The 57,671-nt window shown below is 67.1% G+C and carries 53 protein-coding genes and 2 pseudogenes (2 of these 55 cut by a window edge); 16 read left to right on the forward strand and 39 right to left on the reverse strand.

The annotated features are described in order from the left end of the window. The 6 genes from NP4_RS27185 to rplN all read right to left on the reverse strand — a co-directional run. A protein-coding gene (locus tag NP4_RS27185) for a WXG100 family type VII secretion target (RefSeq protein ID WP_068003678.1) crosses the window boundary here: on the reverse strand, positions 1-13 show its beginning. The gene continues 293 nt to the left of window position 1, outside the view; 13 of the gene's 306 nt are visible here — the first part of the coding sequence; its start codon is at positions 11-13; its stop codon lies beyond the left edge, outside the window. Then, entirely contained in the window at positions 10-333 is a 324-nt protein-coding gene (locus NP4_RS27190) for a WXG100 family type VII secretion target (protein WP_068003680.1), read from the reverse strand. Before NP4_RS27190 ends, NP4_RS27185 begins: the two co-directional genes overlap by 4 nt. Before the next feature lie 82 nt (positions 334-415). Next, the gene (locus NP4_RS27195; RefSeq protein ID WP_062507012.1) at positions 416-601 is read right to left on the reverse strand and encodes a type Z 30S ribosomal protein S14; all 186 of its coding nucleotides are present in this window, start codon (positions 599-601) and stop codon (positions 416-418) included. A gap of 2 nt (positions 602-603) precedes the next feature. Continuing rightward, entirely contained in the window at positions 604-1,176 is a 573-nt protein-coding gene (rplE, locus tag NP4_RS27200) for a 50S ribosomal protein L5 (RefSeq protein WP_062507014.1), read from the reverse strand. Beyond that, entirely contained in the window at positions 1,176-1,490 is a 315-nt protein-coding gene (gene rplX / locus NP4_RS27205; protein ID WP_062507016.1) for a 50S ribosomal protein L24, read from the reverse strand. Before rplX ends, rplE begins: the two co-directional genes overlap by 1 nt. 1 nt (position 1,491) lies before the next feature. Continuing rightward, positions 1,492-1,860 carry a 50S ribosomal protein L14 gene (gene rplN / locus NP4_RS27210; RefSeq protein ID WP_040745724.1) on the reverse strand — a complete coding sequence of 123 codons (369 nt, stop codon included), beginning with the start codon at positions 1,858-1,860 and terminating at the stop codon, positions 1,492-1,494. Between the two features lie 331 nt (positions 1,861-2,191). On the opposite strand from rplN, the gene NP4_RS27215 reads away from it, so the two are divergent. Further along, the gene (locus NP4_RS27215) at positions 2,192-4,231 is read left to right on the forward strand and encodes a M13 family metallopeptidase (protein ID WP_245998291.1); all 2,040 of its coding nucleotides are present in this window, start codon (positions 2,192-2,194) and stop codon (positions 4,229-4,231) included. A 65-nt stretch (positions 4,232-4,296) separates the two neighbouring features. Then, positions 4,297-4,638, forward strand: coding sequence for a Uma2 family endonuclease (locus NP4_RS27220; protein WP_068003682.1), 342 nt, complete (start codon positions 4,297-4,299; stop codon positions 4,636-4,638). A gap of 9 nt (positions 4,639-4,647) precedes the next feature. Here NP4_RS27220 and NP4_RS27225 read toward each other — a convergent pair whose 3' ends face one another. Beyond that, complete coding sequence (locus NP4_RS27225) at positions 4,648-5,229, reverse strand: Uma2 family endonuclease (protein WP_068003684.1); 582 nt, start codon at positions 5,227-5,229, stop codon at positions 4,648-4,650. Positions 5,230-5,249: 20 nt separating this feature from the next. Next, a complete protein-coding gene (locus NP4_RS27230) occupies positions 5,250-6,770 on the reverse strand; it encodes a sugar porter family MFS transporter (RefSeq protein ID WP_068003686.1) in 1,521 nt (506 codons plus the stop codon). Between the two features lie 251 nt (positions 6,771-7,021). Between NP4_RS27230 and NP4_RS27235 the strand changes: the two genes are divergently transcribed. Then, positions 7,022-7,699 (forward strand): AIM24 family protein, encoded by a 678-nt coding sequence (locus NP4_RS27235; RefSeq protein ID WP_068003688.1) that lies wholly within the window; start codon positions 7,022-7,024, stop codon positions 7,697-7,699. A 50-nt stretch (positions 7,700-7,749) separates the two neighbouring features. Here NP4_RS27235 and NP4_RS27240 read toward each other — a convergent pair whose 3' ends face one another. Both NP4_RS27240 and NP4_RS27245 read right to left on the reverse strand, forming a co-directional pair. Then, positions 7,750-9,873, reverse strand: a complete 2,124-nt coding sequence (locus NP4_RS27240; RefSeq protein ID WP_068003690.1) for an amylo-alpha-1,6-glucosidase — start codon at positions 9,871-9,873, stop codon at positions 7,750-7,752. Next, positions 9,870-11,096 (reverse strand): glycosyltransferase family 4 protein, encoded by a 1,227-nt coding sequence (locus NP4_RS27245; RefSeq protein WP_245998309.1) that lies wholly within the window; start codon positions 11,094-11,096, stop codon positions 9,870-9,872. The genes NP4_RS27240 and NP4_RS27245 overlap by 4 nt, the downstream gene beginning before the upstream one ends. A 253-nt stretch (positions 11,097-11,349) precedes the next feature. Between NP4_RS27245 and NP4_RS27250 the strand changes: the two genes are divergently transcribed. Together NP4_RS27250 and NP4_RS27255 are read left to right on the forward strand one after the other, a co-directional pair. Beyond that, positions 11,350-12,333, forward strand: a complete 984-nt coding sequence (locus NP4_RS27250) for an ABC transporter substrate-binding protein (protein ID WP_068003692.1) — start codon at positions 11,350-11,352, stop codon at positions 12,331-12,333. Between the two features lie 130 nt (positions 12,334-12,463). Beyond that, on the forward strand, positions 12,464-13,438 hold the full coding sequence (locus tag NP4_RS27255) for an alpha/beta hydrolase (RefSeq protein WP_114755761.1): 975 nt from the start codon (positions 12,464-12,466) through the stop codon (positions 13,436-13,438). Positions 13,439-13,449: 11 nt separating this feature from the next. On the opposite strand, the gene NP4_RS27260 is transcribed toward NP4_RS27255, so the two are convergent. The 10 genes from NP4_RS27260 to NP4_RS27305 are packed head-to-tail and all read right to left on the reverse strand — an operon-like array spanning position 13,450 to position 33,848. Continuing rightward, entirely contained in the window at positions 13,450-14,214 is a 765-nt protein-coding gene (locus tag NP4_RS27260; protein ID WP_068003695.1) for an ABC transporter permease, read from the reverse strand. Next, the gene (locus NP4_RS27265; RefSeq protein ID WP_068003697.1) at positions 14,211-14,990 is read right to left on the reverse strand and encodes an ABC transporter permease; all 780 of its coding nucleotides are present in this window, start codon (positions 14,988-14,990) and stop codon (positions 14,211-14,213) included. The genes NP4_RS27260 and NP4_RS27265 overlap by 4 nt, the downstream gene beginning before the upstream one ends. Continuing rightward, positions 14,987-15,973, reverse strand: coding sequence for a daunorubicin/doxorubicin resistance ABC transporter ATP-binding protein DrrA (locus NP4_RS27270; RefSeq protein ID WP_068003699.1), 987 nt, complete (start codon positions 15,971-15,973; stop codon positions 14,987-14,989). The genes NP4_RS27265 and NP4_RS27270 overlap by 4 nt, the downstream gene beginning before the upstream one ends. 5 nt (positions 15,974-15,978) lie before the next feature. Beyond that, complete coding sequence (locus NP4_RS27275) at positions 15,979-20,523, reverse strand: non-ribosomal peptide synthetase (protein ID WP_068003701.1); 4,545 nt, start codon at positions 20,521-20,523, stop codon at positions 15,979-15,981. Next, on the reverse strand, positions 20,520-26,366 hold the full coding sequence (locus NP4_RS27280) for a non-ribosomal peptide synthetase (RefSeq protein ID WP_082876272.1): 5,847 nt from the start codon (positions 26,364-26,366) through the stop codon (positions 20,520-20,522). Before NP4_RS27280 ends, NP4_RS27275 begins: the two co-directional genes overlap by 4 nt. 26 nt (positions 26,367-26,392) lie before the next feature. Then, on the reverse strand, positions 26,393-29,476 hold the full coding sequence (nbtC, locus tag NP4_RS27285) for a nocobactin polyketide synthase NbtC (protein WP_082876273.1): 3,084 nt from the start codon (positions 29,474-29,476) through the stop codon (positions 26,393-26,395). After that, the gene (locus NP4_RS27290; protein ID WP_068003703.1) at positions 29,469-30,785 is read right to left on the reverse strand and encodes a beta-ketoacyl [acyl carrier protein] synthase domain-containing protein; all 1,317 of its coding nucleotides are present in this window, start codon (positions 30,783-30,785) and stop codon (positions 29,469-29,471) included. Before NP4_RS27290 ends, nbtC begins: the two co-directional genes overlap by 8 nt. Further along, positions 30,782-31,537 (reverse strand): thioesterase II family protein, encoded by a 756-nt coding sequence (locus NP4_RS27295; protein WP_068003706.1) that lies wholly within the window; start codon positions 31,535-31,537, stop codon positions 30,782-30,784. Before NP4_RS27295 ends, NP4_RS27290 begins: the two co-directional genes overlap by 4 nt. A gap of 27 nt (positions 31,538-31,564) precedes the next feature. Then, a complete protein-coding gene (locus NP4_RS27300) occupies positions 31,565-32,506 on the reverse strand; it encodes a methionyl-tRNA formyltransferase (RefSeq protein WP_068003709.1) in 942 nt (313 codons plus the stop codon). A gap of 31 nt (positions 32,507-32,537) precedes the next feature. Continuing rightward, positions 32,538-33,848, reverse strand: coding sequence for a SidA/IucD/PvdA family monooxygenase (locus tag NP4_RS27305; RefSeq protein WP_245998293.1), 1,311 nt, complete (start codon positions 33,846-33,848; stop codon positions 32,538-32,540). A 151-nt stretch (positions 33,849-33,999) separates the two neighbouring features. Between NP4_RS27305 and NP4_RS27310 the strand changes: the two genes are divergently transcribed. The 3 genes from NP4_RS27310 to NP4_RS27320 all read left to right on the forward strand — a co-directional run bounded on the left by NP4_RS27310 (position 34,000) and on the right by NP4_RS27320 (position 36,163). Continuing rightward, positions 34,000-34,470: an MTB12 C-terminal domain-containing protein gene (locus tag NP4_RS27310; protein WP_068003713.1), complete on the forward strand. Its 471-nt coding sequence runs from the start codon at positions 34,000-34,002 to the stop codon at positions 34,468-34,470. A 296-nt stretch (positions 34,471-34,766) separates the two neighbouring features. Beyond that, positions 34,767-35,192, forward strand: coding sequence for a TIGR03667 family PPOX class F420-dependent oxidoreductase (locus NP4_RS27315; protein WP_068003715.1), 426 nt, complete (start codon positions 34,767-34,769; stop codon positions 35,190-35,192). 32 nt (positions 35,193-35,224) lie between these two features. After that, complete coding sequence (locus tag NP4_RS27320) at positions 35,225-36,163, forward strand: RluA family pseudouridine synthase (RefSeq protein ID WP_068003717.1); 939 nt, start codon at positions 35,225-35,227, stop codon at positions 36,161-36,163. 40 nt (positions 36,164-36,203) lie between these two features. Here the strand turns inward: NP4_RS27320 and NP4_RS27325 are convergent, their stop codons facing one another. Both NP4_RS27325 and NP4_RS27330 read right to left on the reverse strand, forming a co-directional pair. Then, entirely contained in the window at positions 36,204-38,330 is a 2,127-nt protein-coding gene (locus NP4_RS27325) for an MMPL family transporter (RefSeq protein ID WP_068003720.1), read from the reverse strand. A gap of 30 nt (positions 38,331-38,360) precedes the next feature. After that, on the reverse strand, positions 38,361-38,807 hold the full coding sequence (locus NP4_RS27330; protein ID WP_169813814.1) for an EXLDI protein: 447 nt from the start codon (positions 38,805-38,807) through the stop codon (positions 38,361-38,363). Positions 38,808-39,048: 241 nt separating this feature from the next. Between NP4_RS27330 and NP4_RS27335 the strand changes: the two genes are divergently transcribed. From NP4_RS27335 to NP4_RS27345, 4 genes and pseudogenes are all read left to right on the forward strand, one after another. Then, on the forward strand, positions 39,049-39,783 hold the full coding sequence (locus NP4_RS27335) for a CPBP family intramembrane glutamic endopeptidase (RefSeq protein WP_068003723.1): 735 nt from the start codon (positions 39,049-39,051) through the stop codon (positions 39,781-39,783). Between the two features lie 180 nt (positions 39,784-39,963). Then, entirely contained in the window at positions 39,964-42,465 is a 2,502-nt protein-coding gene (locus tag NP4_RS27340; RefSeq protein ID WP_147288021.1) for a hypothetical protein, read from the forward strand. Between the two features lie 28 nt (positions 42,466-42,493). Further along, positions 42,494-42,685: pseudogene (locus NP4_RS42805) on the forward strand (DUF6247 family protein); the annotation flags it as partial. 67 nt (positions 42,686-42,752) lie between these two features. Continuing rightward, positions 42,753-43,154 (forward strand): VOC family protein, encoded by a 402-nt coding sequence (locus tag NP4_RS27345; protein WP_068003727.1) that lies wholly within the window; start codon positions 42,753-42,755, stop codon positions 43,152-43,154. 43 nt (positions 43,155-43,197) lie between these two features. On the opposite strand, the gene NP4_RS27350 is transcribed toward NP4_RS27345, so the two are convergent. The 3 genes from NP4_RS27350 to NP4_RS43455 form a co-directional block, all read right to left on the reverse strand. Beyond that, positions 43,198-44,088, reverse strand: coding sequence for an alpha/beta fold hydrolase (locus tag NP4_RS27350; RefSeq protein WP_114755773.1), 891 nt, complete (start codon positions 44,086-44,088; stop codon positions 43,198-43,200). Between the two features lie 80 nt (positions 44,089-44,168). Further along, positions 44,169-45,230: a cytochrome P450 gene (locus NP4_RS27355; protein WP_068003730.1), complete on the reverse strand. Its 1,062-nt coding sequence runs from the start codon at positions 45,228-45,230 to the stop codon at positions 44,169-44,171. A 72-nt stretch (positions 45,231-45,302) separates the two neighbouring features. Next, positions 45,303-45,380 (reverse strand): tryptorubin family RiPP precursor, encoded by a 78-nt coding sequence (locus NP4_RS43455; protein WP_218023992.1) that lies wholly within the window; start codon positions 45,378-45,380, stop codon positions 45,303-45,305. A gap of 173 nt (positions 45,381-45,553) precedes the next feature. On the opposite strand from NP4_RS43455, the gene NP4_RS27360 reads away from it, so the two are divergent. Both NP4_RS27360 and NP4_RS27365 read left to right on the forward strand, forming a co-directional pair. Further along, positions 45,554-46,804, forward strand: coding sequence for a cytochrome P450 family protein (locus NP4_RS27360; protein WP_068003732.1), 1,251 nt, complete (start codon positions 45,554-45,556; stop codon positions 46,802-46,804). A 99-nt stretch (positions 46,805-46,903) separates the two neighbouring features. Then, positions 46,904-47,515: a maleylpyruvate isomerase N-terminal domain-containing protein gene (locus NP4_RS27365; RefSeq protein WP_068003734.1), complete on the forward strand. Its 612-nt coding sequence runs from the start codon at positions 46,904-46,906 to the stop codon at positions 47,513-47,515. Positions 47,516-47,534: 19 nt separating this feature from the next. Here the strand turns inward: NP4_RS27365 and NP4_RS27370 are convergent, their stop codons facing one another. The 3 genes from NP4_RS27370 to NP4_RS27380 form a co-directional block, all read right to left on the reverse strand. After that, positions 47,535-48,449 (reverse strand): DUF6585 family protein, encoded by a 915-nt coding sequence (locus NP4_RS27370; RefSeq protein WP_068003737.1) that lies wholly within the window; start codon positions 48,447-48,449, stop codon positions 47,535-47,537. Between the two features lie 262 nt (positions 48,450-48,711). Further along, positions 48,712-49,890, reverse strand: a complete 1,179-nt coding sequence (locus NP4_RS27375; protein WP_068003741.1) for an MFS transporter — start codon at positions 49,888-49,890, stop codon at positions 48,712-48,714. A gap of 42 nt (positions 49,891-49,932) precedes the next feature. After that, positions 49,933-50,982 (reverse strand): SDR family oxidoreductase, encoded by a 1,050-nt coding sequence (locus NP4_RS27380; protein ID WP_068003743.1) that lies wholly within the window; start codon positions 50,980-50,982, stop codon positions 49,933-49,935. An 82-nt stretch (positions 50,983-51,064) separates the two neighbouring features. Between NP4_RS27380 and NP4_RS27385 the strand changes: the two genes are divergently transcribed. Beyond that, positions 51,065-51,826, forward strand: coding sequence for an alpha/beta hydrolase (locus NP4_RS27385; RefSeq protein WP_068003744.1), 762 nt, complete (start codon positions 51,065-51,067; stop codon positions 51,824-51,826). 105 nt (positions 51,827-51,931) lie between these two features. Continuing rightward, positions 51,932-52,351 (forward strand): helix-turn-helix transcriptional regulator, encoded by a 420-nt coding sequence (locus tag NP4_RS40255; protein WP_082876276.1) that lies wholly within the window; start codon positions 51,932-51,934, stop codon positions 52,349-52,351. 6 nt (positions 52,352-52,357) lie between these two features. On the opposite strand, the pseudogene NP4_RS42810 reads toward NP4_RS40255, so the two are convergent. The 11 genes and pseudogenes from NP4_RS42810 to rplD all read right to left on the reverse strand — a co-directional run. Next, positions 52,358-52,630: pseudogene (locus NP4_RS42810) on the reverse strand (VanZ family protein); the annotation flags it as partial. Between the two features lie 222 nt (positions 52,631-52,852). Continuing rightward, positions 52,853-53,440 carry a hypothetical protein gene (locus NP4_RS27400; protein WP_245998295.1) on the reverse strand — a complete coding sequence of 196 codons (588 nt, stop codon included), beginning with the start codon at positions 53,438-53,440 and terminating at the stop codon, positions 52,853-52,855. A 509-nt stretch (positions 53,441-53,949) separates the two neighbouring features. After that, complete coding sequence (rpsQ, locus tag NP4_RS27405) at positions 53,950-54,249, reverse strand: 30S ribosomal protein S17 (RefSeq protein WP_068003753.1); 300 nt, start codon at positions 54,247-54,249, stop codon at positions 53,950-53,952. After that, the gene (rpmC, locus tag NP4_RS27410; RefSeq protein ID WP_062507077.1) at positions 54,246-54,485 is read right to left on the reverse strand and encodes a 50S ribosomal protein L29; all 240 of its coding nucleotides are present in this window, start codon (positions 54,483-54,485) and stop codon (positions 54,246-54,248) included. Before rpmC ends, rpsQ begins: the two co-directional genes overlap by 4 nt. Beyond that, on the reverse strand, positions 54,485-54,901 hold the full coding sequence (rplP, locus tag NP4_RS27415; RefSeq protein ID WP_062507079.1) for a 50S ribosomal protein L16: 417 nt from the start codon (positions 54,899-54,901) through the stop codon (positions 54,485-54,487). Before rplP ends, rpmC begins: the two co-directional genes overlap by 1 nt. Before the next feature lie 3 nt (positions 54,902-54,904). Then, positions 54,905-55,711, reverse strand: a complete 807-nt coding sequence (rpsC, locus tag NP4_RS27420) for a 30S ribosomal protein S3 (protein ID WP_068003754.1) — start codon at positions 55,709-55,711, stop codon at positions 54,905-54,907. Next, positions 55,712-56,110, reverse strand: coding sequence for a 50S ribosomal protein L22 (gene rplV, locus NP4_RS27425; protein WP_068003757.1), 399 nt, complete (start codon positions 56,108-56,110; stop codon positions 55,712-55,714). Continuing rightward, positions 56,107-56,388: a 30S ribosomal protein S19 gene (rpsS, locus tag NP4_RS27430; RefSeq protein WP_024800475.1), complete on the reverse strand. Its 282-nt coding sequence runs from the start codon at positions 56,386-56,388 to the stop codon at positions 56,107-56,109. The genes rplV and rpsS overlap by 4 nt, the downstream gene beginning before the upstream one ends. Positions 56,389-56,403: 15 nt before the next feature. Beyond that, positions 56,404-57,234 (reverse strand): 50S ribosomal protein L2, encoded by an 831-nt coding sequence (gene rplB, locus NP4_RS27435; protein ID WP_068003762.1) that lies wholly within the window; start codon positions 57,232-57,234, stop codon positions 56,404-56,406. A 33-nt stretch (positions 57,235-57,267) separates the two neighbouring features. Further along, positions 57,268-57,573, reverse strand: a complete 306-nt coding sequence (rplW, locus tag NP4_RS27440) for a 50S ribosomal protein L23 (protein ID WP_062507087.1) — start codon at positions 57,571-57,573, stop codon at positions 57,268-57,270. Next, a protein-coding gene (gene rplD / locus NP4_RS27445; RefSeq protein ID WP_068003765.1) for a 50S ribosomal protein L4 crosses the window boundary here: on the reverse strand, positions 57,570-57,671 show its 3' end. It continues 570 nt past the right edge of the window; the window shows 102 of its 672 coding nt (coding positions 571-672); its start codon lies beyond the right edge, outside the window; it ends in the stop codon at positions 57,570-57,572. The genes rplW and rplD overlap by 4 nt, the downstream gene beginning before the upstream one ends.

The following is a 57,671-nucleotide window of genomic DNA, read 5'->3' on the forward strand; positions in this document are numbered from 1 at the left end:
ATTCGGAGCTCATGACATATCCAGGGTGCCGACCGACTCGGCACTGTCCGAATCGGTTTTGCGGTAGTTGGCGGCGGTGACGCCCAGCTTCTCGGCCAGGGAAGTCAGGGCCTGCATCAGCTGGCTGCCACCGTCGTGGGTTTCGCTCCAACCCGTGCCGAACTCGTCGGCCGCATCGCCGGTCCAGCCGGATGTGAGCAGCGAATCAACTTCACGAGCGGCGGAGTCGAGTGCCTGCTTCATCGTGTCGGCGATGTTGTATACATACTGGCCGACCGCTTGGACGTCGTCGGGAACGACAACGAGCTCTGGACTCCCCCCACTGTCACTCATGCCCGAAGGCTACTGACACCCCCACAACGACGGCAACCCGGCACAGCCGAAGCTGTACCGGGTCACCGACTGATGCGTCGACTTACCAGCTAGCCTTGTGCACGCCCGGCAGCTCACCCCGGTGAGCCATCTCCCGCAGGCACACGCGGCACAGCCCGAACTTGCGGTACACCGCGTGCGGGCGGCCGCAGCGCTGGCAGCGGGTGTAGGCGCGAACCGCGAACTTCGGCTTCGCGTTGGCCTTGTTGATCAGAGCCTTCTTAGCCATGCTCAGTTCTCCTTGAACGGGAAGCCGAGGTGACGCAGCAGGGCGCGGCCCTCTTCGTCGTTGGTCGCCGTGGTCACGACGGTGATGTCCATACCGCGCGGACGATCGATCTTGTCCACGTCGATCTCGTGGAACATCGACTGCTCGGACAGGCCGAACGTGTAGTTGCCATTGCCGTCGAACTGCTTCGGCGACAGGCCGCGGAAGTCGCGGATACGCGGGAGGGCGATGGACACCAGGCGGTCCAGGAACTCCCACATGCGGTCGCCACGCAGGGTGACGCGGGCGCCGATCGGCATGCCCTCACGCAGCTTGAACTGCGCGATGGACTTGCGGGCCTTACGGATCTCCGGCTTCTGACCGGTGATCAGGGCCAGGTCGGCCACGGCGCCGTTGATCAGCTTCGCGTCACGGGCGGCGTCGCCGACACCCATGTTCACGACGACCTTCACCACGCCCGGGATCTGCATCACGTTGGCGTAGTTGAATTCGCTGTTCAGCGCGTCCTTGATCTCCGCGCGGTAGCGCAGCTTCAGACGCGGCTGGATCTTCTCGGAGTTTTCCACGGTGGTCATCAGATGTCCTTCCCGTTACGACGGGAGATACGCACCCGCTTGCCGTTCTCGTCGGTGCGGTAACCCACGCGGGTCGGCTTGCCGTCGGAGTCGACAACCATCACGTTCGAGACGTGGATGGGCGCTTCCTGGGTCACGATGCCGCCCGAGCTGGCGCCACGCTGGTTCGCGGAGTTCGCGACATGCTTCTTGATGCGGTTGACGCCCTCGACCAGGACCTTCTCGGTCTGCGGGTAGGCCTGGATGACCTTGCCCTTGGCGCCCTTGTCCTTACCGGACACGACGATCACGGTGTCGCCCTTGTGCACCTTCATGTCAGAGCACCTCCGGGGCCAGCGAAACGATCTTCATGAAACGCTTGTCGCGCAGCTCACGGCCGACGGGGCCGAAGATGCGGGTGCCACGCGGATCGTTGTCCGCCTTGATCAGCACCGCGGCGTTCTCGTCGAAACGGATGTAGCTGCCATCCGGACGGCGGCGCTCCTTGGTGGTGCGCACGACGACGGCCTTGACGACATCGCCCTTCTTGACGTTGCCGCCGGGGATGGCGTCCTTCACGGTGGCGACGATCACGTCGCCGATACCGGCATAGCGACGCGACGAACCGCCGAGCACGCGGATGCAGAGGATCTCCTTGGCACCCGTGTTGTCGGCGACGCGCAGTCGCGACTCTTGCTGAATCACTTCAGCTCTCCTCCTGGACCTGGACGATATGCACGCCGGATTACCGACCCGACGGGCATGGTCAGTTGCCCTCCGAACGCGCGCCTGCCAGCGGTTTTGCTTGATCCGAGGATCGACCACTGGGGGTTCACGGCCTGAGTGCGGGCACAGCTGTCCCGCAGGCAACCGGTTCAGTGTAGCGAAGGGCCAGGTCGTACCCAAATCGGGCCGGGCGGCCGACGACCAGGGAGCGGGCGTCGCGTTAATTCAGCCGTTCCTCAGCCGATTGCATTAGCCTCAGGCCAACAGTATGGCCGAACAAGATCATCAAGCCGTCGGGAAGAGGTTGTCTGTGACGTCTCATGGCCGGGCCCGCCTGGATCGCCGCTCGTTCCTGCTCGCCTTGGGCGCGGTGCCCGTCGCGACCGCGCTCGTGGCCTGCTCGAAAGAGGAGTCCGCGCCCAAGCAGTTGCACGGGCCGGATCTGTCCGGCGTGGACGATACGGTCCGGATCCAGGACGATCTGTTCCGTCATATGAACGGCAAATGGCTGAAGGACTATCAGCTGCCGCCGGACAAGACCAGCTTCTCCACCTTCGACGAGGTCAGCGATCGGGTTCTCGATCAGCTGCGCACGGTGATCGACGGAATCAAGGATCCCAAGGACGGCACGACCGGACAGCAGATCCGCGATATCTACGACGCCCGAATGGATCTCGACGCCATCGAGAAGTTGGGCATGACGCCGCTGCAGCCCATGTTCTCCCAGATCGACGGCGCCGCAACGAAACCCGATCTGGCGAAGGTGATGGGCGCGCTGCCGCTGGGCGGCCTGATGGGACTCAGCATCTCCATCGATCGCAAGAATTCCAATGCGTATCTGCCTTCGGTGAGCCAGTCCGGCATCGGCATGAGCGAGCAGTATTACCGCAAACCCGAATTCGCGGAATACCTTTCGGCCTATCACACACTGCTCGAGAAGCTCTCGGCGGGCGCGGGCTTCCCCGATCCGAAGGGTTCGGCGCAGCGCGTCCTGGATCTGGAGACGCGCATCGCCGCGGCGTACTGGGACAATGTGAAGACCCGCGACGCCGACGCCACCTACAACCTGAAGTCCTGGAACGATCTGGTCGCTCTCGCACCGACTTTCGACTGGGATCCGTGGCTGGCGGGCAGCACCAACCGGCCCAAGGATCTGTTCGCGACGATCGTGGTCGGCGAACCGTCGTTCGTCACCACGGCGGGGCAGATCTGGACCGATACCGATATCACGATCCTGCGGGATTGGTTGAAGCTCAGCCTGCTTCGCAAATACGCCAAGTACATGAAGAAGGAGTTGTCCGACGCCAACTTCGATTATCTGAAGGCCACCAGCGGAATTCAGCAGCGGCCGGAGCTGTGGAAGTCGGCGGTGGGCGTCGTGGAGGGCAGCCTGGGCGAACCGCTCGGAAAGCTGTACGTGGACAAGTACTTCCCGCCCGAGGCCAAGGACAGCGCCAAGGCGCTGGTCGACAACCTGATGTCGGCCTACCGGGACAACTTCCGCAACTCCACCTGGATGTCGCCGCAGACCAAGGATGCCGCGATCGCGAAATTGGACAAGATCACGGTGAAGATCGGCTACCCCGACAAGTGGGTGGATTATTCGAAGGTCAAGATCACCCGCGGCAAGCTCGTCGAATCCCTGTTGGCCGTCGAGGCTTTCGAGGCGCAGCGCGCGATGGACAAGCTGGGCACCCCGGTCGACAAGAGCGAATGGGGTATGTCGCCGCAGACGGTCAACGCCTACTACGAGGCCACCTCGAATTCGATCAACTTCCCCGCCGCGATCCTGCAGGCCCCGTTCTTCGACAAGGACGCCGAACCCGCGGTGAACTACGGCGCGATCGGCGCGGTCATCGGCCACGAGATCGGGCACGGCTTCGACGATCAGGGTTCCAAATACGACGGCGACGGCAACCGTCGCGACTGGTGGACCCCGCAGGACAAGGCCGCCTTCGAGGCCAAGACCAAACAGCTCATCGATCAGTACAACGCGCTGGTCCCCGAGGGCCTGGCCCCCGACCAGCACGTCAACGGCGAACTCACCGTCGGTGAGAACCTGGCCGACCTGCGCGGCCTGCTGATCTCGCTGTCGGCCTTCCGCATCGAGGAGAAGAAGAACGGCCGCGACACCCCCGACTACACCCCCATGTTCCAGGCCTGGGGCCGCAACTGGCGCGAAAAGCAGACCAAACAGAACCTCGAGCAGCAGATCGCCAACGACCCCCACTCCCCCGGCGAATTCCGCTGCAACCAGGTGGTCCGCAACCTCCCGGAGTTCTACGCCACCTTCGCCGTCAAGGAATCCGACAAACTGTTCCTCCCGGAAAACCAGCGAGTCAGCCTCTGACCCGTTTGACCGGCTACTCTGTGGATGTCAGCAGGTAGGCCGGGAAGGAAGGATGCCGTGAGTGTGTGGGCGTGATCGATCGCGATGCGGCACGAACCGCGCACGAAGCGAATACCCGCACCTTCTACGGCCGTGACCTGCTCTTGGTCGCGGAGGTGGTCTCACGTCGCAGCGGCAGCGAGCATGTCGACCGGGTCGACAAGATCTATGACTACGCACACGCCGGAATCGGCCAATACTGGATCATCGACTTGGAACCACATCCACGCATAGAGGTCCACGTCCTGATCGACGGCGAATATGGTTCGCCGACAACCGTTCACGCGGGCGATGTGCTGAGCCTCGAATCGCCGTTCCCGATCAGCATTGACCCGGCGGTCCTACTGGACGTAGACAGCGCCTGGTGAGCAGCCGCCTCAGCGGGCCAGTTCCGCCAGCACGATCTCGCCGACCACCACATGTTCCAGCCGCAGCACCCCGCTGCGGTGGAACTGGTGGAGGCGGTATTCGCCCGCGTGCGCGTCGAGACGGAATTCCAGGACGTCCTCGATCTCGTACTTGTCGTTCAGGACGATGACGAGATAGAGCGGAATGCCGACCCGTGCGTACTGGGCCTTCTTGTCGAGGAGGTCCTCGGCCGCGGTGGACGGCGAGGACACCTCGACCACGATCAGTGCGTCCCCGGCCTCGGTTTTGGCGCCGGGCGTGTCCAGGCAGCGGTAGACGACCACGTCCGGGCGGCGGAAGGTGAACTTCGGAACCCGCCAGAGCACCACATCGATATCGGTCTCCGCGCGCACGCAGGGTTCGGTGCTGGGCAGCCGTTCCAGTTCGCCGGCCAGCCTGCGGGCGATCCGATTGTGTTCGGGCGTAGGCGATTCGCACACGATCACATGACCGTGGACCACCTCGATCTCACGGGCGACGTCCTCGGGCAGCTGACGATACTGCTCCTCGGACATCTGGTGCGGAAGCGAGTCCACCGCCTGGATGGTCATGCAGGCAGCTTACCCAGCGGCTACCGCGAAACCTCGCTGGAGATATTGCCCCGCAGCGGAAGGAACGTCCCCTCCCGCAGAGACTGTTCGATCTCCTCGAGCGAATGTCCCTTGGTTTCCGGGACCAGGAAGAAGACGAAGATGAAGGACAGGGCGTTGAAGCCCGCGTAGAGGATGAAGGCGGGGCCGATGCCGAGGGCGTCGATGGTGGTGAGGGCCGTGAGGGTGAGGATGAGGTTGGAGCCCCACAGGGCTACCGCGTGCAGGCTGGTGGCGCGGTCGCGGATGCTCAGGGGGTAGAGCTCGGAGCCGAGGAGCCAGCCGACGGCCTGTAGGCCCGCGGCGTTGCAGGCCATATAGGCCAGCATGAGGGTCAGGGTGAGGTAGCGGTCCGGGTGGGGGGTGAGGACGAACAGTGCGCCGAAACCGAACAGGAACAGGGTGGCGCCGGGGATGAGGATCAGCATCAGGCGGCGGCGGCCGATCACGTCGACCAGGCGCTCGCCGACCGCGGTGAAGATCAGGTACACCGTCGCGATGCCCAGGCCGGACCAGCTGACCAGCTTCGAGTCGAAACCCGCGTCACCGAGGATGGTGTGCGAGTAGTAGATCATCATCTCCAACCCGGACAGCTGGGTGAACGCCGCGATGCCGAGGCCCGCCAGCAGGGCCGGACGGACCCAGCGCTGGCGCAGATTGGCCCAGCCGCCGCGCGATTCGCTGCGCTCCTGCTGGGTGATCGCCCAGATCTCCAAGGTTTCGCGCACCGCGACCGAGCGATTCGGGCGCAGCTTGCGCAACACCACCCGGGCCTTGCCGACGGTGCCGTTCTCGATCAACCAGCGCGGCGTCTCGGGCAGTCGCAGCATGGCCGCGGCGAGGACCAGCGCGGGGAGGACGGCGATGCCGATCATCCACCGCCAGTCGTCCCCGGCCTCGAACGCGTCCCCGGCCAGCATGCTGACCAGATTGGCCAGGAAGATACCGACGCCGATCGCGATATTGAAGAAGGTGACCATCGCGCCCCGTCGCCGCGGCGGCGCGAGTTCGGCGATATAGGTCGGCACGATCTGCGAACAACCGCCGACCGCGAGACCCAGGAAGAACCGGCAGCCCGCCATCATCCACTCGTTCACCGCCAGCGAGCAGGCCACCACGCCCACGGCGAACACGCAGGCGATGATGAGGATCGTCTTGCGGCGGCCCAGCGCCTTCGACAGCGTGCCACCCACGAGCGCGCCGACCACAGCGCCCGCGAGGATCGCGGCGGTGACGATCTCCTGCCAGTGATGGTCGATGCCCCACTGCGCCGACATCTTCGGCAGCGCGCCGGAGATGATGCCGGTGTCGTAGCCGTAGAGCATGCCGCCCAGCGCGGCGAACAGCGCCACGATCAGCACATTGCGATGCGCGCTCAGGGACTCGTCGCGCGTCGGCCGCTCCGGCGGTGAGATGACGATCTCGTAGCCGTCGAGATTGCGGCGGCGCAGCCGGGGCAGGAAATTCCTGCGTCTGCCCAGTGTCGAAACCTCGCCAGCCATCGCACCAGTCGAACGCGCACCCCGAGGTTCGCGCAAACCGAACGGTTGCTAATTCCGGTCGAGAACGATCTCCGCACCCACGATGACGAGCGCGGGAGGTGAACGTTCGGCCGTATTGTGATTTCGCCCTCTTCGGCCGAATTGTGATCGGCGTCGCACCGCAGGACCCACCGAATCCGGGGCAGCCGACACCCGCGCGCTCGGCTAGCATCGGTGTTTCGAAAACCCGTGGCACTCAGGAGAGTTCCGGCATGCGCAGTTCATTTTTCGGCAATCTGGAGCAGGGACAGCAACCTCCCGGACAATTCACCCTGCAGAATTCCAAGATGCTGTGCGTGCACCTCAACGGCGATGTGCTGGCCCGGCAGGGTTCCATGGTCGCGTTCCAGGGCCAGATGGACTTCAACTACGAGGGCGCGGGCGGGATCGGCAAGTTCATCAAGAAGGCCGTGACCGGCGAGGGCGTGCAGCTGATGCGGGTCACCGGTCAGGGTTCGCTGTTCCTCGCCCACGACGCCCACGACATCCACCTGTTCTATCTGGAGAACGAGGGCATCACCGTCAACGGCGAGAACGTCCTGGCCTACGAACCGCAGCTGGCCTCGAATATCGCGCGGGTGCAGGGCGCGGGCATGGCCGCGGGCGGGCTGTTCAACACCACGCTGCACGGCACCGGCTGGGTCGCGGTCACCACGCACGGGGCTCCCGTGATGCTCGACGCGAGCCGCGCGCCCACCTTCGCCGACGGTCAATCCGCGGTGGCCTGGAGCACCAGCCTCCAGGTGGGCGTCAACCGCACGTTCAAGGTGGGCGCACTGATCGGCCGCGGCAGCGGCGAGGCGGCCCAATTGGCCTTCCGCGGCCAGGGTTTCGTCCTGGTCCAGGCCAGCGAGGGACCGACGGTCCCGCCGCACAGCCACTCCAACTGAGGTCCGCCACGCGAGAACGGCCGGGGCGCGACCCCGGCCGTTCCGCTGTCCTAGTGCGTGATCAGCCGCCAATCGTCGGGCAGCGTGGAAGCCACCACCCGATCGCCGTCGACTGCCAGGTCGAGCAGGGTGCCGCCGAGGCGCATATCGGTCAATTCCACTCTGCCCCAACGACTGGGCAGATGGGGCAGCACGGTGAGCGAGCGCTGCGGGACATCGGGATCCAGACCGAGGAATGAGCGGACCAGCAGCAGCGGGGCCGCGCTGGCCCAGGCCTGGGGTGAGCAGGAGGTGGGGTAGGGCACGGGGGCGGGGAATCTGGATCTCGGGAAACCACAGAACAATTCGGGGAGTCTGCCACCGAAGGCGGCGGCCGCGTCGAGCAGACCGTCGGCCAGGCGGGTGGCCAATTCGACCGCACCGGGAATGTGTCGGTAGCGCAGCAGCCCGGCGACCACGATGGCCGTATCGTGCGGCCATACCGAACCATTGTGGTAGCTCATCGGATTGAACGCGCCCATGCTGGAAGCCAGTGTGCGCAGGCCGAATCCGGAATCCATCTCCGGGGTGGCCATGCGCTGGATCAGCTGCGCGGCGTGCTCGTCGGGCACGATGCCCGACCACAGGCAGTGCCCCACATTGCTGGTCAACGCGTCGACACGCCGCTTGTTGCGATCCAATGCCACCGCGTACCAACCGTGTTCGGGCAACCAGAACGCCTCGGTGAACTTGGTGCGCAGCGCCGAAGCCTGATCGCGCAGCGACGAGGCCAGCTGCCCCTCGCCGAATTCGTCGGCCAGCTGCGCCCGCGCCTGTAGCGCGGCATACCGATAGCCCTGCACCTCACACAGCGCGATCGGCGCCTCGGCCAAATGCCCTCCGCAGTCGTTGATTCCGTCGAAGCTGTCCTTCCAGCCCTGATTGATCAGACCGCGATCGGTGGCGCGCTGATATTCGATGAAACCGTCGCCGTCGCGATCGCCGAAGTGCGCCATCCAATCCAACGCCGCGTCGGCCGCGGGCAGCAGTGCGTGCACCGCGTCCGACGGCGCGCCCCAGCGCCGCGCCTCGGCCAGCAGCATGACGAAAAGCGGTGTGGCGTCGACGGTTCCGTAATAGACCTCCCCGCCGAGCACCATACTGTTGGACGGCCCGCGCCGGATCTCGTGCATGATCCGCCCGGGTTCCTCCTCGGTGAGCGGATCCACCCGCTGGCCCTGCATCTCGGCCAGCTGCTGCATGGTGCCCAGCGCCAGGCCCACATCCAGCGGCAGCGCCATCCACGCGGTGAGCAGGCTGTCGCGGCCGAACAGGGTCATGAACCACGGCGCGCCGGCCGCGACGAAGGTGCGACCCTCCCGCTCGCCGTCGTGGATCTGCAACGCGCCCAGATCGCTTTCGGTGCGCTGCAGCACCGCGGTCAGCAGCGGATCGCCGGTGGTGAGTTTGGTGGCCGTATCCCGCCACGCCTCGATCTTGCGGCCGGGTTCGCTGGATTCGTAGTGCTCACCCGGGCGCAGCGGCAGATGTACGCGCTGATTGGCCGTGGTCGGCTGGGCCAGAATCTCGGTCTGCCAACGACCACCGGCCGGGACCACCACCCGCCACGACAGCGATCCCGGCAGCACCACCGGCAGTTCCGAGGAGGACACCGCCAAACCCCGGGCCCGATCGGAACGATCGTTGAGCAGCAACTCGTTATCGGTGACCAGCACCTCGGCCCGGCCGTGCCCGGCGCGACCCTCCTTGACCGCGAACAGATCCACGAAATCGGCGTCGGCGTGCAGCTCGAGCGCGACGGCCGTGGCCTCGCGCCCGAGATTCTCCAGCGTGACCGTCTCGCGCAACCCGTCGGCGACCAGGCGCTCGCGGACCACGAGCAGCGTGCTGTCGGCCGCGCCGGCCCGTGGGGGCCGGCGCAGCACGAATCGAGCGGTGAACGCCTCCGGACTCAGCACCGACAGCGGTTCCGGCCGCTGCCCGTCCACGCGCAACTCCCATCGCGACACCACCCGCGCGTCGCGATAGAACAGCCCGTGCGCCGTTCCCGGTTCGACATCACCTACTCGGTCAGACAGGCAGAAGGTGCTCCCCTCCACCAGAGTGACCGCCCCACCGGGGCCGCCCACGGTGGACGGTTCCCCGGCGTTGAATGCGGCGGGCGCTCCGTTCACGCACTATCTCCTTCCATGGCATCGGAGGTGTCTGCCGTTGCCGCACCGGCCACCCGCAGCGTCGCGGCGAGCGGCCGGGCAGGCGTCGTTTCCGGAACTATCGCGGGAACGTGCCCGGTCGCAACCGAACCCACCGCGGCGCGGCCGGATGCGGTCCAGGTGCTGATCGTGGTGATACCCCTGCCGGGACGAACTTTGCGCAGCACCCGGCGGTAGACGCCCTCGTAACCGCGCCCGAGGGTGTCGGCGCCGAAATTGCGCGCCACGTGATCGCGGCACGCCTGCGGGTCGTAGTCCTGGACTTCCTTGACGGCCACGGGCAACTCGGCCGGATCGTCACAGATGCGACCGGTGACCCCGTCGACGATCACCTCGGCGACGGCGCCGCCGCGCAACGCCACCACGGGCGTGCCGCACACCATCGCCTCGATCATCACCATTCCGAACGGTTCCTCCCACTGCACCGGGAACAGCAGACACTTGGCTTCGGACAACAGTTTTCGTTTGGCGACGGAATCGGCCATGCCGAACATTCGGTCCCGTTCGGTCAACAGCGGCCGCACCGCCCGATCGAAATACGCCTTCTCGGGTGGTTCGCTGCACTTTCCGGCGAGCACCAGCGGCAAACCGGCCGCGTGCGCCGCCTCCAGCGCCAGATGTGGCGCCTTGCATGCGGTGAACCGACCCAGGAACAAAGCGTAGTCGCTTTTCTCGGTACGGAAGGGCCAATCCTGCACACGCAGGCAGTTGTGCACCCGCCCGGTCCAATTCAGGTTCGGCGCAAGGGACTTCTGACGATCGCTGATGGCGACCAGCGACACATCGTCGCCGAGCGCGCGGTAGTAGGTGTATGGATCGCCGTCGACCGGTCCGTGCACGGTGACCACCGTGGGCAGACCCAGATCCCGGAAGAAGGGCGCGTTGAGCGGGCCCGCGAAGGTGTGATCGTGGACCAGATCGATCCGATCGCGGGCCAGAATCCGTTCGAGCGCGCGCCGGGCCTTCAGCGCGTGCACAACCTCCGGAAACGGATCGCCCAACCGGTCGGCCTGTATTTCGTCCCATACCGGGACGAACCGCTGCGCCCGGGTGCCGGGCTCGCCCGCACCCAGCAGTGTGACGTGATGACCGCGCTCGACCAGAGCGTCGACCAGATCCGCGACAACGGCCTCGACTCCCCCGTAGGCCCGGGGTGGGATGTCGAAATACGGTGGAACAATCATCGCGATACGGAACTGCTCGCCAATGCGATCGGCCGTTTCGATGGATGCGATATGCGCCGATAACTCTGCGCTCATGACCCTTTTCCTCCTGGGGCACAAACCGACAGCACTCAGTGGGGCAGAGTGCCGATACTGGCAACCGTCGCGTCCATCGGAAGATCGAAATCCGAGTACGGTAGCTTAGGCTAAGCTGACCTACTTCTGTGGTGGCCCAGACAGCACGGAAAGGCCCTCGACGAAGGAGAGTTCCACAATGAAGCCTGCCCGGACGTCTCGGTACCGCTGGGCGCGCGCGGCGGTCCTCGCCCTGGCCGGCGCACTCGCCGTGACCTTGGCCGGATGTGATTCGGGTTCCTCTGAATCCGGCTCCGGCAACGATGCCGTGGTGATCGACCATGCGCGTGGCGCCACCACGGTCCACGGCACCCCGAAGCGCATCGTCGCGCTGGGCAGCCAGTGGCTCGACACAACTGTAGCGCTTGGCGTGACACCTGTCGGGTATATCGACAATGTCGCGGCGATGGCGCGCACTCCATCGCCGTGGCTCCCCGATTCCCTCAGCGCCGCAAAGAAACTCGAGACCACGGGCAAACTGGACGAACAGGTCGCGGCGTTGAATCCGGATCTGATTCTGGTGGACGGCTTCGCGGCCGACCAGAAAACCTATGACACGCTGTCGAAAATCGCGCCCACCATTCCGGCGCTCGGCTCGGCGACCATTACGCCGTGGCAGGACGAGGTGACCGCGCTCGGAAAAGTGTTGCACCACACCGACACCGCCGACAAGGTGATTTCGGAGGTGAACGCGAAAATCGACGGCCTGGCCGCGAAGAACCCCGGATTGAAGGGTAAGACGTTCGTGAGCACCTGGCTCGCGAGCCCCGCCCAGCTGATGGTGCTGACCGACCGAAACGACGGCTCCGCCCAGGTATTCGGCCGCCTCGGCCTGCGGATCCCCGAGCGCATCGCCGCCCTGCCCGCCAATCAGGGCCGCGCCCAGCTGTCCACCGAACGCCTCAACGAACTCGACACCGATCTGCTCGTCGCGGGCTACTCCCCCGGCATGGACGAAAAGTACCGCCAGCTACCGGGTTACAGCGAACTGACCGCGGTGAAGAAGGACGCGGTGGTGTTCCTGACGGTCCAGGAGATCAGCGCGATCAACCAACCGACCGTTCTGTCGCTGCCCTACATGCTGGACAAGATCGCCCCCGCGCTGCCGAACGCGGCGAAGTAGCGGACCGGCCCGATTCGGTGGGAAACCGACCGGAACTCTAGGAGCGGTCGGCCGCCGAATCGGGCATTCCGTATGCATGACCCTCGTTAATGTCCTTGGTCTCCTTCAGTTTTCGAGGCTAGGACGCAGTATGCCGCTCCGCCGGACCACGGCCGTGCTCACCATGATCGGCGCGTTGTTCATCGGCCTGATCGTCGCGCCACCGGTCGCATCGGCGCAGGCCCAGATCGATCACATCGCCCAGCGCACCGATCGCTGGCAACAGGTCTTCGTGCGCTCACCGGCCATGCAACGGGTCGTACAGGTCGACGTACTGACCCCGGCCGCCGCGACCACACCGCATCCGACGCTGTATCTGCTCGACGGTAACGGCGCGGATGCCGCAGCGGGCCAGAGCACTTGGACGCTGCGCACCGACGCGGTGAACTTCTTCGCCGACAAGCAGGTGAACGTGGTGCTGGCCGTCGGTGGCGGCGGCACCTTCTACACCGATTGGCTGCGCGATGACCGCGGGCTGGGACACAACCGGTGGGAAACCTTTCTCACCCAGGAACTTCCGCCGCTGATCGACGCGACCTTCCACGGCAACGGCCGCGACGCGGTGGCCGGCGTCTCGATGGGCGGGCAGGCCGCCATGGCCCTGGCCACCCGCAATCCCACGCTCTACCGTTCGGTCGCGGCCTACAGCGGATGCCTGTTCACCGGCTCCATCGGCCAGGCCTACGTACGCACGGCCGTGGCCGAACGCGGCGGCAACGCCGACAATATGTGGGGCACGGCGCTGAACCCGCAATGGGCCGCCCACGACGTGGCCCTGCACACCGACGCCCTGCGCGGAAAGCCGGTGTTCGTCTCCGTCGCCTCCGGCATACCCGGTCCCCCCGACCTCGATTTCGATCCGCTCTACAGCTGGCCCACCACCGAAACCGAGGCCGTCGCCATCGAACAGGGCGCCCACGACTGCACCCTCGCCTTCGACGCCGAACTCCGCACCCACCACGTCCCCGCCACCGTGAAGTACTACCCGACAGGCACCCACTCCTGGCCGTATTGGCAACAGCCCCTGCATGATTCGTGGCCGATACTGGCCGCGGGGCTGGGGTGAGGATGCTTCGGTCAGCCCTGGGCGGCCTTGCGGTAGCCGCGGACGGCCAACGCGCCGAAGACTATTGCCAGGCCGAGGGACCAGGCCAGGGTTTGCAGGAAGGGGACCGCGGTGGGGCCACCGAGGGTGAAGTTGCGCATGGCTTCGATGGCGCAGCTCATGGGTTGGGCTCGAACTATCGGTTGGAGCCAGCCCGGGTAGTTCTCCAGCGGGACGAAGCCGGAGTTGAAGAACATGCCCAGCAGAGTTATGGCGGCGAATAGTTGGACTACCTTGGCTCCGGCCTTGCCGACGCCGACGGTGATGACCATGGTGGCGAATCCGGGAATCAGCACGACCGGAACCAGCAGCATTCCGAGCAGGCCCGGCCAGCCGGCGTGGAAGCGCAGGCCCAGGGCGACGCCGAGGGCGACCACGAGGGCCGTGGCGACCAGGGTGCGGCCGCATTCGGCGACCAGGCGGCCGATCAGGCCCGCGCCGCGGTGCACCGGCAGCACCCAGAAGCGCCGCAGCAGACCGCTTTCGACCTCCGCGTGCAGCGACAGGCCGGTGCCCATCGCGCCGTACATCGCACCCGTCACCGCGATCATCGGCACGAAACCATAGATGGCGTCGGTGCCCGAGGAGACGGTCAGCACCTTGTTCAACACCAGCTGATACATCAGCAGCAGCAGGATCGGCAGCACCAGCGTGGAGGTGATGACCTCCTGCTCGCGCGGCCAGCGCCGCATCAACCGCCCCGCTTCGACCAGGCTCTGGTCCACGAGAGTCCTCATGAGCGCCGCCTTTCCACCAGCACCGACACCGCGCTGAACGCCACGATCATTGCCGCGACCCAGGCCAGCGAAATACCCAGCGCCGCGGTGAATTTCCCGCCGGCCAGATCGCGCAGCGCCGCCGCGGCCTGGGAGACGGGCTGATTGCGCACGAACGGCTGAATCCAGTCCGGAAAGGCCTGTGCGGGAACGAATCCGGTCGACATCATGATCAGCAGCAGCTGCGGGGCCAGCAGCGCGCTCGCGCCGACCTCCGGCTTACCGGTGGCCACACCCAGCACATCGGCCCCGATCACCAGCGCGACCCCGAACACCAGCGCCAGAGCGATGAACGCCGCCGCCCCGGCCACATCGTGGAAGCGAAATCCGAACGCGCTGCCGATGACCAGCCCACCGGCGACCGCGGCCACCGCGCGCACCAGATTGGCCGACATTCGCGCGGCCAGCGGCAGCCACACCCGCACCGGCATGGAGCGCAACCGCGTGCCCATACCGCTGAAGGTGTCGCGGGCGGCGCGGTCACCGGCCGACATGGCGGTGAAGAACATGCCCTGCACCACGATCACCGGCAGCAGATACTGCGCGTAGTCACCGCCGCCGAGTTCCATCGAATGCCGCAGCGGCACATAGAAACAGATGAAGAAGATCATCGGCGCGAAGAAGCCGAACAGCAGATCCCCCTCACGGACCGCCGCGCGAATGGTGCGCCCGCTCAGCGCCCGCCATTGCAGATTCATCGGAACACGCAGCTCCGGCGGGACCTCCACCCCACTCATGCGCTCGCACCCACCGATTCGCCCTGCGGACGGGTCAGTTTGATGAACACCTCGTCGAGCGACGGGCGACGCAGCGCGATATCGATCAGTTCGATACCGGCCTCGTTCACCCGGGCCAGCACCGCGGCCAGGGTGGCCGCGCCGTCGGGCGCGGGCAGCGAGACGCGATCGGCGGATTCGGCGACGGTCAATTCACCCATTCCCCCCAGCGCCGAGACGATCCGGTCGACATCACCGGCATCGACTGGAACGACCTCGCAGTAGCTGGCTCCCGAGCGGGCCTTGAGCTGATCGGCGGTGCCCTCGGCGATCACGGTGCCCTGATCGATCACGATGATGTTGTCGCTGAGCGCATCCGCCTCCTCCAGATACTGGGTGGTGAGCAGAATCGTCACGCCCTGGCCCTTGAGCTCGCGGATCAGCGCCCACAGCCGCTGACGACTGACCGGGTCCAGGCCGGTGGTCGGCTCGTCGAGGAACACCACCTTCGGCAAGCGCACCAGGCCGCAGGCGATATCGATGCGGCGACGCATACCGCCGGAGTACTGGCCGACCCGGCGATCGGCGGCATCGGTGAGTTCGAACTGCTCGAGCAGTTGCGCCGCACGCTCTTTGGCCTGCCGGGGCCGCAGACCCATGAGCCGCGCGAACAGCACCAGATTCTCCCGGCCCGTCAGCACCTCGTCGAGGGCGGCGTACTGTCCGGTCAACATGATCGACGAGCGCACCTTCGCCGCCTCGCGCACCACGTCATGACCCGCGACCAGCGCCCGCCCGGCATCGGGCCGGGTGAGCGTGGCCAGCACCGAGACCATGGTGGTCTTCCCGGCGCCATTGGGCCCCAGCACGCCGAGCACACTGCCCGCCGGGACCTGGAAACTGATGCCCCGCAAGGCCCGCACCTCGCCGAACGATTTCTCGACCGATTCGACGACGATTGCCGAATCCGTGGTTTCCGACACCGGGATCTCCGTCCTCACCATTGGTTTCACATGTGCTCCACGATCGCGGCCGTCACAGCGGCCACAGCTCGCTGCCAGATCTCGGTCAACCTCTCGATATCAGCGGGGTCGAACAGTTCGGCGCTCCACCGCCACAGCGTGACCACCTGTGGACCGTCCGGACCCGGATGAACGCCCGCGATCACGTCGAGCGCGTAGCGCAGCGGCATATCCGGTTCCGGCGCGATCGGAAGGTGTTGGTGCAGTGTGAGATCGGGAATCGGCGACCATGCGCCCGTGGCCTCGGCGGCCAGATCCAGACGGCCGAGATAGTCGAACATCACCTGCGGTTCGGCCACCGGCGCGAGCCCGCCGCCGTAGCGGAGCAGACCGTAGTCCAGACCCTTGTTGGGCACCGCTTCGCATTGCGCCGCAACGGTTTTCACCAGCTGACGAGCCGCGTCCGAATCGGCCTCGAGCGTCGCCACATCCGGTTCCAGCCCCGCCGCCAGCCGCAACGGGTACACGGTGGTGAACCAGCCGACCGTGCGGGTGGTGTCGGCGTCGAACAGCGCATCCTCGCGGCCGTGCCCCTCCAGCGCGACCAGGGTGCCCGCCTCGGTGTCGCGGCCGTGGCCGGACTGCCAGGTCGACAGGGTCGCGCAGAGGGCGGACAGCAGCAGTTCGGGCAGGCCGATCTGTCCATCGCGGCCGGTGACGGCCAGTAGACACCGGGTCTGCTCGGCGGGCACGATCGACGGGGTGATGCGATAGGAGTCCCAGGTGTCGCGGCGCGGATCGGGCGCGCGGTGGCCGATCGGCGCATCCGGTTCGGCAACCTGAGCGTCCCAGAATTCCTGCTGCGCAAGCACTTCGGGGGTATCTGCGCGAGCGGTGAGCAGCTGCGCCCATCGACGATAGGTGGTGTGCTCGGGCGGAAGCTCCGGATCGCGAACGTCCGCGGCGATCCGGGTCCACGCGTCGGCGAGATCGGCCAGCAGAATATGCCAGGACACCGGATCGATGGCCAGGTGGTGCACCGACAGCAGCAGGATGTCGCCGCAGGGGCGCAGGAATCGCACGGCGCGAATCATGTGGCCCGCGTGCGGATCGATGGTGTCGATCGCGATGCGCGATTCGGTCGCCAGGGCGGCTCCCAGGTCGCCGTCGACAGTCACCTCGGTCAATACCTCTGCGGCGGTGACACTTCCGGGGGCGCGGGTCCGTAACCGCCGCCCATCCTCGGATTCGATCAGCTGGGCGCGCAACATATCGTGACCGTCGAGCACGGCCTGCAGGGCCGCTTCCAGCCCGGCACGGTCGATTTCGGCGGGCAGCGCCACCAGGGTCGAGAGGGTGAGGCGACGGAAGCCGCCGAATTCGTAGAGCCACGACATGATCGGCGTGGTCGGCACCTCGCCGAACTCGGCGGGTCCGGACGAGATCCGCTGTGCCGCGCGGGTATCGATGGCGGCGGCCAGATCGCGGACGGTCGGGGTGGCCAGCACCATGGCGGGACTGACCGACAGTCCGGCTTGGCGGGCCTTGTTGACCAGGGAGATGGCGACGATGCTGTCGATGCCCAGATCCAGGAGATCATCGTCGATACCGAGCGCGCGGCCGCCGAGCGCCTCCGAGAAGGCTTGGCACAGTGCGTGTTCGGTGTCGGTGCGCGGTGCGACGCCGCCGCCGTCGCTCGCCATCTCGCGCTGTCCGAGTTCGGTCAGGGCGCGTACGTCCAACTTGCCGTTGGCATTCAGCGGCAATTCCGGCACGACGACGATGCGGGCGGGGACCATATAGCCGGGAAGTTGATCGGACAGCTCCCCGCGCACCGACCAGCCGTCGACTTCCTCGGCGGTCACCGCGAATCCGATCAGGCACGGCCCGCTCTCGCGGCGCACGACGACCACCGCCGCCTCCCGGACGAAAGACAGTCGCAGCAGGGCGGATTCGATATCGCCGAGTTCGATGCGATAGCCGCGAATCTTGACCTGGTCGTCGGCGCGCCCGACATAGGACAGCTCACCCGACGGCAGACGGCGAACCAGATCACCCGTGCGGTACATCCGCCCGCCCGACCTGGGGTCGGCGACGAAACGGTCAGCGGTGAGCGCCGACTTGCCCACATACCCCCGAGTCACCTGGTCACCGGAAAGGTAGAGCTCGCCGATCGCCCCGTGCGGCACCGGCCGCAACAGCGCGTCGAGCACATACCCCGACATGCGATCCACCGGCCGCCCGATCACCGGGATCTGCGACGAATCGGACTGCCCCGCACCGGTGTTCACCGTGGCGACCACGGCCTCGACGGTGGTCTCGGTGGGCCCGTAGCAGTTGTACACAGCCGTATCCGGCAGCGCCCGCAACCGATCCCACATGACCGGACCGATGGCCTCCCCGCCCAGCGCGAGCACGGTCAGATGATCGCCGTCGACCAGTCCGGCCGCCGACAGCTGCGTGAACATCGACGGCGAGGTGTCGATCATATCCACCCGATGCCGCACGATACCGTCGACAATGCCCTGCGCATCCCGCATTTCGACCTCGTCGAACAGATGCAGTGAATGCCCGTCCAGCAGTCCGACCAGCGGCTGCCAGGACGCGTCGAAGCTCAGCGACCAGGCGTGCGCGATCCGCAGTTTGCGACCCAGCCGCTGTTCGGCCGGACGATAGACCCGGTCGCGGTGATCGGTGAAGTAACTGGCCAGTGCGGCGTGGGTGCCGATGACACCCTTGGGTTCTCCGGTGGAGCCGGAGGTGAAGATGAGATAGGCACGCGCCAGCTCGTGCACGATCCGCGGCCGCGCCTCATCGCGACCCGCGATCCGGCCTTCGGTTTCGGGATCGTCGAGGACGAGGAGGCGATCCGCGGTCACACCCGCGGCGGCCATCAGATCGACGTGCGCGGAATCGGTGAGCGCCAGTACCGGGTCGGATTGGCGCACAATGGATTCGATCCGTGACACCGGGGCCGATACGTCGACCGGCGCGTACGCGCCGCCCGCCCGCAATACCGCCAGAATCGCGATGATCGATCGGGCCGAGCGCGGTAGAGCCAGCGCCGCAACCGTTTCCGGTCCGACCCCACGCTCGGCGAGTTCGGCGGCCAATCGCCCCGAGGCCGCCTCGAGCTCGCGATAGGTATAACGCTCGGCGGCCGTGGACAGCGCGATCGCGTTCGGCGTCCGCGCCGCCTGCCGCGAAAACAGCTCGACGACATTGCCGACCGCGACCGACTCGCGCACCGCCGCACCCGACACCGCGCGCTCGGACGGTAGCAAGACCTCGAGCGCGTCCACGCCCCGCTCACCGATTTCGGGCATCTGACGCAGCACCGACAGCACGCGCGCCCCGATATCGGCCGGTGCGAAATGCGGCAGCGCCTCGGCGACCGCCTCCAACATCACCACCAGCACGCCGTCGTGCAGATGCGACACCACCGACAGCGGGTAGTGCACCAGGGATTCCATGGCCATCGGCAGGAATCGCGCGCCGTCGCCGGTGACGATCGGATCGGTGGCCGCGCCGATCGGGGCATTCTCGAATACGAACAGCACATCGAACAGCGCGCCCTGCCCCACGGCGCGCTGAATCGTCGACAGGCTCAGATATCCGGCGTCGCGCATGACGGCCTGCTCACGCTGCGCGTCGCGGCACTGCTCGACCACCGGCGCGGTGCGGTCCAGCACGATCCGCGCGGGCACGGTATTGATGAACAACCCGATCATCGACTCCACGCCGGGCAGCGAATCGGGCCGCCCGGAGATGGTCGTGCCGAATACGACATCCGAGCGGCCGCTGAGCCGCGAAAGCACAGTGGCCCAGGCGAATTGCACGACCGTGCCCATGGTCAGCCCGTTGGCGCGCGCCCACCGCACCAGGCGGTCGGTGTCATCGGCGTCGAGGCTGAGCCGGGTGCGCCGCGGAATCGCCTCGCCCACTTCGGCTCCGGCCTCGGCCAGCATGAGCGGACCGGATATCGGCCGCAGGTAGTCCCGCCACGCCCGCTCGGCCGCCGCCGCGTCCTGGGCGGCGAGCCAGGCGATGTAGTCGCGATAGGGCCGCGGCGGCGGGAGGGATTCGACCGTGCCCCCGGCCTCGTAGACCGCGATCAGTTCCTGGAAGAACACCGCGATCGCCCAGCCGTCCATCAGGATGTGATGGGCGGTGAGGATCAGTCGCCGCCGCCCGTCGGGCAGGGTGACCAGGGTGACGCGCAGGACCGGCCCCCGGCCCAGATCGAAATTGCGCTGCCGATCCCCCTCGGCGATGGCGTCGAATTCCTCGGGGAGCGCGTCGATCTCGGTCCAGGGCAGCTCGACCCAGGTGGGCACGATCTGCACCGGCTTGGGTAGATCGCGATCCCAGAACGCGGCCCGCAGATTCGGATGCCGCACCAGGATGGCCTCGACGCTGCGCCGCAGTCGGGGCACATCCAGTGGGCCGCCGATATCGACGACGAACTGCATCGAATACAGGTCGACGCCGTCGGCCGCGAGCCGCGACAGGGAGAACAGGCCCTCCTGCAGCGGGCTGAGGGCGAGCACATCCTCGATCTCGGGCGGCGCCGAGCGATCCACCGACGTCATCGCGCGGCCTTCCAGGCCGCACCGAGGGCGGCGAGTGCGCTGTTGTCCAGACCGGACAGATTCTCGGGGGCGATCGGCTCGGATTCCGTTGCAGTGGTAAGTATTTCGACCGGCGGCGTGGCCCGGGCCGCATCGACCGCGGCGGCGAGCTCGGCGATGGTCATGTACTCGAAGACCATCTGCGGGGTCATCGGCAGGCCGTTCTCGGCGGCGCGCACCGACCACTGAATGGAGATGACGCTGTCGCCGCCGAGTGCGAAGAAGTTGTCCTCGGCGGTGACGTCCTCGATCTCCAGCAGTTCCTCGAGCAGCGCGATCAGGTGACGCTCGGTCTCGCCGCCGGACGCGCCGGTGGATGCGCGGCGCTGAGGCGCGGCGGGCGCGTCGGAGACCAGCGACAGACGGCCGTCGAAGGTCCAGCGCGCGCGATCATCGGTGCGGTACAGGCGATCGCCCCCGTCCACGCCCGCGGCCGCGCCGCCCACGTACACCCGGCCGATCACGCCCGGCGGCACCGGCCGCTGATTCTCGTCCAGAATCAGCACGCGCGCACCGGGAATCGGCCGCGCCAGGCCCTCGCCGTCCAGTGGTCCGCGCGCGACCGGACCCATGTAGCCGGGCGTCCGGTAGGAGAAGGTGGCCAGCGACCCGGTCGACAATGCGGGCAGCAGATCGGGAAGTGCTGCGGGCCACGAGGTTCCGAGAACATCCCAGCGCAGCACCGACGGCAGCATCGACACCCCGGTCTGTACGAATCGGGCCAGGGTGTTCGGATCGGCCACCACATGGGTCACCGCGTGCGTGCGGACCAAATCCACCAGCGCGACCGGATCGTCGCGCTGCGCCTCGGTGGCCACGATCAGCGTCGCGCCGTCGGCAACGGCCGCCAGCAGTTCGACGGTGACCTCCAGCCCGCCCCACGGGGCAGCGATGAGCCGCACATCGGCCGAGCCCAGCGCCGGATCGACCGAGGCCGTGCGCCGCTCGGCGGCCAGTGCGCGCCGATCGGCGACCGCGGCCGCCAGCGCGGCAGCACCGAATCGCACCTCGCCCTGAACATGCCGGTTGTCCTCGCCGCTCGCACAGTCCTTTTCGAGCCGACGCACGATCGCCTTCAGCCCGTGCACCGACGCGTCGTCGATCACGGGGTCGATCCCGTCCAAAAGCTGGTGATAGGTGAGCGCGGCACCACCGCAACGCACCGCGGTCCGCACCGGCGGCACCTCGCGGCCTCGGCGCAGCAGCTGCGCCACGCTGAGCACATCGGCCGGTTCGACGCCGGTCGCCCACTCGCCGGTGAGCCGGTGCCGCTCCTGCGGGGACAGCAGATCCAGTTCGGCCAGCGGCGTCTCGGGCCGGTCGGCGAACGCCTCCAACACCCGAATCATGCGCTGGGCGAACGCCTCCGCGCTCCGCGCGTCGTAGAGATCCGCGTTCACGATCACGCTGGCGTTCAGCCCCCCGTCGCCCTCGGCGAAGAAGTTGATCGACAGATCCAGCAGTGAGATGTCGAAATCCAGCGGCAGCACCCGCACCGCGGCCGCGCCGAGGCGGATATCGTCGGCGGCCCAATCGGCCTCGCGGAAATGCATCATCGCCTGGAACAGCGGATTGCGCGAGCGCGAGCGTGGCGGATTCAACGCCTCCACGACCCGCTCGATCGGCACGCTCTGATGGTTGTAGGCGTCCAGCGCGACCGCGCGCGAGCGCTCCAGCACGGTGGCCAGCGTCGGGTCGCCGGACAGATCGTTGCGCAGCACGACCATATTCGCCAGCAGGCCGACCAGGTCGGCGGCGGCGGGATCGACGCGGTTGGCGACCGGTGTGCCCAGTGGAATGTCCACGCCCGCACCGAGTTTGTGCAGCAGGGTGACGACCGCGGCCTGGTACAGCATGAACTCCGTGGCCCCCGCGCGCTCGGCGACCTCGCGCAACCGGGCGCGCAGCCCCGCGGGCACGGCGAACCGAGTCACATGCCCGTTCTTGCCGAGTATCGCCGGACGCGGGCGATCGGCGGCCACGGTGATCTCATCCGGCAGTCCGGCCAGTGCGCCACGCCAGTAGTCGAGACGGGCGGGTTCGGCGTCGACCGTATCCCGCTGCCACAGTGCGTAATCCGCGTAGTCGATCGGCAGCGCGGCCCACTCCGGTTGCATGCCCACCGATCTCGCGGCGTAGGCCCGACACAGATCGCCGAGGATGGTCCGGAACGACCAATGGTCGACCACCAGATGATGCACCAACAACGACAGCACATGGGAGTCGTTGCCCAGCAATAGGATTCGGGGCCGAATGAGCAGTTCGGACTCCACGGCGAAACAGTGCCGCGCCTCGGTGGCGAGCACCTCGCGCAGCAGATCCGGATCATCGAGCACCGTGACCGGAACCTCGACGGACTCGACCGGGCGGATCGACTGATAGGGCAGGCCGTCGGCCTCGGGGAATACGGTGCGCAACGCCTCGTGCCGGGCGATCACATCACCGACCGCCGCGGCCAGCGCGGCCACATCCAACGCGCCGTCGACGCGGATCGCGAACGGGATATTGCCGACCGGCGTCGGTCCCTCCATCCGGCGGTGGAACCAGGTCGCCAGCTGCGAATGCGACAGCGGAATGCGTTCGGGGCGAGGCTGTTTGGACAGTGCGGGCACCGCGGGCGCGGAGGCGGCCGGAGTCGCCTCGATCAGCGCGGCCAGCCCCGCGACGGTCGGGGTGTCGAACGGGGCCCGCACATCCAGCGTCACGTCGAATTCGGAGCGGATCAGCACGATCAGGCGGGTGGCCAGCAGCGAGTGCCCGCCGAGTTCGAAGAACGAGTCGTCGGCCCCGATCCGATCGCGTTCGAAGATCCGGCCGAACAGCCGCGCGAGGCGGGCCTCGGTGGCCGTGGCGGGTTCGCGATAGCGATGGGTGACCGCGCGCTGCGGCCGCGGCAGGGCGCGGCGATCCAGCTTGCCGTGCACGGTCAGCGGGATCTCATCGATCACGGCGAAGGCCGAGGGCACCATGTATTCGGGCAGCGTCGCGGCGGCGTGCGCGCGCACGTATTCCAGGTCGATGTCCAACCCCGCCTCGGGCACCACGTAGGCGACCAGCATCGCGCCCACGGCATCGTCGCGCACCGCGACCGCCACGCAGTGCGCCACCTCCGGATGCGTGCCGATGGCGGCCTCGACCTCGCCGAGTTCGATCCGGAACCCGCGCACCTTGACCTGTTCGTCGGCGCGACCGACGAATTCGATCTCACCGGCCGCATTGCGCCGGGCCAGATCGCCGGTCCGATACAGCCTGCCTCCCGGAGCGCCGAAGGGATCGGCGACGAATCGCTCCGCGGTCAGCCCGGACCTGCCCAGATAGCCGCGCGCGAGTTGCGCACCGCCCAGATAGATCTCGCCCACCACCCCGGCCGGCACCAGCTGCAGCGCCTCGTCCAGCAGATAGGCGTAGACATTGCGGTTCGGCACGCCGATCGGCACGATGCGGGTGCCCTGCGGCCCCTCGACGGTCATATGCGTCGAACACACCACGGCCTCGGTGGGCCCGTAGTGGTTGCGCAGTTCGGCGTCGAAGACACCGGCGAACTTGTCGGCGATCTCGCCCGGTAGCGCCTCGCCGCCGACCGGCACATGCCGCAGCGCGCGCCACTGGTTGACCTCCGGCAGCAGCAGGAAGGTGCTCAGCATGGACGGAACCATGTGCAGCACGGTCACCCCGCAGCGGGTGATCACATCGGCCACATACCGAATATCGCGGAACGCATCGGGTTTCGGCACGACCAGCCGCGCGCCGACGGTGAAGGTGACGAAGATGTCCAGCAGCGACGCGTCGAAGCTCACCGACGACGACTGCAGCAGCCGATCCCGCGCGGTCATCCCCCACTGTGCGGCGAAACCCTGGAGATGTTCGGCGATCGCGTTGTGCGGCACCGGAACACCCTTGGGTTTGCCCGTCGAACCGGAGGTATAGATGACGTAGGCCAGATTGCCGGGCCGCAGCGGGCGATCGGCTTCGGTGGGATTCAGGACGGACAGCCGTTCGGCCGATTCCTCGGCGGCGGCCAGTTCCACCCCGCCCAACACCATGCGCGGACGCGCGTCCTCGACCAGGTAGTCGATGCGCTCGTCCGGATAGGCCGGATCGATCGGCAGATACGCGGCGCCCGCCTTGAGCACGCCCAGCACCGCCACCACGAATTCGACCGAATTCGACAGCCGCAGTCCGACGATGTCCTCCGCGCCGACGCCGTGGCCGATCAGCCAGTGCGCCAGGCGATTGGCGCGCTCGTTCAGCGCGCGGTAGCTCAGTTCGATATCGCGGTCGGGGGCCACGATCGCGACCGCGGCCGGATCGGCGGCGACGCGGCGTTCGAACAGCTCGACCATGGTGGTCGGCGCGGCGGGCGCCAGTTCCCCGTGCGACAGCTCCAGCACGCGGGCACGGCCCCGCGCGCCGAGCATATCGATATCGCCGAGGCGGCGACGCGGATCGGTCAGGGCGGCGTCCAGCAGGCGCACATAGTGTTCGCCGAGCTGTTCGACGAGTTCGGATTCGATCGCGCCGGTGCGATACTCGATATCCAGCTGCGCGCCATCGGATTCCAGCGCGACGGATAGGCCGAGCGGCACCTGCGCGACCGGGCTGCGCAGATCCAGCGCCGCCGAGACGACGCCGGGCAGATCGAAACCGTCGGCGGATTTGCGGACGCTGAAGCCGAGGCGGACCAGCTGCTCGAGGCCGTCGCGGCCGCCGTGGCGCTCCGGATTCGCCTCGCGCACCACGCGATCGATGCCGACGCCGTCGTGGGCGAACGCGCCCAGGGCGGTTTCGCGTATCCTCGCGACCAGTTCGGCGAAGGTGTCGGCCGGGCCGGGCGTCGCGCGCAGCAGCAGGGTGTTGCCGAAATAGCCGATGGCTTCCTCGGCGATGACGTTGCGACGCAGGGTGATCGGGACCGACACCAGGAAGTCGGTCGCTGCGGTGTAGCGGTGTACCACCGCGCTCCATGCCGCCAGCAGCACCATGAACGGGGTGGCCGACTGTTCGCGCGCGAAAGCCTCCACCCGCTCGATCAATTCGGCCGGCACCGCACGCAGGCAGTGCTCGGCGGCCTTGTCGGTGGTGGCCGCCGCGCGGCCGGGTAGCTCCAGCGGCTCGGGCAGCGGGCGCAGTGTCCGCCGCCAGTAGTCCAGATCCGCCTCGTCGCCGGGGATATCACCGACATCGGCGAATTGGCCACGCAGGGTAGGTAATTCGCCATCACCATAGGCGACGTTGAGTTCGCGGAACAGCACCGCCCAGGAATCGTCGTCCCAGCAGATGTGGTGCACGACCAGAACAAGGACGTGCTCATCGGCCGCGGTGCGAATCAGCAGGACGCGCACCGGAGATTCGGTGGCCAGATCGAACGACCGCCCGAACTCCCGGCGCGCGAGCACCTCCAGTCGCAGGCCGCGGCTGCTCTCGGGCAGTTCACTCAGATCGTGGGTATGCCACTGCGGAGCGAGCTCGGCGTGCGCGAGCTGATACGGCTCGCCGTCCTCCCCGACACCGTATGTGGTGCGCAGGATCTCGTGCCGCGCGACGACGGTGTCGAACGCCCGCCGCAGCCGCTGCGGGTCCAGGGAGCCGGTCAGCCGATAGCCGACGCAGATATTGAGTGTGACGTCCTGCGGATCACGGGTCTGCAAGAACCACAGCCGCCGCTGGCCGGCCGACAGCGCCAGCCGCTCACCGACATGGCCGCGCACCGCCGGCGCGGCGGATTCGGCGGCGGCGACACCGCTTTCGGCCATGCGCCGCAGCAGCAGCGCGCGCCGACGTTCGAGGACGGAGTTGTCGGTCATCTCGCTCCCTGAGTTTTTCATTCGCGTCACGCCTGCTCGGTCGCCATCAGACGCACGACGTCATCGAGCGACGCGCCCCCCAGGATCGCCGCGACCGGCAGGTCGCGATTCAGTTCGGACTGCACCCGCTTACGGAAGTCCAACGCCTGCAACGAATCCAGTCCCAGCGCTACCAGCGGCACGGAGCCGTCCAGTGTGTTCGGCCCGTCGGCGCCGATCACCTTGCCCAGTTCGCGGCGCACCTGTTCGGCCAGGCTCATGGCGGGCGGGTCGGCGACGGCGACGGCGACCACCGGATCGGATGTCACCGTCGGCGCGGGCAGCGGGGCGATCGTCTCGACCGCAAGGGATTCCGCGTACCGCACCACGCGCTCGAGCAACGGTTCGAAGCCGGATACCGAGACGATGTCGCGCATGGCGGGCCAGTCCGCCGCGGCGACGATCCGGTTGGCCGCACCCGGCCGATCGGCGTGTTCGCTCAAACCCGTGGTCATCGCGTCTACGGCCGTCATCGTCACCGCACCGGTGGCCTCGACCGAATCGGCATTGGTCGAATACGCCTCCCCCGGTAGCCGCCACAGTCCCCACTGCACCGCCACCGCGTCGATGCCCTCGGCACGCAGTCGCAGGGCCAATACATCCAGCATCCGGTTCAGTACGGCGTAGAGCAGCTGCCCGCGACCGCCGAAGGTGGCCGACATCGAGGAACACAGCACCACCCGGCAGTCCGGCGTGCGCGGGAGTTCGCGTAGCACCACATCCGCGCCGAAGATCTTGGCGGCGGCCAGTTCCCGCGTCTTCTCGGCCGTGATCTCGGCCAGGTCGGCGTGGACGAAATTCACCGCCGCGTGCACGATCAGATTCGCGGGGTCGTCGGTCACCGCCGCCACGGCCGCCGGGTCGGTGATATCGCAGGCGACGACCTGGATCTCGGTCGTACCGGCGGCGCGCAGGGCGCGGATGCGCCGAGCGACCGCCGAGGTCTCGCCCGACCGGCTGAGCAGTGTGATTCGCCGCGCGCCCTGTCGTACGTAGTGATCGCAGAACTCCATGCCGAGCGCGCCGGTGCCGCCGGTGATCACGACGTGATCCGGGTTCCGCGGCCCGGACGCCGGATGCGGTGCCGTATCGACATCCAGGCGTTTGGCGTAGACGCCGTTGCCGCGCAGGGCGAGTTGCGGCTCAGCCTTCACATGGAGCGCGCGCACCAGCGCCGCCGCCACGCTCGCATCGGCCTGCCCGACGGCCAGGTCCACATGCCGGAAGTTGGGCCCGAGGTATTCGACAGCGAGACAACGGAATCCGGCCGACACCGCGCCGTGCCACAGGTTCGGGGCGGGATCGGAGTCGACGACCGCTTCGCCGCCGACGGTCACCAGCCAGCACTCCCGGACACCGTCGAGGTCGGGCAGCCAGGCGGGATCGCCGAAAAACGCGGCGACCTCGTCGATGGCGGCGGTCACGTCCAGATCGGGGGACTCGGGCAGCAGGACCACCACCGTATCCGCGTCACCCACACCACCGTCGGAATACAGCCGGGCCGAACCGCCGTGGTTATAGGTGGCCGTGCACAGGGCGGCCGCCAATTCGGGGCAGCGCCCGGTGTGATCGACGACCAGCACATCGCGCGGCGGGACCAGGGAGCGGCGCTCCAGTCGCGTCCAGGATTCGGCCAGCCGCAGCGGACGGACCGGCTCGGCCTCCGAGCATGCCTCCGCGGCCGACGATCCCGCCGCAGCCCACAGCCGCTGCGATTTCATCACCGTATGCGGGAAGTCCGGCAGCGGCGGACACACCGTGTCCTCGACACACAGCGCCTGCCAGTCGTAACCGAGGTCGGATACGGCGACGGCGGCCAGGTTGGCGGTGAACTCCCGCAGGCTGTCGGCGGTGCGCAGCGAGGTGCCCAGTACCGCGAACTCACGCGGGGGCAACTCCGGATTTCGCGGGACCAGTGTCAAATTCTCCTGCAGCGCCAGTTGCAGGGTCGGATGTTCGGCCACCTCGATGAACGTGTCGATGCCGTCGGTAGCGGCGGCCACGATCGCGAGGTCGAAGCGGACGCGGTTGCGTAGATTCCAATACCAGTACTCTTCGTGCTCGAGCTCCGTGGTGATGCGTTCACCGAGAGTCGCTCCGTAACAGGGTATTTCGCTGTCGGCGAAGTGAGAGCCGCTCATACCGTCGAAGATTCGCTCCTGGAAGGTGCGCCGCAGCTCGGCGACCAGCGAGGTATGCGCCGGGTACGAAACCCGGATCTCCTTGGCGAACTGCCCTTTCGCGGTTGCCTCCGCGATGATCTCGACAATGGCGTCCCGATCACCCGCGATGGCGAGGATGTGCGGCGAATTGATCACGGCCAGCTCCGCCCAGCCCGATCGGCGGGCCAGCAGCACCTCGCAGGCGTCCCGGTCCATGCCCAGCACGGCCATCGACATGCCGCGCGGGGAAAGCTGATCGACCAGTCGGGATCTGTGGGTCACGACGTAGACCGAATCGCCGCGCGTCATCACACCGGCGATATGCCCGGCCGCCAGTTCACCCTGGCTGTGGCCGACCGTCGCCGCGGGTCGCACGCCCGCGGCCTGCCACATGGCGGCCAACCCGGACATGTGAAACATCAAGGCGGGCTGTACTTCCCATACCGCGTCCTCGTAACGGCCCTGCTCGCCGAGCAGGTAGTGCAGGGGCTGCGCATGTCCGAAGCGCTCCTCGTGCACGGCCGCACAGGCTCGTACCTCGTCCCGATACGCCTGGGACAGTTCGTAATACAGCTTGCCCATACCCGGGCGCTGACTGCCCTGACCGGGAAAGACGAATCCGATGCGCCGTGCGGACGCCGTACCGGTGACTACGGCCGGATGTTCCACCTCCGAGGCAACGGCGATCAGCGCGGCGAGCAACTCCTCGCGGGTGCGCACCATGATCAACGCGCGCTGCCGCCGCGCGATTCTGGTGCGGAACAGCATGTCCGCCACCCGCTCCGGCGTCACCCGGTCGTTCTCGCTGAGATAGGCCGACAGCCGCGTCGCCTCGGCGTGTAACCCGGCGGCGGTATCGGAGGTCAGCAGCACCGGAACGGTGTCATCCGGGAGCCGGTACTCAGACATGGGACTCCTCCGCGACGGGCATGGCGACAACGGCGTGCGCATTGGTCCCCGCGACGCCGAAGGACGACACCGCGCCGTAGCGCACACCATCGGCCGGATCCCACGTCGTCAACTCGGTCGCCAGGCGCAGACTGGTGGCCTCCCAATCGACCGCGTCGGTGGGATTGTCGGCGAACAGGCTCGGGGCGATCTGCCCGTGCAGGCCGCACAGCAGCACCTTGATCAGACCGAGTACGCCCGAGGCCGCCTGGGCGTGGCCCGCATTGGATTTCACCGAACCCAGCAGTGGGCCGTTCGTACGCTCCGGCGCGCCGTACACCTGCGCCAGCGCGGCCAGTTCCAGCGGGTCGCCGACCGGCGTACCGGTGCCGTGGCCCTCGATCAGGCCGACCCGATCGGCCGGAATCCCGGCCGCCGCAAGGGTTCTGTTGATCAGCCGCCGCTGCGCCGCGGCGCTGGGCACGGCCAGCGGCGCGCCCTTGCCGTTGTGGTTGATGCCACTGGCCAGCAACCGGCCGTAGACGCGGTGCCCGAGTTCGCGGGCCCGCGACTCGCGTTCCAGCACAACGACACCCGCGCCCTCACCCCACAACGTGCCGGTCGCATCCGCTGCGTACGCGCGGCAGTGGCCGTCGGTGGCCAGGGCATTGTTCTTGGAGAATTCGAAAAAGGCCGCGGGTGAACCCATTACGCAGACGCCACCGGCCAATGCCCAGTCGCACTCCCCGCCCCGAATGGCGTTCGCGGCGAGATGCAATGCCGACAGCGCCGAGGCGCACGCCGTGTCGACGGACAGCGACGGCCCGATCAGGCCGAGCCCGTGCGAGATTCGTCCGGCCACCGCGCCCAGTGCCGAGCCGGTGGCCCGGTAGCCGCTGAACTCGGTGACCGCCGCGGCGCGTGGACCGTACTCGGCGATGGACACGCCCATGTAGCAGCCGACCTCCGCGCCGTCGAGCAGGCCCGGATTGATTCCGGCATGTTCGAGGGCGCGCCATGCCACGCGCATCGCGACCCGCTGCTGCGGATCCATCGCGACGGCCTCGCGCGGGGTGATGCCGAAGAACATCGGATCGAATTCCGTTGCGCCGTCGAGGAATCCGCCCGCGTCACGAACCCGACTCCAGCCCTCGCGGCGATGCAGCGACAGCAGCCGGTCCACCGGCCATTCGCGATCGCGGGGGAACGGCCCGATCAGCTCACGACCGGCCGCCAACGCCGACCAGAACCCGTCCGGGGTCTCGATACCGCCGGGGGCCTCGATCGCCATGCCCGACACCACGATCGGGTCGTCCGCGGGCGTAGTCATCGGACCGGATCGAGCTCGGGTACCAGCAGTTCGACGATGCCTTCGACATTGTCGTTGTGGTAGAAGTGCCCGCCGTCGAAGACGGTCACCTCGATCTCGCGCTCGCTGTGCCCCGCCCACGCGTACAGATCGCGCGTGGTGACCAGCGGGTCCTCCACACCGCCCAGTGCGTGAATAGCGCTGCGCACCTTGACATCCGGCGAGCAGGTATAGGCGTCGAAGGCGCGATAGTCGGCCTTGATCACCGGCAGCGCCATCCGCATCACCTCGCGGTTCGCCATGACCTCCTGGCCGGTGCCCTCCAGCCGCCCCATATGGTCGAGCACCTGCTCGTCATCGGTCGGATGCGGCGGCAGTTCCGCGGCCCGCATCGGGGGGACCGCCGCCGAGGCCGCCAGCAGCCGGACCTCCACGCCCGCGGCCTCGGCGAGGCGGACCAGTTCGAAGCCGACCATCGCACCCAGGCTGTGTCCGAACACGGTCAGCGGAAGACCTCGATGATGCTGGGAGGCAATGAATTCCGCGAACGCACCCTGAGCGATCTCGGGCACCGTCGCACAGGCCGCCTCGCGAGCGCGGTCCTGACGGCCCGGGTATTGGAAGACGACGACGTCGAAGTGCGCGCTGAGCGCCTTGGAGAACGTCCGGTAGGCCGAGGCGCCGGTTCCCGCGTGCGGGCAGATCAACAGGGGCGGAAGATCGGCGGACGCCGGCTTGTGGAACTGCCGGACCCAGCCGAGTGGTGCTGGCATGACGGGAAACTCCTGCGGTCGGTCAGATCACTCGGGTGTGGCGGTGAGATATCCACCGCGAGTGAAGAATTCGGCGGCCCGATGTTCGCGCCCGTCTGCGGTGCGCACGCGCAGGATCAGCAGGCCGTGATTGTTTCCCCGATAGGCGTCGGGACCGCAGACGACAGCGCCGCCGCCCTCCTGCACGATCACCCGTCCGGGCGTTCCGCCGTAGCGGGCCTCGGAGATCGCGGCCTCGAGCACCTCGATGCGCTCGCCGCGGTAGTAGGCGAACGCGCGTGGATAGGGCTCCGACAGCGCCCGCACAAAACGCTCCAGGTCGACCGCGGGCCACGACCAGTCGATGCGGCTGTCGCGGTCGGAGCGCTTGTGGAAGTAGGTGCGCTCGGCCTTGTGCTGTGGCCGCCAGCGCGCGGTGCCGGATTCGATCGCGGTCAGGGCTTCGTGCAGGGCGCCGGGGATGAGCTCCATCCCGGCCTCGACCAGTTCGGTTCCGGTTGCCTTGGGCGGCACCGGAAGTGCGTGCTGGACCAGGATGTCGCCGGTGTCCAGACCCTCGTCCATGCGGTGGATGGTCAGCCCGATCTCGGTTTCACCGCTGATCAGCGCCCACAGCACCGGCGAGAATCCGGTGAACTTGGGCAGCAGCGAATCGTGCAGGTTCAAGGTGCCGTGCGGGGGCAGGTTGTACAGCTCCGCGGGCATCCAGGTGTACCAGCTGTTGACCACGATCAGATCGGGTTCGGCGCGCTTGACCAGGTCGATGGTCTCGGCATCGGCCCGCTCGGTGAGGTGGACCGGGATGCCGTGCTCGCGCGCCAGCTCCTCCACCGAGTCGTTCCAGATCGCCTTGTACGACTGCTCGCTCGTCGGGTGGGTGACGGCGAGCACCACCTCGTGGTCCGAATCGATCAGAGCCTGCAGGGTTTTGCGGCCCCAGGTCTGGTAGCCGAACGACACGATACGCATACAACCTCCAGTTAACTAAGCTGAGCCTAACCTATCTATGCCCGTCGAGGGCAACCCGCTCGTGTGAGCTCCGTTGCGCCCGGACGGGCCGCCGAGGCGCGGGCCGCAGCACGCGATCGGACAATTCGCCCAGGCAGCTGAGGTTCGGAAAGCCCGGGCCCTGTGCCATCGCGGCCAGATTCGGCAGGTAGAGAGGAGCGTCCAGACCTCTGACCGACAGGTCGTAGGAAATCGCGGATTCCAGGCGCTGTGGGGTCAACGGACCGCCTACGGCAAGTTCCAGCAAATCCGCGGCGTCGGAGTCGAAAAGTTCCAGGAACCAGAGGGATTGGCCGCCGGTGGCGTCGATCACCAAGTCGAAGGCGTGGATCTGATCGGCACGTTTCGTCCCCGAACCGTCCGACCGCAGCGTCAGCGCCACCGCGTCGCCCCGCTCGGTCACCCGGATCACCCGTCCGCGCAGATGGTGAACCCGGTTGTCGCTCATCAGACTTTCCTGCACCCGAACCGAGAACACCCCGCGATCGGCGCGCCGGATCACATCGCGACGTTCGGATTCGCTCAGCCCCGCCCAGGTAGTGGGATCGCTGAAAAGCGCGTTCTCGAAATAACTTTCACCGCGCGTGTAGAGGGTCGGATTCGGCGAGATGATCGACACGGTGAGCACGTCGTGGCGGATCAGCTCGTCCATGGCCGACCCTGCGGTCTCGCCGCCGCCGATCACCGCCGCGCGCGAGGAGGCGGGCAGGCCGCGCTTACCCGCGAGATCCCAGAACTCGGCGATGCTGAGCACCTTCGGATGGTCGGCCAGGGCGCGGCCGCTGTTGCCCGGGCCGGTGATCATCAGGCCGTCTACGTCGAATTCGGCACTGCCGCCGCCGGATTCGTCGACCGAGACCAGCCAGCCGTCGGCGGCGGGGGCGATGCGCCGCACGGCGCCCATAACGAGCTCCGCACCCGATTTGGCGGCGACCCACTGCAGATAGCGGGCCCACACGTGATGCTGCGGATTCGGGCGGCCGCGATCGATCCACTCGGCATAGGTCCCGTTCTCGACCAGGAAGGAGGTCCAGCTGTAGGCCGTCATCGCCGCATCGATCGCGCGATTGTGGCCGCGCGCCCAGGTGGAGCGGTACGGGAAACCGACATCCTTTTCCGGACTGGTCCCCAAACGGTGCTGGCCGTCGGTCCAGCCTCCGGTGGGCAGCCAATTGCCGCCGACCGCATGGCATTCGACGATGATCACGCGCGGGGCGGGCAGACCGATTTCTCGCAGTACCTGGGCCTTCGCCGCGACGGCCATGGCTTTCGGCCCGGCGCCGACCACGAGAAGTGTGTCCACGGGTGCTCCCATCCTGTGATTCCAGCCACCGATAACGAGTAAGCGTTACCTACATTTGCATAGGCTTACCTTATATTGCTGGTAGGTGCCAGCCGGTCGATACCGAAAGCCGGGTGGCGCTCACCACGCCCGCAACGGATTGGACAGAGCCATGAATTCGCGCAAGTTTCGCGCCGCCGCCGCGGCATTCTCTTTAGCCGCAGCGGTTTTCGCCGGCACCACCGCCACCGCCGTCCCGGCCGCGGCCGCGCCGATCATGGCGCCGGTGCACGCCGCGGCCCCCGGCCTCGGTGAACTGACCGCCAAACTGCAGCTGGTCCTCGATACCGGCGCCTCCCGCGCCCAGCGCGCCAACGAACTCGAGGCGGGCGAGGCCGGCCTCCCGCTGGTCGACCAGGTCGGCACGGTCATGGCCGCCACCCCGCCCAGCTTCCGCTGGGAACTGCAGGGTCCGGTCGACGTCCAGGGCGACACCCTCACCGCCGGCCTGCAGACCTCCGTCGACGGCTACGAGCCCTGGCACTTCCAGCTCACCTGGCGTCAGATCGACGGCACCTGGAAGCTCACCCGCGAGGCCGAATGCGTGGTCGCCAGCATCGCAGTCCTCCCCTGCACGGTCTAACCGCTTACCGCGGAACGAATTCCGGCGCACCGCGGAGTTCACCCGGGGAATAAGGGACGAGGTCCCCGGGTGAACGCCACGACGCCCTCAAACAGCGCGCCCCAGGGTTTCCCGACAACACACTGCTCAACGCCCGCGACAGCACTCCTGAACACCCCGGCAGCGCCTCCCCAACACCCCCGGCAGCGCCTCCTCAATATCCCCTGCCCCGGGCCGCCAGGCCCGGGGCAGGGGTGGAATGGTTTCCGCGATAGGGGTGTTGTCGCTCGCGGACATCTTCTACAGAGGAGGCGGTCATGGCACAGGTGGTCGATACCGGAACCGAATTCGGCGCGCATGTCGCCGCGCGGCTGGATCGGGAAGAGGTCGTCTGGCTCACCACGGTCGGCCACAGCGGGACGCCGCAGCCGAATCCCGTGTGGTTTCTCTGGGACGGCGATGAGGTGCTGATCCTCAGCAAGCCGGGCCAGGCCAAGGTGCGCAATGTCACGGCCAATCCGCGGGTCTCGCTGAATCTCAACAGCACCGGCGAGGGCGGCGAGGTGGCCGTGCTGACCGGACGGGCGCGTATCGACGCGGCTGGTCTCGGCCCGGCGGAACTCGACGCGTACACGAAGAAGTACCGCGAGCCGATGACGCGCATCGGCTACACACCCGAAGGGTTCTACCCCGACTACTCGACCCTGATCCGCATCACCCCCGAACGCCTGCGCGGATTCTGACCAGCGCTACCGCCCAGCTACTGTCATAGCCGATGAGACGCAGGCAGCAGCCGCCACTGGGTAAGCGGCACGGACTGGATCCCGCGCGGCTGCGGCTTCCGGAGGACGGCGTCTGGCCGACCATCCGAGACCACCTGGTAGAGCGACTGCCCCGCGTCCCGGCCGAGCGGATCGATCAGATGCTGGCCGAGGGCGCGATCGTGGACCTCGAGGGCCCGATCGCACCCGACGCGCCCTACGTCCCGGGCGGCGCGATCTGGTTCCACCGCGATCTGCCGGTGGAGACCGAGGTCCCTTTCCCGATCACCATCGTGCACCGCGACGAGGATCTTCTTGTCGTCGACAAACCACACTTCCTGTCCACCATCCCTCGCGGCCGGCACATCCTGCAGACCGCCCTGGTCCGGCTGCGCCGCGAGCTGGACCTGCCCGATCTGATCCCGGCCCACCGCCTCGACCGCACCACCGCCGGACTGGTGCTGTTCGTCGTCAATCCGGCCCGGCGCGGCGCGTATCAGACGATGTTCCAAAAGCGGCGCGTACAAAAGGAATACGAGGCGATCGCCCGTTACGATCCCGACCTCGAACTCCCCCGCACGGTCCGCAGTCGAATCGTCAAGGAGCGCAATGTCCTGCGCGCCTTCGAGGTCGACGGCGAGCCCAATGCCGAAACCCGGATCGAACTACTCGAGCATCGCGGCGAATCGGCCCGCTACCGTCTCATTCCGCACACCGGCCGTACCCATCAACTGCGCCTGCATATGAACGGCCTCGGCATTCCCATCCTCGGCGACGATTTCTATCCCGAAATCACCGATCGCCCGATCGACGATTTCACCCGCCCCCTCCAATTACTCGCCGCCACATTGCGATTCATCGACCCGATCAGCCGCGAACCGCGTACCTTCCATACCACCCGAACGCTGCAGGCGTGGACCGATCCAGAGGGCTGGGCCGGACCCGGAACATGACGATGCGGGCCGCCCATTCGGACGACCCGCATCAGCGAATTCACGCCACCGGCTGAGATTTCCTCTCCCGCCGGGGTTCTCGCACCGCGTCGCCATGCCCGGGCCACCACGCCCGATGCCCGATGAGCGCGGTCAACGCGGGTGTGAAGAACATCGCCATGACGAAGGCCGCGATCGCGATCCCGACCGAAATGGCAAATCCCATCTGCGACAACACCGTATTGCCCGCCAACATCATCGACGCGAAGGTACCGGCCAGAATGACGCCCGCCGCCGCGATGGTCGGCCCGGTATGTCGCACCGCGAGCGCCGCCGCGCGCTTCGGCTCATTGCCCTCGCGCGCCTCTTCCCGCAACCGGGCCACCATGAGGATGTTGTAATCGGTGCCGAGCGCCACCACGAACAGATACATGATCACCGGCAGCGTGAAGATCAGCCCCGACTGCCCTTGCAGCCGTTGGAATACCAGAACCGACGCACCCAGAGTCGCGGCGAAGCCGAGGAATACCGAGGCCATCAGATACCACGGCGCGACCAGACTGCGCAGCAGCAGTGCGAGCACGATCATGATCAGGATCGCCGCTACCGGGAACACGATCGTGTAGTCATGTTTCATCGCATCCTGGAAATCGACGAAAACCGAGGTCAAACCCCCTACCGCGGCGGTCGTTCCGGGTGGCGCGGCCGCATGCGCGGCGTCGCGCAGCGGACCTCGCACCGTATCGATCGCGGCATCCGATTCCGGCGCGGTAGCCAGCGTGACCTTGAAGTCGGCGACCGTTTTGTCTTGGGACACAATGGGTTCGGCGACCTGACCGACCCCTGACACCTGTAGCGAGTCGCGGTAGGCGGACAGCTGCTCCTGGGTCAGCGGCCCTGGCGAACGCAACAGAACGTCCGAGGGCTGGGTGACGCCCGCCGGCATACCCTTGAGCAATTCCTTGCTGTACACAACGGATTCGGAGGCATTGGAGGTCGATCCGGAGGTCAGATCGAAAGTCGGATTGAATCCGAACGCGAATCCGCCCAGGCCGATCAGCACCAGACCCGAGACCAGCGCGAACGCCGCGGGCCGCCGACCCAGCGCCGAACCCAGACCCGCGAACCGCGTCCCGCGCGGTTCCGACTTCCACGCCTTCGACGGCCAGAACACCTTGGCGCCCAACAGCGATACCACCGCGGGAACCAGGGTCAGCCCCGCCAGCAGCGCCACGGCCACCGCGATCGCCAGGGCCGGGCCGAGGGAGCGGAACAGTCCGAGCGTCGACAGCGTCAGCGCCATGAAGGCGATGATCACCGCGCCCGCGGCCGAGGTGATCGCCTCGCCGACCCGGGTGACCGCGCTGATCATCGCGGTCTTGGGATCCTCTCCGGCACGCAGTCTTTCGCGATAGCGGAACATCAGGAACAGGATGTAGTCGGTGCCCACGCCGTAGAGCACGACGAGCAGTATCGAACTGATCGAACTGTCGATCTTCAGATCGAAACCCTTGCTCACCCAACCGATCAACCCGTTCACCACGCCGGTGATCGCACCGATCACCACGATCGGCAGCAGCGCGATGATGGGGCTGCGGAAGATGACCAGCAGCAGCGCCAGAATCAGCAGTACGGTGACGATGCCGATGATGGCCAGACCCTTGGTCGAGGACTCCTGTGCGTCCAGGCCCTGCGCCGCCTGTCCGGTCACGCCTGCTCGCAGGTCCGTGCCTTCCAGCTTGGGGCGCAGGGCGTTTCGCAATTCCTTGACCGCATCGCCCTGCCGGGTGTCACCGGCGCCGGTGAGTTTGGTCATCTGCACCGCCGCGATCTGGATCAGGCGATTGTCCGACGGCGGTACCGCCTGGATCGCGGTGACATCGGCCAGATGGGCGTCGGCCAGCGCGGTGGTGACGGCCCCGACCTTCGCGACGTCGGCATCGGAGAGCGCCGCCCCGTCGGCCCGTTCGAAGACGAGGATGGCGGCAGGGGCGGAGCTCTGCGGGAATGCCTTCTCCTGCAACTGCATTGCCTGAATCGACTCGTAATGAGTCGGCAGGAAGTCGGATTGGTCGGTGGTTGAGGTCAGTTTCGGCGCCGTCGCCAGCACGGCGACGATACCTACGACCCACAGGCCGATCGTCCACCACGGATGGCGGACGACCAGGCGGCCCAGGCCTGCGAACATATCGGGTTACCTTTCCGCGCGGATCCCCGCTCAGATATCCAGGTCTTCGGTGCTCGGGGTTTCCACGGCGGCGGCGACGCGGCGGTACAGCTTCGGCGAAACCTTGTCGCGCAGTTCGTCGACCGTGTCGACGATCTCGACGGTGTAGTCGCCCCACTCCGGCTCGTCGGTTCCGACGCCGAACACGTTGCGCCAGCTGCGCCAATCCGCCTTCAACTCCGAGATCAGATCCGAACGCTGCGGAAATTCGGCCCACTCGGCGACCTGGTGCTGCACAACGAATTTGCCCTTGCGGCTGCGGTAGACCTTGGTCACCTCGATACCGGCCTTGGCGTAATCCTTCGATTCGGTCAGGAAACGGCCGACGAAGCGCTTGGCGCGCAGGCCACCCGGACCGTCCTTCAGGACGACCTCGCCGAATCCCGGTTCGATCGCCGCGGCGTCGAGCACGGTGGGCTGCTGCGGTTCGGTGGTCATGATTTCTCCATTCATGCAGGACTGCGCAAGTGCGCATTCATTGATCGATGCCGCACGCGGGTCCCGTGCGCCGGAACGCCGGTGAACCGCCCGCTGCGTCGAGGGCAACCCGTCATTGGGCTGTCATCCCGTTCCGATGACGACTATACGTAGACGTATACATATAGAGCAAGGCCCAGTTTTCGGGGGTGTGATCGATCGAGCCCGCACACTTCGAGCGAATGAACGTAGACTGGCCGCGATGTCTCGAACCGATAACGGCACGACGCCGCACCGGTTGCACGCCTGGATCGACGTCGCGGTCGTTGTCCTCGTCCTGGCGTGCACGAATCTGATCGCCCACTTCACCTCCGCGTGGGCGAATATCGTCACCGTCCCGCTCGCGGCGGTGACGCTGGTGGTGATGATGCGTCGGCGCGGGCTCGGCTGGGCCGAACTCGGCCTGTCGCCGCGACAGTGGCGGCGCGGGACGCTGTACGCGGTGGCGTCGGTGGGCATCGTGCTGACCGCGGTCGCGATCGGCGCACTACTGCCCGTCACGCGGCCGTTCTTTCTGGCCGACCGCTATGCCACCATTTCCGGGGCGCTGGTCGCCTCGATGATCGTCATTCCGCTGCAAACCGCCATTCCCGAGGAACTGGCATTTCGCGGCGTGTTGCACGGCGCGCTCGACCGCGCGTCCGGTGTGCGGGGCGTATTCGCGGCCGGGTCATTGCTTTTCGGCCTCTGGCATATCGCCTCGTCACTCGGTTTGACCAGCGGTAATCGCGGATTGAGCGGCATTCTCGGCGGGGGCGTCGCCGGACAGATCGCGGGAATCGCGCTGGCCGTGGCGGCAACCGCGGCGGCCGGGGCCGTATTCACCTGGCTGCGGCGACGCAGCGGCAGTCTGCTCGCGCCGATCGCGCTGCATTGGTCACTGAACGGCGCGGGTGCGTTGGCCGCCGCGCTGGCGTGGCATACGGCGTTTCGCTGAAAATCCAAAATTGCCGGTAGCGGCGCATTTTCGGGTGCGACACCGAACTGATGTTCGGTTGCAGCATTGACCACGGGTAGGTCACGGATTACTCTCACCTCGATCACACATACGTTCGAGTAATCACCTCAGGCATTGCAACGCGGAAACCGCACCCACACCGCCGAGCGGAGCGAGGCCATGAAATACGAGTCCGGTAGTTCCGAGATCGAGGCGTTGGCGCAGCGGGTCGCGACCGCGCGCGGCAAACTGCCGCTGCAGACCGATCCGGCGCTGTTCGACGAGCTGTCCGAGGCGGAGATCACCGCCGAACGCGAACTGGCCGAATGGATTCGCGCCCAGCGCCGCCGTCAGCGCCGCCGGGCCGTGGTGGCGGAACTGTCCGCCGAGAAGCGCGACCGCCGCGTCTCCCTGTCCGTGCGCCGCGCCGACGATGCCGACCTGCGCTGGCACCGCCGCGCCCTCGCGGCCCGCCGCCGGGTCTCCAATCCCGATGCGCGCCTTGCCCAGTTGTACCGCCGCGCCGAGTGGACCTCGCGCGCCCTGATCGGCGTGGTCATCCTCGGCATGCTCTGGTCCGGCGTCAATGTCCAGCACAATCTGGTCCCCAGCGGCGATCTGCGTGATCCGCTCTACTGGCTCAGCTACGGCTTCGAGGCAATGATCTCGATCCCCATCATCGCCATCATGGTGGTGGCCACCACGGCCGCCCGCTGGGGCCGCGAAATCGCCCGGGGCAAGGTCGTTTTCCTGGAGGCCGCCCTACTCGGCGTCACCATAGCGCTGAACGCCGGCCCGCATCTGGTCGCCCACGCCCCGTCCCGCGCGGCCGAGGCGGCGGTGGCGCCGGTGATGGTCGGGGTTGTGATCTGGTTGCACGCCTGGGTTTCGGCGCGGTATGCGCAGTTGATCGATAGCGTGCCGATCCAGGAAGAGGATTCGCCCGGGACCAGGGTGATGCCCAGCGAACGGGGCGATCTGGCCATCACCGCAACGGATTCGGAGTTCGCCGTTCGCTCCCTCGGTGCCTTGTCTTCGACTTCGCCGCACAGTCACCCGCTGACACCACTCGACGCATCACATGCCCACTCGAACTCGTTGCCTACCATCCACAACGGCCACCAGTACTCCGACGCGTCGGAGCCCGCCCTTCGCAACGGCCACACGCATACCCACGCGCCCGAATCCACGGGGCGCAACGGCCACACCTACTCCCCCGAGTCCACCCACAACGGTCACGGGTATCCCCACGCGTCGCAGCCCACCACCAGCCTGGATTACACGTATCCCCTTGCGCCACAGGCCACAACGCGCAACGGCCACATCCATCCCACCGCACATCACAACGGCTTCGGCCATTCCATCCCCGCACAGCCCGATGCCAAGGGCCATCCGTATCCCACCTCCGCACCCGTCGCCCACGACGGCGACATCCCGTCGGCCACGCGAGAGTCCGAAGGACGTAACGGCCACACGCATCCCACCGACTTCGACCTGCACCACCCGCAGGAGACGCCGGGCCAACCCGCGGAGACGGCCGCCCACGACAGTGGTTGGACGATCGCCGGACATCCCGAAGCCCGCAACGGCCACACGCATCCCACCACCGACGCCACCGACCTCGACGTGAACCACTTCCGCGCGGCGACAGGGCAATCCGCCGAGACGCCCACCCGCAACGGCGGTTGGACGATCACCGAGCAGCCCGAAACCCGCAACGGCCACGCGCATCCCACAGCCGAACCCATCTCCGGCAACGGCGATGGCCCGTCGGCCGCCGAGGGCCGCAATGGTCACTCACATCCCGCCGACTCCGCTCGCGCCGGCGTGTATGACTCGCAGGCGGCCCTGGGACGGATTGCGACCTACAACGGCCATGCCGCAACCGATCCCGCGGAAGGCACTCACAATGGCCACCCTTATACGGTCGCGGGCCCGGTCGTTGGCAACGGCCGCACGACCTATGGGGACGCCCAGCTCGACGCGAACCACTCACAGGAGACGACGGAGCGGGCTGCCCATAACGGCTATGCCGCAACCGATCCCATGAAGATCGATCCGCACAGCGGCCACGTCCATGGGGACACCGTGGAGCCCACCAACCGAGACGGTCACATCCGCCGCGTCGAGGCGCTCGACGCCGAGGACGCCGATCCCACACCCGACACCGGCGGCGCGGGAAAAGTACCGGCGCCCACGCAGATCCGTTCCTCGAGTAAACGGACAGCCGGCGCGGAACACCCCTACACTCGCCGCCCGACCACTCCGGCCGAGCCCGCGGCCAAATCCCGCACCCACGAGGCGATCGAGCGCGCCACCCAACTGTCCCTCGAGGACGCCCCGGTGGACGCCCCGCAAACCCGCCGCCGCTATCCCGTGAGCGCCCCCGCTCCCGACCTCGACGACGCCCACGACGAATTCGACCCGGAACCCTCCTTCGACGAAACCGAGGATTTCGCAGCCGATATCGACGATGTGGAAGTCTGGGCGGTAGCTCGCGAAATCTCCGAACGCCGCCTGTCCAAACTCCCCGTCGAACAGCTGGCCGAGGTCCTCACCCTCGCCGACGAATCCTGGACCCCCGCCGCCATAGGAGCCTCCATCGGCCTCCCCGGCTCCCGAATCCTCGGCATCCTCGAGGCCGCCCGCCGAATCCGCCAACTGACCGCGATCCCCAGCTGACCGACACCGCAGGCCCGTTCCGCAGCGCCCCGGCGCGTCACCACAAAACATACGGTCGGCGCTGCTCCGCGAAGACCGCGAACTGTTCGACCAGTCCTATTCCGACGCGTTGACCACGGCCCGCGAAAGCCTCGACTCACTTCCCAAGCAAGCCTTGTCCGCCCATGGAGCGGGGCCTCCATCAATGCCGTCAATCCCGATGCCGCCGTACGAACGATGACATTCGGCGAGCAACACGATGGGCTGCTGACCTACGTGAACCTCGACCATCAGCCTAGGCTCACCGGGTGCATCTGGAACTGGTCACGATTGTCGTCGAGGAGTACGACACGGCTATCGAGTTCTTCGTCGGGGCACTCGGATTCGAGTTGGTCGAGGACTCGCCCGCGTTGACCGATGATGGGCGGGCGAAGAGGTGGGTGGTTGTTCGGCCGCCCGGGGCGGTTACCGGGATTCTGCTCGCTCGGGCGGATGGGGCTCAGCAGCGGCGGGCGGTGGGTGATCAGACGGCCGGGCGGGTCGGGTTCTTTCTTCGTGTCGGTGACTTCGCCGCCTCTTATCACCGATTGCGTTCCGCTGGAGTGCGATTCGTGACCGAGCCGCGCACCGAGCCCTACGGCCGGGTCGCCGTCTTCCTCGATATCTCGGGCAACCGCTGGGATCTGCTCGGCTCCGCCTCGGAGGCTTGAATGGGAGCGCGAACGAACCGCCGCGTGGGCTTGCCGAACACCGCTACCCACGCCGCAAAAGGTTCCGCAGTGCCCCGATGACCTCGGCGGGTCGTTCCTCCGGCAGGAAGTGACCGCATGTCACCGTGGCGGTGCGGAGATCGTCCGCCCAGCCGGACCAGATCGCGACCGGGTCGAACGGGAGGACGGCCTCGCCCGGGTCCTGCCAGAGCGCGGTGACCGGCATGCGCAGCCGTCGGCCCGCGGCGCGGTCGATTTCATCGTGATGGTTGTCGGCGTACGCGCCCGCTCGGTAGTCGGCGCAGATCGCCGCGATGGCCTCCGGGGTGCGGGCGGCGTTCAGGTATTCGCGGCGGATGGGGTCGGGGATCGCGTCGGGCGCCTGGGTCCAGGTGTCGAGGAAGTGGCCGAAGAACAGGTCGGGGTCGGCCCGAATCATGCGTTCGGCGAGGTCGTTCGGCTGTGCGAGCAGATACAGATGGAATGCGAAGATGCCGGAGGTTCCGTACAGGGCGGCCCACATGTCCGCCGCCGGAAGCACATCGAGGATCGCGAGGTGCGAAATCGCCTCGGGGTGATCCAAACCCGCTCTGAAGGCGACCAATCCGCCACGGTCGTGTCCGGCGAGCGCGAACCGGCTGTGGCCGAGCGAGCGCATGATGGCGACGACATCGGCGGCCATCGCGCGCTTGGTATAGGCGTCCCCGCGGCCGCCGTCTACCGGCTTGTCGCTGTCGCCGTACCCACGCAGATCCGGGCAGACCACCAGGTGATCCCGCGCGAGGTCCGCCGCGACATGCCGCCAGGCGAGATGAGTCTGCGGAAAACCGTGCAGCAGCACGACCGGCGTTCCGGCGCCGGCCATCGCGACATTGAGCGCGACCTCACCCACTCGCACCCGCGCGTAGGTGAATCCGGCCATGCGATTGCTCACCGCCCGGACACTAATCCAGGGCACCGACAGATTCCGGCGTACATCGACACGCGAACCCCCACGGTCGTGCGCGAATACCGCTACGCCACTGAGGAATCCGGCGCGCACACACGCACCGAGGCGATCTCGAGCAAGCCGTCCAGCTCCACCTTGCCCACCGTCTGCTCCGCGCTGACCCGAAGCCCGTCTCGGCGCACGATGTCGAGGATTCTCTCGGCCAGCGGCATGACCATATGGCGGCCCCAGCAGCGTTCCGAGGCGGGGCCGAACGGGAGGTAGCCGGGGTGGGATTCGGGGTCGAGGGTGTTCCAGCGGTCGGGGTGGAAGTTGTTGGGGGACTGCCAGAGTCGGGGGTCGCGGTGGCTCAGCAGCGGGAGGAGTAGGAGGTCGTCGGTGGGGTTGATCCGGGGATGGAGGGGTTCGAATTCGCGACCCTTCAGGCGCAGGAGATTCCAGGACGGCGGGAGCAGACGCAGGGTTTCCAGGAGAATATTGCGGTTCGAGATTTCCGGGGAGAGCGGGGATGCGAGCCACAGGGCGCTGGTGGCCAGGGCGGCTACGGTGAAGCAGACGGGGGCCGCGACTCGGCGGTAGAGGTACATGGCGTAGCGGCGGTCGCGGAAGTTGTCGGCCCCGAAGACCTGGGTCGCCAACTTGGACAGCGGACGGTCCGAGGTTGTTCTGCCGATGAGGGCGGCGCCCGAGGTCACCGCCGACCAGGTCAGTTTCGGGGTCAGCTCGAGTCGGCGGTCCACGAGGATGCGGAAGCGGACGTCTTCATGACCGAACACCAGGTCGCGAATGTAATCGTGGGCCTTCTGCGGCCAGATTCCGGTCAACCGGTCATCGGTTTCGAGCGGGGTTTTCAAAGCCGTTCGCACATCGGCGCTCACGGCCCGCATGAATGTGGACGCGTCGGTGCGGCTGACCGATCGCCGGTGTACCGGTTTGAAGGTCGGGCGTTCGTCGGGCCGTGCGGGTCTGGCGGCGAGCACCGCGTCCATCAGGTCGGCGCCCGCGATTCCGATGGTGTCGGGTTCCAGACGGAACAGGTCCTGGCCACGGTATTTCTCGAAAAGCTCGGCGATTCGGGGAGCGAAGACAATGGACCGCGCACTCTCCGCGGCGTGCCGTGTGGACATGACGATCTCCCGGATGGCAAATGGGACTCGCGCCCGGTAGGTTGAACCCTCGGGCGCGAGTGCAACAAAGGGTCAGATCCACCCGTACCAGGCGTACTTCTTCAGACTCTTCTGCTGCTTCATTCGCTTGACCATGCGTACAAGTGTCATGACTCCACCTCCGGTTGTGAGTGTGTCCTTTGATTTCGCCTGGGTCTCAGGCGTCTGTGAAGCGTATGTGAGTCACACCGGTCGAGGGGTGGTTTTCGAGAAGATGCGGCCGGTTACACCGCAATGATGCGGAAATGATGTCCCCACCCGTACCATGCCGAATTGTTCGGAGCATGGTCGCGAACGACGGCGAGGGGGAAATCGTGAATACCGGGACGCAGGATTCGATCGAGACGCTGGACAGCGGCTTCTACGCGGATCCGCACGCATATTATCGGCGCTGGCGGGAGCGGGGTCCGGTGCTGCGCATACACTCCCCCGAGGGCGTGGTGAGCTGGCTGATCATCGGTTACGCCGAGGCGCGGGCCGCACTCCGCGATTCGCGATTGCGAAAAAGCGCGGACGAAATCGCGCGGACCTTTCGCCGCAAATGCCCGATGGCTTCGGAAAATGCGCCGCTGACCAAACTCGACCACAATATGGTCAACAGCGACCCACCCGAGCACATCCGATTGCGAAAACTCGTCAACAAAGCCTTCACCCCCAAAGCCGTTGCCACCCTGAAACCGCATATCGAATCAACCACTCATTCCCTGCTGGACGAAATGTCCGGGCACGATGAAGTAGACCTCCTCCAGAAATTCGTCGTACCACTTCCGGTCCGAATGATCTGCGCAATGCTGGGAATACCCCGAACCGATCTGATACAATTCCAGCACTGGGCCACAGAAATGTTCAGGATCACCGGAGAAGAACGCGCAGAGGCGATTAGCGAGATACGCACCTACCTTCGAAAATTGACGGAGGAAAAGCGCGTCCATCCCGGCACGGATCTACTTTCCGAACTCGTCCACGCGCGGGACAACGGCGACCGCCTCACCGCGAACGAGCTGTCGGACATGTCGGTTCTGCTGCTGATCTCCGGGCACGGAACAACGGTGGATCTACTGACCACCGGATCCCTCGCGCTACTGCGCGACGAATCCCTGATGCATGCGCTGCAGGCGAACCCCGCGGCCCTGCCCGCCGCCGTGGAGGAGTTCCTCCGATTCGACGGACCGATCCATTTCTCCACCATCCGCTACACCGCTGAACCCGTCCGAATCGGCGACACGGAAATTCCGGCGGGCGAATTCGTGCACATCGCCCTGGCGGCCGCGAATCACGATCCGGTCTGTTTCGCCGACCCCGGCCGCCTCGACATCGACCGCGACGCCGGTCAGCACTTGGGCTTCGGCCACGGCTCCCATTTCTGCGTGGGCGCGCCCCTGGCCCGCATGGAGGTGACCGTCGCATTCTCCGCGCTGCTGAAGCGCTTCCCGGACCTGCGCCTGGCGCGTCCGGCATCGGAGCTGATCTGGCATCACAACTTCGGATTCCCCACGCTCACCGAACTTCCGGTGCGACTGCGACCGCCGCGCTGACCCCGATCGATCCGAAACGCCGATAACCGCTTGCGTGGCCGACCGCCCGGGTTGCTGGCATTGGGATCGGGCAGATTTCCAGCGCATGAGGGGTAGGCGATGGACAGCACGGTATTGCAGGAGATCTTCGCCGCCTGGAGTGAGCGGGTCGCGGCGCTGACGCCCGAGGAGTGGGCCGCGCCGACCAGATTGCCGGGGTGGAGCGTTCAGGATCTGGTCGCGCATCTCGCACCGGACAAGCGGGTGCTGGAACTGCTGCGTGGACCGCGGGTGGAGTCGCCCACGGTGATCAGCGGGGCTCAGATGCTGCGGATCTACAATCTGCCGGGCGGGGTCGCCCATACCGCGGCCGAGCAGAACGCCGAACTGGCCCGGGAGGCCGCGGCGGCCGGACCCGAGACGCTCATCGGGCGTTTCGTCACCGACGGGCCGGAGGTGATCGCCGAATTCCGTGGCGTCGATCCGAATGCCGGTGTCGCCCATCCCGATCCGACGATCGGCACGGTCAGCTTCGGCGCGCTGATCCAGGTCATCATCGTCGAGGCCACCACGCATCTGCTGGACCTGATCGCGGCCGTCGGCGGTGATCAGGCGCCCGCCGCCGCACTACGCCGCACCGTCGAAATCCTCTCGGCGGTACCGGATCCGGCCACCTTCATCGAGACCGCTACCGGCCGTTCCACGATCCCGGTGCTGCCCGTACTGCGTTGAGCCGCAATACCGCTCGGGGCTACGACACCTCGCGCGCGCGACCCTCGCCCTCGACATCCGAAGCGGCGGTGTCGGATTCGTCCTCGTAGACCACCGCCTCGAGCGCCACCTGGTCCATCGCGGCGGCGATCCGCAGTCGCTCGGCGACTTCGTTGAAAATGTAGAAGTTGGGGATCGTGCCCACGGGGGCCAGCGAGACCCACCGGCCGTCGACCTTGATGCGGACCATCCCGTCACGGGAGTCGATGGTCTGCACCCGTTCCCACGCGTACGCCCCGCCCGCGTGCCGGATATCCTCCAGACATACGGCGATTTCACCGAAATTCACCGTATGTTCGGAGTCGATGCTGGCGACCACGCGCGGTAATTGCGTTGCGGTGACGGCGGATTGGATGTGCGGTCCCCATTCGCGAGCGTCGGCGAACAGGTGCTCGTCGAATTCGGCCCGCATACCGCCGGGCCCGCTGACGCTGAAGGAATAGTCGGTCGCCGCGGCGTCGGCCGGGCGGAACGGGATGACCAGCTGCCGCACTTCGACTGTGTCCCAACGGAATGCGACGATCTCCTCGCCGTGCTGGTACACCGTCATACCGTGATCGAACAGATCCAGGCGGGCCCCGCGACTGTGCCGATTGTGCTGACTGCGCAGGCCCATGACCACGAGCGGAGCCACCGCGAGGGCGCCGATCACCGCACTGCCCACGAGCGAACCCGCTGCCGCGCAGATGACCCCGACGACCAGCAGACCGCCCGCCACCAGCGCGCAGCCACGCACGACCGTGTCGTTGCTGATCGGCGCCGGCTGGAACGTCTGCCGGTGGGCGCCCAGCTTCTCGTACTCGGCCATGAGGTGGATCAGCTGCGTCAGGGGCACCGTTCGCCGGCCATCGGTTCCCCCGTCGCCGCGCTCGAGCGTGCTCGGGGTGGTGGTCAATATCCCTCCAATAGGCGGTTTCTCCGCGCGAAGCGTATTCGACCGAGTGGCATCCTGCTACCGCTACGCGCGGTCGACGCGCCGAAAATTTGGACAAAACGACACAGCCCGAACCTGGCAGATCTCGATTCGATCTCGGCCCCACTCGAGTCGGGCCATCTTAACGCCCGGCGAACCCCATCCCACGCTCCGGTATCCGCGCGTCGACACCCCTATACCCCGAAAAGCGCCACTCGAAACAAATCGGAGGTCATGCAATTCACTACGCGGACACATACTCTCGGGTACGCGACCGCGCGACCAGCCGGACCAATACCGCCAACCCGACGCCCGCGCCTATTCCCAGCGCCGCCATCGCCCCGAATGCGGCCGAGAATCCACCGGCATCGATGGCCACTCCGGCCAGCGAACTGCCGATGCCATTGCCCAGCGTCAGCGCGGCCCCGTGCCAGCCGAACGCCTCCCCGCGCCCGCCCTCGGGCACGATCCGGCTCATCTGGTCGACCGAGGCGGTGAGGGTCGGCGCGCACAGCACACCCGCGATGAATCCGGTGATCCCCAGTGCGAGCGGCCCGGTCGCGAAGGCCATCGGCAGCGTCACCGCACCCAGCCCCGCGAGCAGGATGTAGGTCGACACCGACCGATGCATCGCACCGTAGACGAGCCCGCCCGCCAACGAGCCGAACCCCCATACGGCCATCACCAGACCCAGCCACCGCTGCGCCCCGAATTCCCGCAGCGCCGAGACGAAAGTGAGCTCGGATCCGGCGAGCACCGCCACCGCCGCACTCGCGCCCACGCACAGCGCGACGAATTCGATCCGGAACCATTCCCGCCGCGGCACCGCCCGCGCGGCCCGCTCGGCCTCGGTGCGCAGCGGCGGATTCAGCACCCACACCAGCACTCCAGCGAGAATGTGGGCCCACTGCGCGCAGAACAGCACCAGCGAGGTCGACCCGACCGCGGTCGCCGCGACGCCCACGACCGGGCCGACCATGAACGCCGCCTCCACCGACACCGACTCCAGCGCCAGCGCCGACTGCCGGGTCCGCTCCGAGGTGGCCGCGATCACCGCCTGCCGCACCACGGTGAAGATCGGAATATCGAAAAGCCCTGCGACAGCGGCGAGTACGAGCAACGGCACATAGCCGACGAACGGCCCCACCGACCAGCAGACGGCACCGATGACGATCGACGGCACGATCGTGCGCCGCAGCCCGAACCGATCCAGCAACCGCCCGCGCCAGGGCCCGCTCACCGCCGTGCAGAGGGTGACGACGGTACTCAGCAGCCCGGCCTGGGCATAGGAGCCGTGCAGCGTCTGCACCACATGAAGGGCCAGCATGACGGTGCCGGCGAAGAACGGGATCCGTACCAACGCTCCCAGCAGCAGCACATTACGCACCGCCGCGGTACTCAGGACCTCCCGATAGGACCGCATTCGTGTGAGCTTGGCACGGATACCCGTCTCGACGCCACGGATTTATCCCATGATCAGCGGCGCTCCGACCAGACCGCGATCGAGCAGGCTGCGGGCGGTCTCGACGAGGGTGTCGTCCATGGAACGCGGTGTCCAGCCGAATGTTTCGCGAGCCTTGGCATTGGTCAGCCGTCGTACCTTGCCCACATTGGCGGCGAGTTCACCCGATCCGGGGGCCATCTTGGCCGCGGCCTTGAACATCCACATCGGCATCTGCTTGGTCGGCACGCGGTCGCCGTCGGAGCCGAGCCGTTTGCGCAACATCGTCGCGACCTTGTCCAAGCCGATCGCGTCACCGCCCGAGGCGATGAAGCGCTGCCCCGCGGCGGCCGGATGGACCATGGCGCGCAGATGCAGATCGGCGACATCGCGCACATCGGCGACGGAGAACGACACCGGCACCACCGCCGGGGAGGTGCCGTCGATCAGCTTGAGCAGCAGCGAGATCGCGCTCGAATACCGCGGACCGAGGACGGGTCCGAAGATGCCCGCCGGATTCACCACGGTCAGCTCCAGATCGCCGCCCTCACGGTCGATGAAATCCCAGGCCGCCATTTCCGCGAGGGTCTTCGATCGGATGGTGGGCGGGGTCGTGGGGTCGTCGAGGTTGGTCCAATCCTCCTCGGTGAACGGCCGCTTGGTGTCCTTGTGGCCGTAGCCCACGGCACCGAAGGAGGAGGTGAAGACGACCCTGCGCACCCCGGCGTCGCGGGCCGCGCGCAGGACGCGGATCGTACCGTCGCGGGCCGGGATGATCACCTCGTCCGGATCCTGCGGCTGAACCCACGGCATGGGCGAGGCGGTATGCAGCACCCGGGTGCAGCCCGCGACCGCCTCCGCCCAGCCCGCGTCGGCGGTCAGATCGGCCGTCACCACCTCGAGCGCGGCGGCGTCCGACGCGCCCGCTTCGGCGAGTTGTTCCCGAATCCCTTCGGCCGCAGCCGCATTCCGTACCGTGGTTCGGACCCGATGGCCCTCGTTCAGGGCCTGGGCCAGGCATCGCGTGGCCAGAAAGCCCGTACCACCGGTCACCAGCACTGTTTCATCAGCCATACCATCGCCATCCGTTCGTTTCGGGGGTTACAGGTATTTCGAAAGCGCATTGCCGAGAGAGAACTCGGCGCAGTCTATAGGCGTGACGACGACAACCCTCGCCTACGGGTCCCATCCGGATCAGGTGGCCGACCTGTATCTACCCGAAAACGCGTCCGCCCCTTTGATTTTGCTGCTGCACGGCGGATTCTGGCGGCAGCGGGTCGGAAGGGAGTACGCGACGGGTGTCGCGCGGGCCCTCGTGGCGGGCGGCGCGGCGGTGGCCAATATCGAATATCGGCGTGCGGGCGGGGACGGCGGGTGGCCGCTGACCTTCACCGATGTCGCCGCGGCCCTCGACAGCCTGCCCGAGCTGGTCGAGACGGCCGCGCCGGGTCGGATCGATCGCACCCGCATCGTGGCCGTCGGACACTCCGCGGGCGGACATCTCGCCCTCTGGGCGATGTTGCGACATCGCCTGCCCAGCCGCAATTCCTGGTTTCGGGAGGAGTTGCCGCCGATCGCCGGAATCGTGGCCCTCGCCCCGGTCACCGATCTCGCCGAGGCGTATCGGCTCGGCAGCGGCGAGGACGCCGTGGCGGAATTCCTGGGCGGCGGGCCGGACCGATTCGGCGATCGCTATGCCGTCGCCGAGCCGATCACCCTCGGGCCCGTCCCGGTTCCGGTGATCGTCGTGCACGGCGAGCTCGATCAACGAGTGCCGGTGGAGATGTCACGCGACTACTGCGCGAAGACCGGGGCGGAATTGGTGGAATTGGCCGGGGTGGACCACTTTCAATTGATGGATCCCGATTCCCCGGCCTGGCCCGCGGTGCGCGCGGAGATCGATCGGGCTGTGCCGTGATCACGATCGGGCAGAACGGTCAGGAATCGAGAAGCGGACGTCATCGAACCGGGCTTAGCGTCGAGATCGACACCTTCGCCGCGTCCAGGAGAAACGATCATGTGCATGGCCCTCAATGCCGCTGCCGCACAATATCTTCGCGAACTCGTCCAACTGCGCGCGATTCGCGATCGGATCGATCGGGAGTACGCGCTGCCGCTGGATGTCGAGGCGCTGGCCCGCGACGCGCAGCTGTCCGGCGGACAGCTCGGGCATAGATTCGAACTCGCCTACGGCGTGTCGCCGTACTCGTATCTCATGGCCCGCCGCATCGAGCGGGCCGTGGAACTGCTGCGGTGCGGGGATCTCGAGGTCGACGAGGTGCGTGCGGCGATCGGCTGTTCGTCACAACGTAGCTTCGAGATTCGATTCACCGAGCTCGTCGGTGTATCGCCCGGTGTCTATCGAACCTGCCCACCACGGGCGGGAGAGTTGGGCCGCCAGGTACGCACCGGCCGCATTCAACAGCACATCGTCCACGGATGAGTGACGGCCGATCGCCAGCGCGAACTGCGCCGTCTCCGCCACGATCGAAGCACCCGCGCCGACCAGGAGCACGCGGTACGACCGGGTGAACCGGGACCACCGCACGGGCAACAGGAATCCGAGCGCGGCGAACACCAGCAGATTCCCGCCGAACTGCTCGAGCACCCGGCCGCCGCCGCACTGTTCGGCCAGATCACGCAGCGGCACGAGATTGCGCGAACGCCCACTTCCGCTGGGCGTGAGGATCATCCACAACCAGGGAGCGGTTCCCACCACCATCCCGACATCACACAGCGCGATCCGCCAGCCGTATCGTCTCGCGAACCACCATGCCGCCGATGCGGCCACCGGTATCGCGGCGATCGCGGTGAGGACCACCCCACCCCAGGCTTCCCACGTCCCGTCCACCCCGCCAGTCTGCCCCGAAACGCCTGTGCCTCAGCGCGTCGGCACAATTCGTCCACACAACCCACACCCGGGCTGCCGACGGTGCCGGAACGCCTAGCGGGACGGGTTGCAGAAGCCGCAGACTCCGCTGGCCGGGAGCTGGATGAAACATTCGTCGCACACCCGGGCGCGCACGGGTTCGGGCTTCGGTTCCGGACGGGCCGGAACCTGACCGCGGCGGGCGGCGACCTTCGGGGTGAGCGGCGGGACGCCCGCGGGGACATCGGTGCCGTGGGTGGCGTAGCACGCCCAGCGGGCGTAGGCGGCGTGCATTTCGATATCTTCGGGGATCGGCAGCGCCGCGAGTTCGAGGACGTATTTGTAGCTGTCGGTGACGGTGTGATTGGGCCGCACGCACAGCGACGTCAGCGGTGGCTCACCCGCGGAGTGGCAGCGGCGCGCGACCTTGCGTAGCACGGCGTCGACCCAGGTGCGGGTCGGCGCGCTCGTCCGCACCCCCGACATCTCCTGAACCTGTGCCGCCAACTCGTTGATGGTCACGAAATGCCCGTAATCCCTGGCGGTTTCGACAAGTACCTCATGCGCGGCCAATGCCCACGCCACGGTCGCGTCCCGAAAGGACACCACCGTCCCATCGCTGATATTCCAGGCCCCGGAAGTCATCGTTGCTGCCCCACTCATAGCCCGACCACGGTAGCGAATCGAGCACCCTGCGCGCCAATACGGTGTGGGTATCGTGTCGGCGCTCACGAGGGTTACGCGATCGCGATCCGCGTCATGCCGGATAGCTCCCCGGCTCGCTTCGGTCGAGGTTGCGTTCCGACGAAGATACGCGCATGAAGTGCTTGGAGCACAGCGATTTTCGGGCGGTTCATCGACGGCTGTTCCGCGCGGAATGCGATATCCGCTGGGCCGTAACGGTTCTCGCCGTCACGCGTCGTTCGGCGATTTGTGACATTCGTCTCATTCGAGCTCACCGGCGGCCCCGGGCGGAGTACGCACACAGTCCGGTTTCCCTCGCGGTCCTCCGGACATTCTTCGAACCACCCACCGCGGCAAAGGAATCGGTGGTGAAAGGACCGGGCACGCCAGTCGTGGCGAACCTCTACCACCGGCGGATACGGCGAAGGCCCGCCTCCCGGAAAGGGAAGCGGGCCTTCGTTACTCGACTTGTCAGCCGTGGGGTGGGCTTACTTCGCCCGCTCCAGGACCTCCACCAGCCGCCAGCGCTTGGTGGCGGACAGGGGGCGGGTCTCCATCAGCTGAACGCGGTCGCCGATGCCGGCGATCTCGTTCTCGTCGTGGGCCTTGACCTTCGAGGTGGTGCGAATGATCTTGCCGTAGAGCGGGTGCCGCACCCGGTCCTCGAGCTCCACCACGATGGTCTTGTTCATCTTGTCGGAGACGACGTAACCGATGCGCACCTTGCGGCGGTTACGCTCCTCCTGCTTGGCCGGCGTCTTGGCCGGGCCCTTGGCAGCATCACTCATGCCGCATCTCCCTTGTCCGCCGGGGCCGAGGCCAGACCGAGCTCGCGCTCGCGCATGACCGTGTAGATGCGCGCGATCTCGTGACGAACCACACGCAGGCGCCGGTTGTTCTGCAACTGGCCGGTCGCCATCTGGAAGCGCAGGTTGAACAGCTCTTCCTTCGATTCACGCAGGCGGGCGACGAGCTCTTCTTCGGTGAGCTCGCGCAGGTCTGCGGCCGGAGTTCCGGTAGCCATCAGAACTGCTCCTCCCTTGTCACGATCCTGCACTTCATCGGGAGCTTGTGCATCGCGCGGCGCAGGGCCTCACGAGCGGTCTCCTCGTTCGGGTAAGACATCTCGAACATCACCCGACCGGGCTTGACGTTCGCGACCCACCACTCCGGCGAACCCTTACCGGAACCCATGCGGGTTTCGGCCGGCTTCTTGGTGAGCGGGCGGTCCGGGTAGATGTTGATCCAGATCTTGCCGCCACGCTTGATGTGGCGAGTCATCGCGATACGCGCCGACTCGATCTGACGGTTGGTGACGTAGGCCGGCTCCAGAGCCTGGATGCCGTACTCGCCGAACGCCACCGAGGTGCCGCCCTTGGCCATGCCGGAACGGCCCGGGTGATGCTGCTTGCGGTACTTGACCTTGCGAGGCATCAGCATGGGTCAGCCCTCCTGCTTCTCTGCCGGAGCGTCGGCCACCGCAGTCGCGGCGCCCGAACGCCCGGCCTCAGTGCTGGTCGCCGTGGTGCCCTGGGCACCGGAACGGCGGGGGCGGCTCGGCCGCTCACGACGCTCGCGACGATCACCGGACGGGGCAGCGCTGGCGGTGACCTCACGCTTGCCACCGACGATGTCGCCCTTGTAGATCCAGACCTTCACGCCGATACGACCGAAGGTGGTCCTCGCCTCGTACAGGCCGTAGTCGATGTCGGCGCGCAGCGTGTGCAGCGGCACCCGACCCTCGCGGTAGAACTCCGAGCGCGACATTTCGGCGCCACCGAGGCGGCCCGAGCACTGCACGCGGATGCCCTTGACGTTCGGCGAACGCATGGCCGACTGGATGGCCTTGCGCATCGCACGACGGAACGCGACACGGTTGGACAGCTGCTCGGCGACGCCCTGGGCGACCAGCTGCGCATCCGACTCGGGGTTCTTGACCTCGAGGATGTTCAGCTGCACCTGCTTGCCGGTCAGCTTCTCCAGCTCGGCGCGGATCCGGTCGGCCTCGGCGCCACGACGGCCGATCACGATGCCCGGACGCGCGGTGTGGATATCCACCCGCACGCGGTCACGGGTGCGCTCGATCTCGACCTTCGAGATGCCGGCCCGCTCCATGCCCGTGGCCAGGAGCTTGCGGATCGCGACGTCTTCCTTGACGTACTCCTTGTACTGCTTGTCCGCGTACCAACGCGACTTCCAGTCGGTGGTGATACCGAGGCGGAAGCCATGGGGGTTGATCTTCTGTCCCATTTACTTAGCCCCTCCCTTCCGGCGGCTACGAGCCGGGGCGGCGCTGGCGACGCTCTCGACCTCGATGGTGATGTGGCTGGTGCGCTTGCGAATCCGGAACGCCCGGCCCTGCGCACGCGGCTGGAACCGCTTCAGGGTGGCGCCCTCGTCGACGTAGGCCGTCGAGATCACCAGGGTGTCCGGGTTCAGGCCGAAGTTGTTCTGCGCGTTGGCCGCCGCCGAGGCGACGACCTTGGCGACCGGCTCGCTCGCGGCCTGCGGCGCGAACTTCAGGATGTTCAGCGCGTCCTCGACCCGCTTGCCGCGGACCATGTCCACGACCCGGCGAGCCTTCATCGGCGTCACGCGAACGAACTTCGCGGTCGCACGCGCGGAGGTGATCTGAGTATCAGTGCTCATCGCCGCTTACTCTTCCGATCTTCCTTGACGTGGCTCTTGAACGTACGGGTGGGCGCAAACTCACCGAGCTTGTGGCCAACCATGTTCTCCGACACGAACACCGGCACGTGCTTGCGACCGTCGTGCACCGCGAAGGTGTGCCCGATGAAATCGGGGATGATGGTCGAACGACGCGACCAGGTCTTGATGACCTGCTTCGTGTTCTTCTCGTTTTGGACGTCCACCTTCTTGAGGAGGTGTTCGTCGACGAACGGGCCCTTCTTCAGGCTGCGTGGCATGTCTTAACCTCCTCCTTAACGCTTCTTGCCGCGGCGGCGGACGATGAGCTTGTCGCTCGGACGGTTGGGTTTACGAGTACGGCCCTCGGGCTGACCCCACGGCGAGACCGGGTGGCGACCACCGGAGGTCTTGCCCTCACCACCACCGTGCGGGTGGTCGACGGGGTTCATCACGACACCACGGACCGTGGGGCGGCGACCCTTCCAGCGCATACGGCCGGCCTTGCCCCAGTTGATGTTCGACTGCTCGGCGTTGCCGACCTCGCCGACGGTGGCGCGGCAGCGCACGTCGACGCGACGGATCTCGCCGGAGGGCATACGCAGGACGGCGTAGGAGCCTTCCTTACCCAGCAGCTGAATGCTCATGCCGGCGGCACGGGCCATCTTGGCGCCGCCGCCCGGACGCAGCTCCACCGCGTGGACGGTGGTACCGGTCGGGATCGAGCGCAGCGGCAGGTTGTTGCCGGGCTTGATGTCGGCCGCGGGGCCGGACTCGACGACCGTGCCCTGCTTGATGCCCTTGGGCGCGATGATGTAGCGCTTCTCGCCGTCCTTGAAGTGCAGCAGCGCGATATTCGCGGTCCGGTTGGGGTCGTACTCGATGTGCGCGACCTTGGCCGGGATGCCGTCCTTGTCCAGGCGACGGAAGTCGATGATGCGGTAGGCACGCTTGTGACCGCCACCGCGGTGACGAGTCGTGATGCGGCCGTGCGCGTTACGACCGCCGGACTTGCTCAGCGGGCGCAGCAGCGACTTCTCGGGGGTCGACCGGGTGATCTCGGCGAAGTCCGAGACGCTGGCGCCACGACGGCCCGGCGTAGTCGGCTTGTACTTACGGATAGCCATGAGTTCTTCTCTACTTTCTGGATTCCCCGCCGCTTACGCGACCGGGCCTCCGAAGATCTCGATGGGCTTGCTGTCGGCCGAGAGGGTCACGAGCGCGCGCTTGGTGTCCTTGCGCTTGCCGTAACCGAAGCGGGTCCGCTTGCGCTTGCCCTGACGGTTGGCGGTGTTGACGCTGGTCACCTTCACGCCGAAAACCTTCTCGACGGCGATCTTGATCTGCGTCTTGTTCGCGTCCGGGTGCACCACGAACGTGTAGGTGCCCTCCTCGATCAGTCCGTAGGACTTCTCCGAGATGACCGGCGCCAGCAGAATGTCGCGGGGGTCGGCGATCGTAGTCACTTGCTCTCCTCCTGTGCAGCCTCAGCGGGCCCGTGCACGAAGGCGTTCAGGGCCTCCACGCTGAACACGACGTCGTCGCTGTTCAGCACGTCGTACGT

Origin of the sequence: Nocardia pseudobrasiliensis NBRC 108224 (assembly GCF_001613105.1) — a bacterium.
Classification (GTDB): Bacteria; Actinomycetota; Actinomycetes; order Mycobacteriales; family Mycobacteriaceae; genus Nocardia; species Nocardia pseudobrasiliensis.

Excerpts from the sequence above, each read along its gene's own strand:
- NP4_RS27190 (WP_068003680.1), bottom strand. The coding sequence starts at position 333 with ATGAGTGACAGTGGGGGGAGTCCAGAGCTCGTTGTCGTTCCCGACGAC.
- NP4_RS27195 (WP_062507012.1), bottom strand. The coding sequence starts at position 601 with ATGGCTAAGAAGGCTCTGATCAACAAGGCCAACGCGAAGCCGAAGTTC.
- rplE (WP_062507014.1), bottom strand. The coding sequence starts at position 1,176 with ATGACCACCGTGGAAAACTCCGAGAAGATCCAGCCGCGTCTGAAGCTG.
- rplX (WP_062507016.1), bottom strand. The coding sequence starts at position 1,490 with ATGAAGGTGCACAAGGGCGACACCGTGATCGTCGTGTCCGGTAAGGAC.
- NP4_RS27225 (WP_068003684.1), bottom strand. The coding sequence starts at position 5,229 with ATGACCATCCAGGCGGTGGACTCGCTTCCGCACCAGATGTCCGAGGAG.
- NP4_RS27230 (WP_068003686.1), bottom strand. The coding sequence starts at position 6,770 with ATGGCTGGCGAGGTTTCGACACTGGGCAGACGCAGGAATTTCCTGCCC.
- NP4_RS27235 (WP_068003688.1), top strand. The coding sequence starts at position 7,022 with ATGCGCAGTTCATTTTTCGGCAATCTGGAGCAGGGACAGCAACCTCCC.
- NP4_RS27245 (WP_245998309.1), bottom strand. The coding sequence starts at position 11,096 with ATGATTGTTCCACCGTATTTCGACATCCCACCCCGGGCCTACGGGGGA.
- NP4_RS27250 (WP_068003692.1), top strand. The coding sequence starts at position 11,350 with ATGAAGCCTGCCCGGACGTCTCGGTACCGCTGGGCGCGCGCGGCGGTC.
- NP4_RS27255 (WP_114755761.1), top strand. The coding sequence starts at position 12,464 with ATGCCGCTCCGCCGGACCACGGCCGTGCTCACCATGATCGGCGCGTTG.
- NP4_RS27260 (WP_068003695.1), bottom strand. The coding sequence starts at position 14,214 with ATGAGGACTCTCGTGGACCAGAGCCTGGTCGAAGCGGGGCGGTTGATG.
- NP4_RS27265 (WP_068003697.1), bottom strand. The coding sequence starts at position 14,990 with ATGAGTGGGGTGGAGGTCCCGCCGGAGCTGCGTGTTCCGATGAATCTG.
- NP4_RS27270 (WP_068003699.1), bottom strand. The coding sequence starts at position 15,973 with ATGGTGAGGACGGAGATCCCGGTGTCGGAAACCACGGATTCGGCAATC.
- NP4_RS27275 (WP_068003701.1), bottom strand. The coding sequence starts at position 20,523 with ATGACGTCGGTGGATCGCTCGGCGCCGCCCGAGATCGAGGATGTGCTC.
- NP4_RS27280 (WP_082876272.1), bottom strand. The coding sequence starts at position 26,366 with ATGACCGACAACTCCGTCCTCGAACGTCGGCGCGCGCTGCTGCTGCGG.
- nbtC (WP_082876273.1), bottom strand. The coding sequence starts at position 29,476 with ATGTCTGAGTACCGGCTCCCGGATGACACCGTTCCGGTGCTGCTGACC.
- NP4_RS27290 (WP_068003703.1), bottom strand. The coding sequence starts at position 30,785 with ATGACTACGCCCGCGGACGACCCGATCGTGGTGTCGGGCATGGCGATC.
- NP4_RS27295 (WP_068003706.1), bottom strand. The coding sequence starts at position 31,537 with ATGCCAGCACCACTCGGCTGGGTCCGGCAGTTCCACAAGCCGGCGTCC.
- NP4_RS27300 (WP_068003709.1), bottom strand. The coding sequence starts at position 32,506 with ATGCGTATCGTGTCGTTCGGCTACCAGACCTGGGGCCGCAAAACCCTG.
- NP4_RS27310 (WP_068003713.1), top strand. The coding sequence starts at position 34,000 with ATGAATTCGCGCAAGTTTCGCGCCGCCGCCGCGGCATTCTCTTTAGCC.
- NP4_RS27315 (WP_068003715.1), top strand. The coding sequence starts at position 34,767 with ATGGCACAGGTGGTCGATACCGGAACCGAATTCGGCGCGCATGTCGCC.
- NP4_RS27320 (WP_068003717.1), top strand. The coding sequence starts at position 35,225 with ATGAGACGCAGGCAGCAGCCGCCACTGGGTAAGCGGCACGGACTGGAT.
- NP4_RS27325 (WP_068003720.1), bottom strand. The coding sequence starts at position 38,330 with ATGTTCGCAGGCCTGGGCCGCCTGGTCGTCCGCCATCCGTGGTGGACG.
- NP4_RS27330 (WP_169813814.1), bottom strand. The coding sequence starts at position 38,807 with ATGACCACCGAACCGCAGCAGCCCACCGTGCTCGACGCCGCGGCGATC.
- NP4_RS27335 (WP_068003723.1), top strand. The coding sequence starts at position 39,049 with ATGTCTCGAACCGATAACGGCACGACGCCGCACCGGTTGCACGCCTGG.
- NP4_RS27340 (WP_147288021.1), top strand. The coding sequence starts at position 39,964 with ATGAAATACGAGTCCGGTAGTTCCGAGATCGAGGCGTTGGCGCAGCGG.
- NP4_RS27355 (WP_068003730.1), bottom strand. The coding sequence starts at position 45,230 with ATGTCCACACGGCACGCCGCGGAGAGTGCGCGGTCCATTGTCTTCGCT.
- NP4_RS43455 (WP_218023992.1), bottom strand. The coding sequence starts at position 45,380 with ATGACACTTGTACGCATGGTCAAGCGAATGAAGCAGCAGAAGAGTCTG.
- NP4_RS27360 (WP_068003732.1), top strand. The coding sequence starts at position 45,554 with ATGGTCGCGAACGACGGCGAGGGGGAAATCGTGAATACCGGGACGCAG.
- NP4_RS27365 (WP_068003734.1), top strand. The coding sequence starts at position 46,904 with ATGGACAGCACGGTATTGCAGGAGATCTTCGCCGCCTGGAGTGAGCGG.
- NP4_RS27375 (WP_068003741.1), bottom strand. The coding sequence starts at position 49,890 with ATGCGGTCCTATCGGGAGGTCCTGAGTACCGCGGCGGTGCGTAATGTG.
- NP4_RS27380 (WP_068003743.1), bottom strand. The coding sequence starts at position 50,982 with ATGGCTGATGAAACAGTGCTGGTGACCGGTGGTACGGGCTTTCTGGCC.
- NP4_RS40255 (WP_082876276.1), top strand. The coding sequence starts at position 51,932 with ATGGCCCTCAATGCCGCTGCCGCACAATATCTTCGCGAACTCGTCCAA.
- NP4_RS27400 (WP_245998295.1), bottom strand. The coding sequence starts at position 53,440 with ATGAGTGGGGCAGCAACGATGACTTCCGGGGCCTGGAATATCAGCGAT.
- rpsQ (WP_068003753.1), bottom strand. The coding sequence starts at position 54,249 with ATGAGTGATGCTGCCAAGGGCCCGGCCAAGACGCCGGCCAAGCAGGAG.
- rpmC (WP_062507077.1), bottom strand. The coding sequence starts at position 54,485 with ATGGCTACCGGAACTCCGGCCGCAGACCTGCGCGAGCTCACCGAAGAA.
- rplP (WP_062507079.1), bottom strand. The coding sequence starts at position 54,901 with ATGCTGATGCCTCGCAAGGTCAAGTACCGCAAGCAGCATCACCCGGGC.
- rpsC (WP_068003754.1), bottom strand. The coding sequence starts at position 55,711 with ATGGGACAGAAGATCAACCCCCATGGCTTCCGCCTCGGTATCACCACC.
- rplV (WP_068003757.1), bottom strand. The coding sequence starts at position 56,110 with ATGAGCACTGATACTCAGATCACCTCCGCGCGTGCGACCGCGAAGTTC.
- rpsS (WP_024800475.1), bottom strand. The coding sequence starts at position 56,388 with ATGCCACGCAGCCTGAAGAAGGGCCCGTTCGTCGACGAACACCTCCTC.
- rplB (WP_068003762.1), bottom strand. The coding sequence starts at position 57,234 with ATGGCTATCCGTAAGTACAAGCCGACTACGCCGGGCCGTCGTGGCGCC.